The following is a 44,179-nucleotide window of genomic DNA, read 5'->3' on the forward strand; positions in this document are numbered from 1 at the left end:
CGCCCTGGCTGGTCGACCGGCTGCTGCGCAACATCCTGATCGACGTCACCGGCAACACGCACCGCAGCGAGTTCTGCATCGACAAGATGTACTCGCCCGACGGCCCCACCGGCCGGCTGGGCCTGCTGGAGCTGCGCGCCTTCGAGATGCCGCCGCACGCGCGCATGAGCATCGTGCAGCAGTTGCTGATGCGCGCGCTGGTCGCCCGCTTCTGGGACGCGCCCTACCAGGCGCCCGCCACCCGCTGGGGCACCGAGCTGCACGACCGCTTCCTGCTGCCCACCTTCGTGCGGATGGACTTCGAGGACGTCATCGCCGAGATGCGCCAGGCCGGCTTCGCCTTCGAGAGCGAGTGGTTCGCGCCACACTTCGAGTTCCGCTTCCCGCTGGTGGGCGAAGTGCAGGCCATGGGCATGCAGCTCGGCCTGCGCAACGCGCTGGAGCCCTGGCACGTGATGGGCGAGGAAGGCGCTGTCGGCGGCACCGTGCGCTATGTCGACTCCTCGCTGGAGCGCATCGAGGTGCGCGTGACCGGCCTCAACCAGAGCCGCTACGCCGTCACCGTCAACGGGAAGGTGCTGCCGCTGCAGCCCACCGGCGTGGCCGGCGAGTACGTGGCCGGCGTGCGCTACAAGGCCTGGAACCCGCCCTCCTCGCTGCACCCCACCATCCAGCCGCACGCGCCGCTGACCTTCGACCTGGTCGACACCTGGATGAAGCGCTCGGTGGGCGGCTGCCAGTACCACGTGGCGCACCCGGGCGGGCGCAACTACACCACCTTCCCGGTCAACGCCTACGAGGCCGAAAGCCGGCGCCTGGCGCGCTTCTCGCGCATGGGCCATACGCCGGGAAGCATGGACACGCCGCCGGCCAACATCGAGGCCCCGGGCAGCCGCGAGTTCCCCTTCACGCTGGATCTGCGACGCTGAGCGGGCACCGACGACGGCGATGTGACAATGCCGCCGCCGTGGACCTACTGAACGACTCCCTTTTCGACGCGCAGGCGCTGGAATCGCCGGCCGCCTTCGCCGCGGCGCTCGCGCCGCAGGCCCGGCCGGGGCACTTCGACGAACTGCGCGGCACCGCGACGCCGCTGCCGGCGCCCGCCCGGGTTGCAGCGGCCGCCGCCGCACCGCTGCACGACGCCGCCCTGCCGCAGCCCGAACCCGCCGACGCCGAACCGGCCGCCGCGCCCGCCGCGCCGCTCACCCCCGCCTGGAGCCGCTTCTTCGAGACATTGGGCCCCGCCGGCTTCGCCGACCTGCCGCGCCGCGCGCTGAGCCTGGCGCGGCAGATCCGCGACAACGGCGTCACCTACAACGTGTACGCCGACGCCGGCGGCCCGCAGCGCCCCTGGTCGCTGGACCTGTTCCCCCTCATCGTCGAGCCGCAGACCTGGGCGCGCATCGAGGCCGGCGTGCTGCAGCGCACCCGCCTGCTCGACCGCGTGATGGCCGACGTGTACGGCCCGCAGCACCTGCTGGCCGAGGGCCTGCTGCCCGCCGCGCTGGTGCGCGGCCACCCCGGCTACCTGCGCGCCATGCACGGCGTGCAGCCGCCGGGCGACACCTGGCTGCGCATCGCCGCCTTCGACCTCGCGCGCGGCCCCGACGGGCACTGGTGGGTGGTCTCGCAGCGCACCCAGGCGCCCTCGGGCCTGGGCTACCTGCTGGAGAACCGGCTGGCCATCGCGCGCCAGTTCCCGCAGGCCTTCGAGTCGCTGCAGGTGCAGCGCCTGGCCGCCACCTACAGCGCGATGATGGACGGCCTGCAGGCCATGTGCCCGCCCGGCCCCACGGGTGAACTGCCGCACATCGCGCTGCTCACGCCCGGCCCCTACAACGAGACCTACTTCGAGCACGCCTACCTGGCCCGCTACCTGGGCGTCACGCTGGTCGAGGGCAGCGACCTCACCGTGCGGGGCGAGCGCCTGTACCTCAAGACGCTGCAGGGCCTGCAGCCGGTGCACGGCCTGATCAAGCGGCTGGATGACGCCTTCCTCGACCCGCTGGAACTGCTGCCCGACTCGACGCTGGGCGTGCCCGGGCTGCTGCAGGCCATCCGCGCCGGCAACGTGCTGGTGGCCAACACGCCGGGCTCGGCCTTCCTCGAATCGCCGGCGCTGCTGGGCTTCCTGCCGGCGCTGGCGCAGCAGCTGCTGGGCGAGCCGCTGGCGCTGCCCTCGCTGGCCACCTGGTGGTGCGGCGAGCGCGCGGCCATGGAGGCGGCACTGCCGCAACTGGCCGAATGCGCGATCAAGCCGACCTACCCCGGCTCGCGCGTGCATCCCGGCTTCGACGCCGTGCTGGGCACCCAGCTCGACCGCCGCGCGCTCGACGAATGGGCCGGCCGCATCGTGCGCCAGCCCGAGTCGCACACGGTGCAGAGCCACCTGCCGATGTCGCAGATGCCGACCTGGGCGCAGGACATCGGCCCCGGCCGCATCGCGCCCAAGGCGGTGATGCTGCGCGTGTTCGCCGTCAACGACGGCCCCCGCTCCTGGCGCGTGCTGCCCGGCGGCATGGCGCGGCTGGCCGGGCCGGACGCGCAGATCGCATCGATGCAGCGCGGCGGCAGCAGCGCCGACGTGTGGGTGCTGACCGAGGGCGAGGTGGACCGCAGCACCCGCCTGCACACGCAGGCCACGCCGGCCTCGCTGGTGCGCCACCGCGCGCCGGTGACCAGCCGCGCGGCCGAGAACATGTTCTGGCTCGGCCGCTACACCGAGCGCGCCGAGAACACCCTGCGCCTGGCGCGCCTGGCGCTGGACTTGCTGGGCGGCGAGGACCAGTCCTCCCCCGCCCTGGCGGCCTGGCTCGACGCGCTGGCGCGGCGCAACGCGCTGGTGCCGCGCGAGCTGCCCGAGCCGCAGGGCGGCGCCCGCGCGGCGCAGGCGCGCCGCGTGTTCCAGCGCGCGCTCGTCGCCGAACTGGGCGACACCGACCGCGGCCGCAGCGTCGGCTTCAACCTGCACTGCCTGCGCCAGGCCGCCGCCGCGGTGCGCGAGCGCCTGTCGCAGGAGCACTGGAACCAGATCGTGCGCGCCGAGGACGACTTCCTGCGCCGCATGCAGGAGCAGGCCGGCGAGCCGGGCGAGGCGCGCTACGCCCTGGGCGCCACGCAGCGCACGCTGGAGGCGGCCGGCATGGCGCTGGCGGCCATCACCGGCGCGCAGACCGACCGCATGACGCGCGACGACGCCTGGCGCCTGTTGTCCATCGGCCGCCACATCGAGCGCCTGGGCTTCCTCGCCAGCGCGCTGGCGGCCGGCCTGGAGGCGGGCACGCTGCACGAGGTGAGCGGCTTCGAGGCCCTGGTCGCGCTGTTCGACAGCACCATCACCTTCCATGCGCGGCACCAGCAGCGGCGCGACCTCGCCACGCTGGCCGACCTGCTGGTGCTCGACGGCGACAACCCGCGCTCGCTGGCCTGGGTCGCGCAGACGCTGCGCGGGCGCATCGCGCGCCTGGCCGGCAGCGCGCCGGGCCAGCTCACCGCCCTGTCGCACGAGTTGCCCGACCCGGCCGCCTGGACGCTGGAGGACCTGTGCGAGACCGGCGACGACGGCCGCCACGCGCGGCTGCTGGCGCTGCTGCAGGCCTGCGAGGCGGCGGCCTGGCGCGTCTCCGACGCCATCGGGGCGCGCTACTTCACCCTCACCCACGAGACCGTGCGCTCGGTCGGGGCCTGAGCGTCTTTCGATCATGCGCCTGCACGTCGTCCACGAGACCCGCTACGCGTACGCGCCGCCGGTGGAGACCGCGCAGCACATGGCGCACCTGCGGCCGCTGGAGCGCCCGCAGCAGCAGCGGCTGCTCGGCCACGCCCTGCACATCGCGCCCGAGCCGGTGCAGCGCAGCGAGTCGGTGGACGTGTACGGCAACGTGCGCACCTTCTTCGCGCTGGGTTCGACGCACGGCGAACTGGTGGTGCGGGCCGAGAGCCTGGTCGAGACCGCCGCGCCGCCGCCCTTCGTGCCGGACACCGCGCCCGGCACCCCGTGGGAAGCGGTGCGCGAGCGCTTCCGCTACCGCAAGGGCGTGCGCGACGACCCGGTCTCCGAGTTCGTCTTCCCCTCGCCCCACGTGCCGCTGCACGACGACTTCGGCGCCTATGCGCGCCCCAGCTTCACGCCCGGGCGGCCGCTGTTCGAGGCCGCGATGGACCTGACGCTGCGCATGCACCGCGACTTCGCCTACGACGCCGGCAGCACCGAGGTGGGCACGCCGGCCGTGCAGGCGCTGGCCCAGCGGCGCGGCGTGTGCCAGGACTTCGCGCACATCCTCATCGGCTGCTGCCGCGCCATGGGCCTGCCGGCGCGCTACGTCAGCGGCTACCTGCTGACGCAGCCGCCGCCCGGCCAGCCGCGCCTGGTCGGCGCCGACGCCTCGCACGCCTGGGTCGAGCTGTACCTGCCGCCCGCTGCCGGCGCACCGGCCCGCGCGCCGGGCGGCTGGGCCGGCTTCGACCCCACCAACGGCCGCCAGCCCGGTGAGGACTACGTGCTGCTGGCCGTGGGCCGCGACTTCGCCGACGTTTCGCCCATCCGCGGCGTGCTGCACGGCGGCGCGCGGCACGTGCTGCACGTCGGCGTGACGGTGCGGCCCGAGGACGAGGAAAACGCCGGCTGAGTCCCACAGCGGCCGCGGCCGCAGGCAACGGACAATGGCTGCGTCCCTGCCATCCACACCGAGACGCCATGACGAATCCCTCCGCCCCGCGCATGACCAACCTCTTCCTGCAGCTCGGGCTCGATGCCGACGAGGCCGCGATCGCGCAGTTCATCCGGTCCCACCAGCTGGCGGCCGACGTCGGGCTGGCGGACGCGCCCTTCTGGAACGAGGCGCAGCGCCAGTTCCTGAGCGAGCAGCTCAAGGCCGATGCCGCCTGGGCCATCGTGGTGGACCAGCTCAGCGAATCCCTGCACGAGGACGCCGTCAAGGCACGCACCGGGCTGGACTGACCCACCGACACTTCCACACACCAACCAGTAAAGGTCCTTCCATGAGCATCTACGACAAGCTGAAGTCGCTGAACATCGAACTGCCGCCCGTGGCCGCGCCCGCGGCGGCCTACGTGCCCTTCGTGCGCACCGGCAACCTGGTCTTCCTCTCCGGCCACGTGGCGCGCAAGGACGGCAAGCCCTGGGTCGGCCAGTTCGGCGTGAACATGGGCACCGACGAAGGCAAGGCCGCCGCCCGCGCCGTGGCCATCGACCTGATGGGCACGCTGCACGCCGCCGTCGGCGACCTGAACAAGGTCCGCCGCATCGTCAAGCTGATGAGCCTGGTCAATTCCGCACCCGACTTCACCGAGCAGCACCTGGTGACCAACGGCGCCAGCGAACTGATCGGCGAGGTCTTCGGCGAGCGCGGCGCGCACGCGCGCAGCGCCTTCGGCGTGGCGCAGATCCCGCTGGGCTGCTGCGTCGAGATCGAACTCATCGCGGAAGTCGAATGACGGCCCCGCGCGTTGCCCTCGTCACCGCCGGCGGCAGCGGCATGGGCGCCGCCGCGGCGCGCGGCCTGCGCGCAGCCGGCTTCGAGGTGGCGGTGCTCTCCTCTTCCGGCAAGGGCGAGGCGCTGGCGCAGGAACTGGGCGGCGTCGGCATCACCGGCTCCAACCGCAGCGAGGCCGACCTGCAGCGCCTGGTCGATGCGGCGCTGGCGCGCTGGGGCCGCATCGACGCGGTGGTCAACAGCGCCGGCCACGGCCCCAAGGGCGAGCTGCTGGCAATCAGCGACGAGGACTGGCACTTGGGCATGGAGTTCTACCTGCTCAACGTGGTGCGCATCGCGCGCCTGGTCACGCCGGTGATGCAGCGGCAGAAGGCCGGCTCGATCGTCAACATCGGCACCTACGCCACCTTCGAGCCGGAGCCGGCCTTCCCCACCTCCGGCGTGCTGCGCGCCGGGCTGGCCTCCTTCACCAAGCTGTACGCCGACCAATACGCGGCCGACGGCATCCGCATGAACAACGTGCTGCCGGGCTTCATCGACAGCCTGCCCGAGAAGGAAGACCGCCGCGCGCGCATTCCCATGGGCCGCTACGGCACCGCCGGCGAGGTGGCCGAGCTGATCGTCTTCCTGGCCTCGGACAAGTCCGCCTACATCACCGGCCAGAACATCCGCATCGATGGCGGCATCACGCGGTCGGTCTAGGGCCCGTGAACGCCATGGAGCGCACGGCGTCGCGCGCCTTGATGGGCAGGCTGCGATGAGCTTCGCGACCCCTTCCGTCGCGTTCACAGGCCCTGGCCAGGCGCGCACCTGGCTCGCGATCTTCGGCAGCGCTTACGTGCTGGCGCTGGCGCTGTGCGTCGTGACCGTCCTCACGCCGGCGCCCTACGGCGACCTCACCCGCATCGGGCGCGTGCCGGAATCCGATTTCGGCTGGCGCACGGGCCAGGCGGCCGTCCCGCGGGCCGCGCTGGCCGATGCACCCCTCGCCGAAGCCGACGTGCTGGTGATCGGCGACAGCTTCTCGGTCGGCCGGCTCTGGCAGTCGGTGCTGGTCGGGCAGGGCCTGAAGGTCGCGAGCACCCACTGGGACCAGATCGGCAATGCGCTGTGCAGCGACCTGGACGAGTGGCTGCGCAGCCAGGGCTTCCGCGGCCGGACGGTGATCGTGCAGACCGTGCAGCGATGGGTGGTGCGGCGCATGGACCGCTCGGCGGCATGCGCCCGCACGCAGGGCGTCTACCGGCCGATGGGCGACTCGGCCGCGCCGCCGGACGAACCGCCCGGCTGGGCGCTGAACGACCGCGCCAAGCTGAGCACCGGCATCACGACCTGGACGCACGGCCTGCGGGTGCGGCGCGACCTGCGCGAGGTGGTATTCCGCGACCCGGACAACGACATCCCGCTGGTGAGCGTGCGCCCGCTGGCCGACGGCTGCGTCCAGTTCAGCCACCGGCTGTGCGACCGTGGCCTCTTCCTCGCGGAGGACGTGATGATGGATGTGCCGGGCGACAGGCAGAGCGCCATCGCGCGCCGCATCAGCAGCGCCCACCCGGCGCTGCGGATCGTGTGGATGATCGTGCCGGACAAGACCACGGTGTACGCCGAACCCGGCCGCGGCGCCGGCTTCGCCCGGCAGATCGAAGCGGCCGGCCTGGGCCCGGACCTGTTCGCCCACGCCCAGGCCGCCCGGCGCTCGATCCGGGACTTCTACTGGCCCAACGACACGCATCTGTCCACGCGAGGCATGCTGGACGTCGGCGAGGAGATCCGGCGCTGGATCGAGCGCAGCGCCTCCTGAGCGGCATGGCGCACCCGGTCTAGCACGATCCGGCTACGCGCCCCCAGCACCTGCACCTCCGCCATAGCGCGGCCGTCTGCGGCGCCTGCCCTCCGGCAGGTTCCGCGCCGGCGCACCGCTGCCTAGACTGGCCGCCATCGACGCTCAGCGCAGGCTGCGCAGGAGGAATGGCACCGTGGCTCGATCCATCCAGGCATCCGTGGGGCTGGGCGGCGCCAACCGCGCGGACGACGTCTGCACCGTGCAGTCGCTGCTCAACGACGTGCCCGCGGGCAGCGGCGGCCCGCCCGCCCCGCTGGACACCGACGGCAAGTGCGGGCCCCTGACCGTCGGGGCCATCCTGCGCTTCCAGCAGACGCAGTTCCACTGGGCCGACGGGCGCGTCGACGCCGGCGGCCAGACCATCGGGCGGCTGGGCGAGTTCGATGCCGGCACCGGCCCCGCGACGCCGCCGGTGCCGGGCGGCATCGATCCGCCGCAGATCGTCACGCCGCCGGGACACGTGCCGCCGGCGCCACCGCCACCGCCGTCCTCCTCGGTGTCCATCCCGGCCGGGCTGTCGGCCCTGCGCCGGCGCGTGCTGGAAGTGGCGCTGGGCGAGGCGCTGCCCGCCACCGCGGTGTCCGACCTGATCACCAGGCAGGAGGACGGCCTGCTGGTGCGCGCCGGCTGGCGCCGCCTCAAGCAGTACTTCGACGAAGGCGTGGACGGCTGGAACGAGAACAAGTGGAAGGACAAGTCCACGCTGGACGGCGTGCGCATCCCGGGCCGGCGGATCCCGCAGCCGGGCACCTCCGGCGTCTCCTGGTGCGGCATCTTCGCCACCTGGGCCGTGCGCACCGCCGGCGTCGAGACGAAGTGGCGCATGGGCCTGGGCCCCAGCAGGCTGGCGCTGAAGTTCTCCCGCGACTGCCGGCCCGGCGACATCTGCGTGATGAAGGAGCACATCCACCACTTCATCGTCGCCTCCATCGACGGCGACAACATGGTCACGGTCAACGGCAACTCGGAGAACCAGGCGATCCTGGTCAAGAACCGCCCGCTGAGCTGCGTGCGCTACTTCTACAGCGTGGATTGACCGGACGCGGCCGCGTCGGCCTGCAGGCGGCGCAACTGCCGCGCCACGAAGCCCCAGACCAGCGCCGAGGCGTCAGGCCCGCGCGGGTCGGTGAAGGGGCTGGCCGTGGCGCCGCCGCTCCAGTCGTGCCCCAGGCCGTGGATGTCCACCTGCACCACCTGCGTGCGGCCGCGCCGGCGGTACGCGGTGACGCGCATCGGCAGGCGCTGGCCGCGCTGGCGCTGCTGCGCGGCGGCGGGGCGTGCGCCGCCGGCCTCTGCCCAGGCCCGTGCCGCGCGCTCGCCGTTGACCGGCGCCACCACCGCATCGGCATCGCCCTGCAGCACCAGCAGCGGCGGCAGCGGCACGGCCGGCGACGCGCCCAGCGCGGGTGCACGCCGCCCGGCCATGGCCGCCAGCGCGCTGTGGCGCGAACGCGCCGCGCCCGGCGCCACGCCGGAGTGCATGGCCACGGCGACGAAGCGCTCCGGCGCGCTCAGGCCCAGCAGCGCGGCCATGCCCGCGCCGGCGGACAGGCCGGCCACCGCCACCCGCGCCCGGTCGCCGCCGTGGGCCATGCACACCCGGTCGATGGCGGACAGCAGGGTGGCGGCCTCGGCCAGCGCCTGGCCGGAGCGCAGCTCGAACCAGTTCCAGCAGCCCTGCGGGTTGGCCAGCAGGTCCTGCTCCGGGTAGAGCACGAGGAAGCGCTCGCGCGCGGCCAGCCGGTTCATGCGCGTGCCGATGGCGAAATCGCGCGCCGTCTGCCCGCAGCCGTGCAGCATCACCAGGAGCGGCAGCCGCTCGTCGGGCGCCATGTCCGGCGGGCGGTAGACGTGGAAGCCGCGCACGCCGCCCGGCCCCGCGGCCATGCCTGCGATCCACTCGCCCGGGCCCGGCGGCGGCCGCTGGCGCATGACGCTCTGCAACTGGCCCGCCATGCGCCGGCCGCCCTGGATCGCGGCGCGCGCCAGCGCCCTCACCTGCCTCGGATTGGCGCAACGGAACAAGGCGGGGACGAAGGGGCGGCGGGCCATGGGCGAAGTGGCGCGACCATAGCAGCCGCGGGCGGGACGGTCCTGCGCCCCCGGGCGGAGAAACCGGCGATCCGTGACATCGTGGCGCCGGGCCGACGCCCGCGCGCCACAGGCGCTGTCACATCGACGTCACGCGGCTGACACACGATCGGCCTGCTGCCGCGCCCCGCCGCTCCCGTCCGACCATGCCCGACCGCCCGCTCCCGCCTCCCAGCCTGTCCTACGGCGGCGACGCCGCCGGCCTGATCTGCGGCTGGCGCTTCGGCCCCGCGGGCGATGGCGCCGCCGTGGCGCTGGACGCCGACGAGGCCGCCGCCTGGCTCGCGCAGCCGGCGCCGGCGCCGGGCGAGTTCGCCTGGCTGCACTTCAACCTGAGCCACGCGCCGGCGCGCCGCTGGCTGGAGCGGCACGCCGCCCTGCCCGACAGCTTCCACGAGGCGCTGGACGGCGGGCTGCACTCCACCCGCGTGGAGCGCGACGACGACACGCTGGTCGCGGTCATCAACGACGTGCACTACGACTTCGGCTTCGAGCCCTCGGACATCTCGACGCTGTGGATCGCCGTCGGCCCGCGCCTGGTGGTGACGGCCCGCACCCGGCCGCTGCGCTCGGTCGACACGCTGCGCACCGCGGTGCGCGACGGCGACGTGCCACGCTCCCCCGCCGAGCTGCTGGAGCACCTGATGCGCGCCCAGGCCGACGTGCTGGTGGGCATCGTGCGCGGCGTCACCGCCCGCGTCGACGCGGTGGAGGACGACCTGCTGGCCGGCCGCCCCGGCCCGCAGCGCGCGCGCCTGGGCGAGCTGCGCCGCGTGCTGGTGCGGCTGCAGCGGCTGCTGGCGCCGGAGCCGGCAGCCCTGTTCCGCCTGCTGACCCGCCCGCCGCCCTGGATGGCCGAGGCGGACGCGCAGGGGCTGCGCGACGCCTCGGGCGAGTTCTCGGTGGTGCTGCGCGACATGGCCGGGCTGCAGGAGCGCGTGAAGCTGCTGCAGGAGGAGGTCGCCGCGCGCGTGCAGGAGGGCAACAACCGCAGCCTGTTCGTGCTGACGGTCGTCACGGTGCTGGCCCTGCCGATCAACATCCTGGCCGGCCTGTTCGGGATGAACGTGGGCGGCATCCCGCTGGCGGAGAACCACCACGGCTTCTGGATCCTGGTGGCGGTGGTGGCCAGCTTCACCGCCGTGGCGGCCTGGGTGGCCTTCAGGAAGGCCGGCCGGCAGTGAGCGCCGGCAGGCTCTCAGGCCGGCGCCGAGGTCGACAGTTCGCTGACCTGCACCGACAGGTCGAACAGCTTGGCCTTGCCCGCGTAGTAGCGGTCCAGCCGCCACTCGCGCAGGATGTCGATGGCGAGCTGGAAGGCGTCGTAGTCGAGGTCGTAGAGCGTGACCAGCTCGAAGCCGTGGTCCGTCTCCAGGGCGAGCACCAGGCGCGCGAGGATGCGCGCCGAGGCGTCGTCCGGGTTCTTCTCGATGAAGCGCCGGGCTTCCTTGATGGCATTCATGGGGTCCCGTCCTCCGCTCCCGCGGCGGCGTCCTGAGTCATTTCGATGGACGTATTCTTGCCGCCACCCCCCGCCAGAAATATGACAACGCCTGTCACACGGGCAGGTTGCTATGGTTTTCGCAGCAACCCGGCGCCAGCGCGTTCCGGCACCGCTCCGTAAAATCGCGCAGGTGAGCGCCATCCTCAACGCCGACCTGCACTGCCACTCCGTGGTGTCCGACGGCACGCTGACCCCCGAGGAACTGGCCGCCCGCGCCAAGGCCAACGGCGTGGACCTGTGGGCGCTCACCGACCACGACGAACTCGGCGGCCAGCACCGCGCCGCCGAGGCCGCCCGCGCGGTCGGCCTGCGCTACCTGACCGGCACCGAGATCTCCGTCACCTTCGCCGACGAGACGGTCCACATCGTGGGCCTGGGCTTCGACCCGGACGACGCGGCGATGACGCAAGGCCTGTACGACACCCGCGGCGGGCGCGGCAAGCGCGCGCAGGAGATGGCCGCGCAACTGGCGCAGGTGGGCATCCACGGCGCCTACGAGGGCGCGCTGCGCTTCGTCGGCAACCCGGAGCTGATCTCGCGCACCCACTTCGCCCGCTTCCTGGTCGAGCAGGGCCATTGCCGCGACACGTCCGAGGTCTTCCGCAAGTACCTCACCGAGGGCAAGCCGGGCTACGTGCCGCACCGCTGGGCCACGCTGCGCGACGCGGTGCGCTGGATCAGCGGGGCCGGCGGGCTGGCCGTCATCGCTCACCCGGGGCGCTACAAGTTCACCGCCAACGAGGAATACGCGCTGTTCACCGAGTTCCAGGCCCACGGCGGACGGGCGGTGGAGGTGGTCACCGGCAGCCACACGCCGGCCGAATACGTCGAGTACGCCGACAAGGCGCGCGAGTTCGGCCTGGCCGCCTCGCGCGGCAGCGACTTCCACAGCCCCGACGAAAGCCATTGCGACCTGGGCGCCCTGCCGCCCCTGCCCGCGGGCCTGACGCCCGTGTGGGAACTGCTCGCGGACCGCATCCGGTGAGCGCCGCAGGCCCGGCGACCGGCGCTGCCTCCACGCCGCCCACCATCCTGCGCGACCGCCAGGCCGAACGGCTGCTGGCCGGCATCGCCATGGCGCTGGTGGCGGTGGCCTGCTTCGCCGCGCTCGACACCGCCACCAAGCTCGCCGTGATGACGGTGCCGGTGCTCATGGGCGTGTGGTTCCGCTACAGCTTCCAGGCCGTCGCCACCACCGCCGTGCTGCTGCCGCTGCACGGCCCGGCCCTGCTGCGCACGCGCCACCCGCGCTACCAGGCGCTGCGCGGGCTGCTGCTGCTGGGCAGCACGGTGTTCGCCTTCCTCAGCCTGCGCTACATGCCGATGGCCGAGTTCACCGCCGTCGTGATGGTCGCGCCGCTGGCCATCACCGTGCTGGCGGCCACCGTGCTCAAGGAGCGCGTGTCGCCGCTGCGCTGGGCGCTGGTGGCCGGCGGCTTCGCCGGCACGCTGGTCATCCTGCGTCCCGGCGGCGAGGCCTTCGGCTGGGCCATGCTGCTGCCGCTCGGGCTGGTGGTCAGCAACGCCTGGTTCCAGGTGCTCACCAGCCGCATGGCGCAGACGGAGAACCCGCTGACCATGCACTTCTACACCGGCTGGGTGGGCGCGCTGGCCACCTCCTTCGTGCTGCCGCTGGCCTGGCAGGCGCTGCCCTCCTGGCACAGCTGGGCGCTGCTGTGCCTGATGGGGCTGCTGGGCACGGTGGGCCACTTCCTGCTCATCCTGGCCTACCGGCGCGCGCCCGCCTCGACACTCACGCCCTACCTGTACGCGCAGATCGGCTTCGCGATGCTGGGCGGCTGGTGGGTGTTCGGCCAGGTGCCGGACGCGGCCTCGCTCATGGGCATCGCGCTGATCACCGTCTGCGGCGCCGCCGGCGCGTGGCTCACCATGCGCGAGCGGCGCGTGCCCATCGAGCCGGTCGAAACATGAACGTCATGGGTGCCGGCCGCACAATGCACCCATGGCCCAGCATTTCGAAGTCCATCCCGACAACCCCCAGCCGCGGCTGCTCAAGCAGGCCGCCGCGCTGCTCGCGCGCGGCGAGGTGCTGGCCGTGCCCACCGACTCCAGCTATGCCCTCGCCTGCCGGCTGGACGACAAGGACGCGGCCGACGCGCTGCGCCGCATCCGCCAGGTCGACGAGCGGCACCACCTCACGCTGCTGTGCCGCGACCTGAGCGAGCTGGCCAACTACGCGCGCGTGGACAACCGGCAGTACCGCCTGCTCAAGGCCGCGACGCCGGGCCCCTACACCTTCATCCTGGAGGCGACCAAGGAGGTGCCCCGCCGCGTGAGCCATCCGCAGCGCAAGACCATCGGCTTGCGCGTGCCGGCGCACCGCGCGCTGGACGAGTTGCTGATGCTGCACGGCGGCCCGCTGCTGGCCACCACGCTCATCCCGCCGGGCGAGAGCGAGCCGATGAACGATGCCGCCGCCATCCGCGAACGCTTCGAGAAGCTGATCGGCGGCGTGGTGGATGCCGGCGCCTGTCCGTCGCAGCCGACGACCGTGGTCGACCTCGTGCCGATGGGTGACGGCGGCGAGCCGCAGCTCGTGCGGCAGGGCCGCGGTACGCTCGCGCCATTGGGTCTCTGAGACAATGCGCCGCTGGGTGAACACCGCCGGCCCATTGGGCCGTCGCATCCGAAAACCTTCGTATCCAATTTCATGATGGACCGTGGCGCGCACGTGCGCCGAACCTGCAATCCATGCCTTCCCAGCCCTCCCAGGTCACGCGTTTCCTGACCGGCATCACGACCACCGGCACGCCGCACCTGGGCAACTACGTCGGCTCCGTGCGCCACTCGGTGCGCTTCAGCCAGCGCGCCGACGTGCAGAGCTTCTACTTCCTCGCCGACTACCACGCGCTCATCAAGTGCGATGAGCCGTCGCGCATCCAGCGCTCCACGCTGGAGATCGCCGCCACCTGGCTGGCCTGCGGCCTCGATCCCGAGCGCGTGACCTTCTACCGCCAGTCCGACATCCCCGAGATCCCCGAGCTGACCTGGCTGCTGAGCTGCGTGACCGGCAAGGGCGTGCTCAACCGCGCCCACGCCTACAAGGCCGCGGTGGACCGCAACGCCGCCGCCGGCGCCGACCCGGACGCCGACGTGACGGTAGGCCTGTTCATGTACCCCGCGCTGATGGCGGCCGACATCCTGATGTTCAACGCGCACAAGGTGCCGGTGGGCCGCGACCAGGTGCAGCACATCGAGATGGCGCGCGACATGGGCAACAGCTTCAACCACCTGTACGGCGAGCACTTCACGCTGCCCGAGGCGGAGATCGACGACGCGGTGGCGCTGCTGCCCGGCCTGGACGGCCGCAAGATGAGCAAGAGCTACGGCAACACGATCCCGCTGTTCGTGCCGCGCGAGCAGCTTCGCAAGCTGATCGGCGGCCTGCTCACCGACTCGCGCGCGCCCGGCGAACCCAAGGACACCGAGGGCTCGGCCCTGTTCCAGATCTACCAGGCCTTCGCCACGCCGGCCGAGACCGAAGCGCTGCGCAAGGCGTACGCCGAGGGCATCGCCTGGGGCGACGCCAAGCAGCTGCTGTTCGAGCGCATCGACGCCGAGGTCGCGCCGCTGCGCGAGCGCTACGAGGCTCTGATGGCCGACCCGGCGCAGATCGAGCGCACGCTGCGCGCCGGCGCCGAGAAGGCCCGCGCGCTGTCGCGGCCCTTCATGCAGCGCCTGCGCGAGGCCGTGGGCCTGCGCAACCTGGCCTCGGCCGCAGCGGCGGCGGCGCCCGCCGCCGCGGGCAAGCCCTCGGCCAAGACCGGCGCCGCCTTCAAGCAGTACCGCGAGAAAAGCGACGGCCGCTTCTACTTCAAGCTGGTGGATGCGCAAGGCGCCGCGCTGCTGCAAAGCCGCGGCTTCGCGACGCCGCAGGAGGCAGGCAGCGCCATCGCCGCCCTGCGCGGCCGCCCGGCCGCCGCGCTGGCCGAGCTGGCCGCGCAACTGGAGGCGCTCGACCCTGCGGCATCGCAGGCCGCCGCCGAGGCCCTGCAGCAGCTGGCCGGCGACGACGCGCACTGAACGAACACACACGAATGCAGGGAATGCAACGCCAATGCACTGCCGCTCCGCACACTGCGGGGCAGAACGGTCGCCAAGCCGTCGGCGGGCCTGTCTGATTGAACCAAGCGAGCCAGAAATGAGCATCTACGTCATCGACGACCACCCCCTCATGCGTGACGCCATCGTCATGGTCCTGCGCCGGCTGCGTCCGGCCGAGAACATCGTGGAGATGGAGCGCCTGGACAAGCTGGAATCCAGCGTCAAGCAGCATGGCGAGCCCAAGCTGTTCTGCCTCGACCTGAAGCTGCCCGACGTGACGGGCGTGTCCGGCGTCATCGCGCTGAAGAAGGGCTGGCCCGAGGTGCCCATCGCCGTGTATTCCGCCTCGCCCTCCGCCGACATGGAGGAGGCCTGCATCGAGGCCGGCGCCGACATCTACATCGAGAAGTCAGCCGGCTCGGGCGAGCTGGCCGCCGCGCTCAAGGGTCTGCTGCAGGCCGACGCCGACGGCGAGGAGCCGGCGCCCGCCAGCCCCGGCAAGCTGTCCAAGCGGCAGACGCAGCTCATCGCCATGCTCGACCAGGGCATGAGCAACCGCGACATCGCTGCACAGCTGGACATCAGCGAGCACACCGTCAAGGTGCACCTGTGGCGCCTGTTCCGCCGGCTGGGCGTCAAGAGCCGCACGCAGGCGCTGCACCACGCGCGCAGCCACGGCCTTCTCTCCCCGAATAGTTGACCACCCCCAGGCTTCGCGGACTTCGTTCCGCTTCGCCCCCCTGCAAGGGGGCTGAGCCCGTACACAAAAGGTCCAGTGGACCTTTTGTGACTGGCGAAGAGCCGGGCCACTGGCCCGGCGCGGCCTGCAAGGCCTCCCCTACGGTCGGGCAGAGCCCGTTCCGTGGGTGTTCCTGCATGGCCTGCTCCGCGGCCTTTTGATGGTGTCGGTACCGTCTTAGCCGACGGCGCCGGAGATGCGGGTCTGCGCCTGCGCCTCGTCGGCGTCGTGCAGCAGCACGCGGAACACGCTGCCCTTGCCCAGGCGCGAGCGCACGCTGACGGGGTGGCCCAGGGCGTGCGACAGGCGCGCCACGATCGCCAGGCCGAGGCCGAAGCCGTCCGAGGTGCCGGCATGGTCGGCCACCTTGTAGAACTCCAGGAACACGTCGCGCAGGTGCTCGCGCGCGATGCCGATGCCCGTGTCCCAGATCTCCACCCGCAGGCCGGCGTGGGTCTGGCGGGTGCACAGCAGCACCCCGCCCTCGGCCGTGTACTTGATGGCATTGGACAGCAGGTTGCCCAGCATGCGCCGGATGCGGATCGGGTCCGTGAGCACCGAGCCGGGCGTCACGTGGACCTTGAAGCGCAGGCCCTTGGCCTCGGCCACCGGGCGGTACTGCAGCTCCAGGTCGTGCAGCAGCTGCGCCACGTCGACGCGCTCGATGTGCAGCCGCACCTGGCCCGAGTCGATGCGCGCCAGGTCGAACAGCGAGTCGAACAGCGCGTTGACCGCGTGGGTGGCGCGCACGATCTTCGGCGCGATCTCCTGCACCAGCTCCGGCTCGTTGCGCAGCCAGTCGGCGTACAGCGACAGCGCCAGCACCGGCTGGCGCATGTCGTGCGCCGCGCTGGCCAGGAAGCGGTTCTTCATCGCCACCGCCGACACCGCCGCCTGGCGCTGCTGCGTGAGCGAGTTGATGAGGATGTGGTTGTGGAACAGCAGCTCGAAGCTGTTGCGCGCGGTCTCGTGGATGCGCCGCCCGGCGCGCAGCAGCAGCCACCAGTGGAACATCGGCAGCAGCAGGAAGCCGTAGTTGAAGTGCAGTTGCGCGAAGTCGAGCTGCACCAGCCGCAGGAACACCGAAACCATCATCGCCGCGAACAGCGTGTTGACATAGCGCTTGAGCAGCGGCGGATGCAGCGCCAGGCTGTTGAGCGGGAAGGTGGCGGCGCCGGCCACGATCAGCCAGCTCATGAACTGGTTCATCAGCGGCACGCGCTCGAAGAACAGCAGCACCGACACGCCCCAGGTGAAGGCGCTGGCGCTCCACAGGTGCCGGTAGCGGTGGATGAAGCTCTCCTGCGCGCTCGCGTCGCGGCCGGCGTAGCGCCGCGTGTAGACCCGCTCGAAGACCATGCGGCCGATGGTGATCGCGGCGCCCAGCGCCAGCCACAGCATCAGCTGCCACATGGGCACGTGGCCCCATGCCAGCCCGACCACTGCCGGCATCAGCGCGGCAGAGAAGATGTAGCTGCCGCGCGAGGCCCGCATCAGGCTGCGGATGAGCTCGCCACGCACCCACGGCTCGGCCTCGTCGGCCGAGGCCGGCGCCGGCGCCAGGTTCGCGAAGGACGAAGTCCCCAGGTTGCCGAACGACGTGTACCCCTTCATGGCCCGTCCTCCTGCTTCACGTGTTTGCCTCATCCGAAATAAGCCCCTCGGTCAACCGCTTCGCGCTTGCCCGATCCCGGAGGGGATGCTTCTTGTCCTAGGGCGGCCCGGCGACGAAAAAGACCCCTCGGTCAACCGCTTCGCGCTTGCCCGATCCCCCGAGGGGATGCTTTTTGTCTTGGGGCGGCCCGGCGACAAAAAAAGACCCCTCCGAGGGGGCCCCTGGCCGGCGTCATGCACGCCGGCATGTGTGTCTGGTGAAGCCGCCGGGACCGCGGGGCCCTGCCGGGCCTCGCGCGTCACCCTGCTTCGCATCGTCGGCCGAGTCTACCAAGGCCCGGACGGCGGCCGCGGCTTTCAGGCGGCAAGGAGTTGCCTGAGCACGAAGGGAAGGATCCCGCCGTGCCGGTAGTACTCCACCTCGATCGGCGTGTCGATGCGCAGGCGCACGGCCAGTTCCTGGCGGCTGCCGTCGGCGCGGTGGATGACCAGCCTGACGTCGTCGCGCTGCGGCCTGAGCTCGCCGTCGATCACCACGTCGATCCGCTCGTCGCCCACGAGGTTCAGGCCTTGCCACGAGTCGGCGCCTAGGAACTGCAGCGGCAGCACGCCCATGCCGACCAGGTTGGCGCGGTGGATGCGCTCGAAGCTGCGCGCCACCACCGCCTTGATGCCCAGCAGCTGCGTGCCCTTGGCCGCCCAGTCGCGGCTGGAGCCGGTGCCGTACTCCTCACCGGCGAAGATCACCGTGGGCGTGCCCTGGGCGATGTACTTCATCGCGGCGTCGTAGATGAACATCTTTTCGCCGCCGGGCTGGAACAGCGTGACGCCGCCCTCCTCGCGCGAGCCGTCCGGCCCGGCCGGGATCATCAGGTTCTTGATGCGCACGTTGGCGAAGGTGCCGCGCATCATCACCTCGTGGTTGCCGCGGCGCGAGCCGTAGCTGTTGAAGTCGACCTTGCCCACGCCGTGGGCCTTGAGCCACTGGCCCGCGGGCGAGCTCTCCTTGATGGCGCCGGCCGGCGAGATGTGGTCGGTGGTGATCGAGTCGCCGAACAGCGCCATGACGCGCGCGCCGGTGAAGCCCGGGCTTGTCGCCTGCGGCTGCATGCCGAAGCCCTCGAAGAAGGGCGGCTCGGCGATGTAGGTGGAGCGCGGCCAGTTGTACACGTCGCCGGTCACGCCGCGGATGCTGCTCCACAGCTTGCCGGGGTTGTCCTTGATCTGCTCGTAGTTCCGGCGGAAGGCCGGGGCGTTCATCGCGAAGCCCAGCAGGTCGGCGATCTCCTGCGCGCTCGGCCAGATGTCGCCCAGGTAGACGTCCTTGCCGCCATGGCCCTGGCCGACCGGCTGCGTCATCAGATCGACCATCACGTTGCCGGCGATGGCGTAGGCGACCACCAGCGGCGGCGAGGCCAGGAAGTTGGCCTTGAGGTTCGGATGGATACGCGCCTCGAAGTTGCGGTTGCCCGAGAGCACGGCGGCGCAGACGAGGTCGTTCTTCGTGATCACCTCGTTGATCTCGGGCGCCAGGTCGCCGGCGTTGCCGATGCAGGTGGTGCAGCCGTAGCCCGCCAGGTAGAAGCCCAGCTTCTCCAGGTAGGGCAGCAGCTTCGTCTTCTCCAGGTACTCGGTGACGATGCGCGAGCCCGGCGCCAGCGAGGTCTTCACGTGCGGCTTGACGGTCAGGCCCGCCTCCACCGCCTTCTTCGCCAGCAGGCCCGCGGCCAGCAGCACGCTGGGGTTGGAGGTGTTGGTGCAGGAGGTGATGGCGGCGATCAGCACGTCGCCGTTGCCCAGCGAGAAGGGCTCGGGCGCGCCGCTGGCCGCCCGGGCGGCCGCCTCGTCGCGCAGCGGCCGGTTGGCCACCATCTCCACCTGCTCGCGCGGGGCGCCCGCCGGAAAGGGCGCCGGCGCCGCCAGCGGCTCGACCTCGCCGGAGCCCACCGGCAGGCGCATCCCCAGCCGTCCGGCCGGCTGGTTGAAGCCGTTGGCCTCCACCGGCTTGCTGTACAGCTCGGCGAAGCGGGCGGCGAGGTCGCCCAGGTTGATGCGGTCCTGCGGACGCTTGGGGCCGGCGAGGCTGGGCGTGACGGTGCCCAGGTCGAGCCGGACGATCTTGGTGTAGTCCAGCTCGCCGGGCGCCGGCATGCCGAACAGGCCCTGCGCCTTGTAGTACGCCTCGAAGCGTTCGATCTCCGCCTCGGTACGGCCGGTGCCGCGGAAGTAGTCGATGGTCTTCCCGTCCACCGGGAAGAAGCCCATGGTCGCGCCGTACTCGGGCGCCATGTTGCCGATGGTGGCGCGGTCGGGCACGGGGATGGAGGCGGCGCCGGGCCCGAAGAACTCGACGAACTTGCCCACCACCTTCTCCTGCCGCAGGATCTGCGTGACGTAGAGCACCAGGTCGGTGGCGGTGACGCCCTCGCGCAACTGGCCGGTCAGCTCGAAGCCCACCACGTCGGGCGTGAGGAAGTACACCGGCTGGCCGAGCATGGCGGCCTCGGCCTCGATGCCGCCGACGCCCCAGCCCACCACGCCCACGCCGTTGATCATGGTGGTGTGGCTGTCGGTGCCCACCAGCGAGTCGGGGTACCAGGTGGGCACGTCGGCCTTGTCGTCGGCCGACTTGTAGACGCCGCGCGCCAGGTATTCGAGGTTGACCTGGTGCACGATGCCGAAGCCCGGCGGCGTGACGCCGAAGGTGTCGAAGGCCTGCATGCCCCACTTCATGAACTGGTAGCGCTCGTTGTTGCGCTGGAATTCCAGCTTCATGTTCAGGTCCAGCGCCTGGGGCGTGCCGTAGTGGTCGACCATCACCGAGTGGTCCACCACCAGGTCCACCGGCACCAGCGGCTCCACCGTCTTGGGCGACTTGCCCAGCCGCGCGGCCACGCTGCGCATGGCGGCCAGGTCGGCCAGCAGCGGCACGCCGGTGAAGTCCTGCAGCACCACCCGCGTGACGACGAAGGGGATCTCGTCCACCCGCTCGGCGTTGGGCTGCCAGTTGGCGACCTGCTCCACGTGCTCGGCCGTCACCTTCTGCCCGTCGCAGTTGCGCAGCACCGACTCCAGCACGATGCGGATGGACACCGGCAGCTTCTCGACGTTGGGGTATTTCTTGGCCAGCGCCTTGAGCGACCAGTACCGGCCGGCCTGGCCCGATGCGGTCTTGAAGGTCTTGAGGGCGGATGCAAACGCGTGGGCTTGAGCCATGGGGCGCTCCTTGCAGGTGTGTTCGTTCGGGTGAGCCCATCGAAGATAGCAGGCTTCGATGACCCGCGCGGTAGGCCCAGGGCGCACCCGGCCGGCGCGAATTGCTACTTTTCCGATAGCAGGCGAGGCGGCCGGCTCAGCGCCGCGGCGGCGCGGTGCTGCCCCGGTGGACGATCTCGATGGGGAAGGACTGGAACAGCGCGTGCTCCTGCCCGTCCAGCCGCGCGATGAGCTGGGCCGCCGCCGCATGGCCGATCTGCGTGATCGGCGTGCTGATGCTGGTCAGCCCGGGCGTCTGCGTGGCGCCCAGGTCGGTGTTGTCGACGCCGGTGATGGACATGTCCTCGGGGATGCGCACGCCCGCCTTGCGGCAGGCCATCATGGCGCCGACGGCGAACACGTCGTTGGTGGCGACCACGGCGGTGGGCGGCCGCTCCTGCGCCAGGATGCGCGCCATGCCCTCCTCGGCCGCGCCCAGCGCGATGGGCGCGTACTGCACGCAGCGCTCGTCCAGCAGCAGGCCGGCCTCGGCCAGCGCCTCGCGCACGCCGGCGCCGCGCGTGCGGGCCCGGTCGTTGCCCTCCACCGGCGCGCTCAGCAGGCCGATGCGCCGGTGCCCCAGCCCGATCAGGTGGCGGGTGATCTCGCGCGTGGCCGCCTGGTTGTCGAAGCCGATGCTGGGATGGCGCCGCGCCGGGTCGGTGCCCCAGGTCAGCACATAGGGGCGGCCGTAGTCCTCCAGCAGGGCGAACAGGGCCGGGTCGTGGTCGATGCCGACGAAGACGAAGGCGTCCACGCCGCGCTGGGCGAGCTGCGCGGCGATGCGCGCCTCGACGGCCAGGTCGTAGTGGTGCTCGGCCAGCACCAGCGCGTAGCCGCGCGCGTCCAGCCGCTGCTGCAGCGCGCTGGTGGTGCGGGCGTACAGCGCGTAGTCGAACGAGGGCACCACGGCACCCACCATGCGGCTGCGCTGGCTGCGCAGCGAGCGGGCGGTGGCGTGCGGCACGTAGCGCAGCTTCTCCACCGCCTCCATCACGCGGCGCAGCGTCTGCGGGTCGAGCTGTTCGGGGGTGTTGAGGGCGCGCGAGACGGTGGCCGTGGAGACGCCGGCCAGTTGCGCGACGTCCTTGGCGCCGGCCCGGGCGCGCGCCTCGCGCAGGACGGGGACGGCGGGCGGGCGCGAAGGGCTCGGCATGGCCGCATTGTAGGGAGCGGCTTGCCTGCAATCGATTTCTCACCGCCATCAGAAACCAGGGAAATCCCCGAGATTTTCCCTGTGACGAAATCCCGATTCTGTCGCAACATCGGGTTCTGTAATCGATTACATGACCGCTGCGCCGCAGCCCCCGCAGGAGACATGCCGTGAACGATCGCCTCCCCTCCACCGATCCCTCTTCCGCCGCCCGGCGCCGACTGCTGCGGCAGGGCGCCGCGCTGGGCGCCGCGGGGCTGGCCGCCCCCTGGCTGGCCGGCGCCGCCCACGCGCAGGAGGCCGACCTCGCCCCCTACCGCAGCGCGAAGATCAACTGGCGGCAGGTCGAGGGCGAGTCCATCGCGGTGGCCGTCATCCCGGCCAGCTACTTCGACCACCTGGGCACGCTGCTGCCGCAGTTCGAGGCGCTGACGGGCATCAAGGTGCGCATCGAGAAGGTGCCGCCCGGCCAGATCCGCCAGAAGGCGACGCTGGACCTGTCCTCGCGCACCGGCACCTACGGCACGCACGCGGCCGACCCGATGTACTACCCGCTGTACGTCGCCAACAAGTGGGTCGATCCGCTGGACAGGTACCTCGACGACGCCAGCCTGACCGACCCGGCCTGGTTCCGCTACGACGACATCCTGAAGGCCTGGCGCGACGCCGACTCGATCGGCGGCAAGCCCTACGGCATCCCCTACGACGGCGAGGTCACGGTGCAGGTCTACCGCAAGGACCTGTACGACGCCAAGGGACTGAAGCCCGCCGCCACGCTCGACGAGCTGGTGGCCAACGCCAAGGCGCTGCACGACCCGGCCAACCGCCTGTACGGGCTGGCGCTGCGCGGCTTCGCCGGCGCGGGGCAGAACATGTACATCTACCCCTCGCTGCTCAAGGGCTTCGGCGGCGGCTGGTTCCGGGGCAAGGACGTGGTCGTCAACTCGCCCGAGGCGGTGCAGGCGCTGGAGTGGTACGTGAACACGCTCAGCCAGTACGCGCCGCCCGCGGTGCGCAACTGGAACTGGCCGGACATCGCCGACGCCTTCTCGCAGGGCACGCTGGGCTGCTACATCGATGCCCATTCCTCGGCCGCCGTCATCACCAACCCCGAGAAGTCGAAGGTGGCCGGCAAGATCGGCTACGCGCGCTGGCCCAAGGGCCCCCGGGACAAGTGCGTCACCTCGATCTGGAACTGGGGCTTCCCGATCAACGCCGCCCTGCCGGAGAAGGCCAAGAAGGCGACCTGGCTGTTCATCATCTGGGCCACCTCGGCCGAGACGCAGGCGCGCACCTCGTGGAAGTCCGCCGGAGCGGCGAAGCGCTCGGGCATCAACCGGCTGTCGCTGTGGAAGTCGCCCGAGTTCGCCGATGCCATGAAGGGCGCGGGCGACAACTTCATCCAGGCCGCGCTCGACTCGCTGGAGCAGGACACCGACGTCGAGTGGCGCCCACGCGTGCCGCAGTGGCCGGCCATCGGCGAGACCCTGGCCACCGGCATCCAGGCGGCGCTGGTCGGGCAGAAGAAGCCCAAGGCGGCGCTGGACGAGGCGCAGGCGCGCATCGCGCAGCTCATGAAGGGCTGAGCGCGTGCGCCCTGCCCTGACGCTGGCGGCGCAGGAGCGCCGCTTCGCCCTCGCGCTGCTGGCGCCGGCGCTGCTGGCGCTGCTGCTGGTGACCACCGTGCCGCTGGTCTACCTGGCATGGAACAGCCTGAACCGCATCGACCTGGGCATGCCCTGGATGTCGGGCTTCGCCGGGCTGGACAACTACGCCCAGATGGGCAGCGACCCGCGCTTCTGGAATTCGCTGTGGCTCACGCTGGTCTACACCGCCAGCACGGTGGTGCTGCAGGTGCTGATCGGGCTGGGCCTGGCGCTCCTGGTGCTGCAGATCCCGAAGGGCCAGGGCGTGCTGCGCGTGGGCGCCATCCTGCCGATCGTGCTGGCGCCGGTGGTGGTGGGCCTGTTCTGGCGCACGCTGGTGCTGGCGCCCGACGTGGGGCTGGTGGACGTGGCCACGCGCGCGCTCGGCCTGGGCAGCCACAACTGGCTGGGCGACCCGCAACTGGCGCTGATCTCGGTGATCGCCATCCACACCTGGCAGTGGACGCCCTTCGCCTTCCTGGTGCTGCTGGCCACGCTCTCGACGCTGCCCGGCGACATCTACGAGGCGGCGCGGCTGGACCGCGCGGGCGCCTGGCAGCGCTTCCGCCACATCACGCTGCCGCTGATCCGCCCGGCGGTGGTGATGGTGGTGATCCTGCGGACGATGACCGCGCTGTCGGCCTTCGCGGCCATCTTCGCGGCCACCGGCGGCGGGCCGGGCTCGGCCACCGAGATCCTGAACCTGTACGCCTACCGCACCTCCTTCACCGAGCTGAACATCGGCTACGGCTCCTCGCTGGCGATGGTGCTGCTGGGCATCACGATGGCCGTGTCCTGGCTGATGTTCCGGCTGCGAAAGGCCCGGTCATGAACGGCCGCAACAAGGCGCTGCGCCATGCCGCGCTGTGGGCCGTCGCACTGCTCCTGCTGGCCGTGTGGGCCTTCCCCGTGCTGTGGGGGCTGCTCACCTCCTTCAAGACCGAGCGCGACGTGCTCGCCTACCCGCCGAAGGTCTTCTTCACGCCCACGCTGGACAACTACCGCGAGGTGATCTCCGGCGGCTCGTCGATCCTGCCCAACCTGTGGTCCAGCCTCGTGGTCTCGGGCTGGGCCACCTTCCTGACCATGCTGTTCGCCGTGCCGGCCGCCTACGCGCTGGCGCGGTTGCGCTACCCGGGCAAGCGCGCCTCGGGCTTCTACGTGCTGGCCACGCAGATGCTGCCGCCGGTGGGTCTCATCATCCCCTTCTACCTGGTGCTGCAGAAGATCGGCGGACTCGACAGCTACAGCGGCCTGACGGCCATCTACCTCACCTTCTCGCTGCCCTTCGCGGTGTGGCTGATGGTCTCGTACTTCGAGGACATCCCCTACGAGATGGAAGAGGCCGCGCTGCTCGACCGCGCCGGCCGGCTGCGCACGCTGTGGTACGTGATCCTGCCGCAGGTGCGCGGCGGCATCGCGGTGACGACGATCTTCGTGTTCCTCAACGCCTGGAACGAGTTCCTCTTCGCCGTCGTGCTCGGCGGCAACAAGGTGCGGCCCGTCACCGTGGCCATGTACAACTTCATTTCGCTGGAGCAGACGCAGTGGGCGCGGCTGGCCGCCGGGGCCATGCTGGCCATGGCGCCGGTCATCCTGATCGGCCTGTTCGCCCAGCGCCACATCGTCAAGGGGCTCACCGTGGGCGCCGTCAAGGGAGGGGGTCGTCGATGAGCCGATACGGAAGCGTCCGCATGGAGGGCGTGGTCAAGCGCCACGGCAGCTTCACCGCGCTGCACGGCATGGACCTGAGCATCCGGCCGGGCGAGTTCTTCGCGCTGCTGGGGCCCTCGGGCTCGGGCAAGACCACCACGCTGCGCATCCTCGCCGGGCTGGAGGAGGTGAACGAGGGCCGCGTCTGGCTCGACGACGCCGACGTGACGCACCAGGAGCCCGGCGAGCGCGACGTGGCGATGGTCTTCCAGAGCTATGCGCTGTACCCGCACATGACGGTGGCCGAGAACATCGCCTTCCCGCTGAAGATGATCGGCACGCCCCGCGCCGAAATCGATGCGGCGGTGAAGGAAGCGGCCGCCAAGGTGAACATCGCGCACCTGCTGGAACGCAAGCCCGGCCAGCTCTCGGGCGGCCAGCAGCAGCGCTGCGCCCTGGCCCGCGCCATCGTGCGCAAGCCGCGCCTGTTCCTGCTGGACGAGCCGCTGTCCAACCTCGACGCCAAGCTGCGCATCGAGACCCGCGCCGAGCTGCGCCGCCTGCAGCGCGCGCTGGGCGTGACGGCGGTGTACGTCACGCACGACCAGGAGGAGGCCATGACCATCGCCGACCGCGTGGCGGTGTTCATGGAAGGCCGGCTGGTGCAGACCGGCACGCCCAAGGACATCTTCATGAAGCCGGCGACCGTGGCCGTGGCCGGCTTCATCGGCACGCCGCCGATGAACCTGCTGGACGCCACCGTCTCCGGCGGCCAGGTGCACGTGAACGGCACCCCCGTCGCACCCGCCGCGGTGCGCGAGGGCGAGGTCGTGCTCGGCGTGCGCCCCGGCGACCTGCGCCTCGCGCCCGCCGGCCTGCCGGCCCGCGTGGATTTCGTGGAGGACCTGGGCGACAGCCTGGTGGTCCACCTCGACGCCGGCGGGCAGCGGGCCAAGCTCAAGACCGAGCCCAACGGCGCCGCACCGGCGGAAGGCCAGCCGGTGCACCTGGCCTTCGCCCCCGAGTCCGCCCACCTGTTCGACCGCGCCAGCGGAGAAAGACTATGACTTCAGCCAAGAAACCGAACGTCGTCCTGATCCTGAACGACGACATGGGCTTTTCCGACATCGGCTGCTACGGCGGCGAGGTCGACACGCCCCACCTCGACCGGCTGGCCGCCGGCGGCCTGCGCTTCTCGCAGTTCTACAACACGGCGCGCTGCAGCCCCTCGCGCGCCTCGCTGCTGACCGGCCTGCACCCGCACCAGACGGGCATCGGCATCCTGACCTACGACTTCGGCCCCGAAGGCTACGCCGGCAACCTCAACCACCGCTGCGTGACCATCCCCGAGGCGCTGAAGGCCAGCGGCTACCGTGCCTACATGAGCGGCAAGTGGCACGTGGCCGGCAACCTCACCGAGCCGACCGACGCCTGGCCGATGCAGCGCGGCTTCGACGCCTTCTTCGGCACCATCATCGGCGCCGGCAGCTTCTACGACCCCAACACGCTCACCCGCGGCAACGAGAACGTGGAGCACGAGGCCTCGGCCGACGACGGCTGGTTCTACACCGACGCCATCAGCGACGACGCGGCCGACACCATCCGCCGCCATGCGAAGGAGCATGCCGGCACGCCCTTCTTCCAGTACGTGGCCTACACCGCGCCGCACTGGCCGCTGCACGCGCACGAGGAGGACATCGCGAAATACAAGGGCCGCTTCGACGCCGGCTGGGACGCGCTGCGCGAAGAGCGCCTGAAGAAGCTGGTGGACAGCGGCATCCTGCGCGACATCTGGCAACTGACCGAGCGCGACCCGACGCAGCCGCCCTGGACCGAAGCCGAGCACAAGGCCTGGCTGCTGCGCTGCATGGAGGTCTACGCGGCGCAGATCGACCGCATGGACCAGGGCATCGGCCGCATCCTGAAGGCGCTGGAGGACACGGGCCAGATGGAGAACACGCTGGTCATCTTCCTGGCCGACAACGGCGCCTGCGCCGAGGACATCCCCGAGCACGTGACGGTGGACGAGCTGGTGCACAAGCTGCGCATCGCCAAGGCCACCACGCGCAAGGGCGAGCCGGTGCACTTCGGCAACAACCCCGACCTGATGCCGGGCCCCGAGAACACCTACCAGAGCTACGGCACCGCCTGGGCCAACCTCTCGAACGCGCCCTTCCGGCTGTACAAGCACTGGATCCACGAGGGCGGCATCTCCACGCCGCTGATCATGCACTGGCCCGCCGGCATCGCGCAGCGCGGCGAGGTGCGCCACACGCCGGGCTACCTGCCCGACATCATGGCCACCCTGCTGGACGTGACGGCCACGTCCTACCCCGCCCGGCACCAGGGTCGCACGGTCGAGCCGCTGGAAGGCCACAGCCTGCGCCCGGCCTTCGCGCAGGACCTGCCCGAGCGCCCACCCATGTTCTGGGAGCACGAGGGCAACGCCGCCGTGCGCATCGGCAAGTGGAAGCTGGTGCGCAAGTACCCGCAGGACTGGGAGCTGTACGACATGGAGGCCGACCGCACCGAGCTGCACGACCTGGCGGCGCAGCATCCCGCGCGCGTGGCCGACATGAAGGCGCAGTACGAGGCCTGGGCGAAACGCTGCGGCGTGATCCCGCGCGAGAAGATCCTGCAGCTCATGAAGGAGCAGCAGACGCCGCCCGCCTTCTGGGAGGAAGAGATCGTGGAGGAAGCCCGGCGGGGCTGAGCCGCGATGCACGAGGCCGCGCCGCCGCAGCGCAAGGCGTGCTGCTCGCCCACGCGGCCGGCCGATGCCGCCGCCATGCCGGCCGCCGCGCCTGTCGACATGCGGCGCACGCCTGGCGCAGCGCTGCACTGGATCGCCCTGCCGGGCGGCAGCTTCACCATGGGCACCGACGACCGCGACGGCTTCGCGGCCGACGGCGAGGGGCCGGCGCGGCGCGTGAGCCTGCCGCCCTTCCGCGTCGCGCCGACGACGGTGACGAACCGCGCCTTCGCCGAGTTCGTGCGCGCCACGCGCTACGTCACCGAGGCCGAGCGCATCGGCCACTCCTACGTCTTCGCACACCAACTGCCGCCCGCGCTGCGGCAGGCCGCTGCGCCCGCCCCGGGCCTGCCCTGGTGGCGCGCGGTCGAGCATGCGTGCTGGCAGCGCCCCGAAGGCCCGGGCTCGCACGTCCATGCGCGCCCCGGCCATCCGGTGGTCCACGTGTCATGGAACGATGCCCGGGCCTACTGCGCCTGGGCCGGCGCGCGCCTGCCCAGCGAGGCCGAGTGGGAATACGCCGCCCGCGGCGGGCTCGAAGGCCGGCGCCTGGCCTGGGGCGACGCGCTGATGCCGGACGGCGAGCGCCGCTGCAACACCTGGCAGGGCGACGCCTTCCCCGATGCGCCGGCGCCGGGCTGGCAGCCCGGCCCGGTGCCGGCCGACGCCTTCGCCCCCAACGGCTTCGGCCTGTTCAACGTGTGCGGCAACGTGTGGGAGTGGTGTGCGGACGCCTTCCACCCCGACTACCACCGCGCCACGCCGCACGAGTCGCCGCTGGACACGCGCGAGAGCGGCCAGCGCTCGATGCGCGGCGGCTCCTTCCTGTGCCACGACAGCTACTGCAACCGCTACCGCGTTGCCGCGCGCAGCTCGAACGCGCCGCACAGCAGCAGCAGCAACATCGGCTTCAGGCTGGCGGCCGACGCGGGCTGAGCGGCGCGCCGCGGCTCAACGCCGCTCGGCCTTCTCCTGGCACGGCAGGCAGCGCGCCGCGGCAGGCTGGGCCGACAGCCGCGCGAAGCCGATGTCGACGCCGCAGTCGATGCATTCGCCATAGCTGCCGTCGTCCATGCGCGCCAGTGCGGCGCGCACGGCCACCAGCTCGTCGTGGTCGCGGCTGGCCTCGGCCTCGCCGACGTCCTCGCGTTCGCGGCGCTCGGCCACCTCGGCCTGGTCGATGACCTCGTGGCCGGCCTCCTGGGCAGCGATGTCGAGCCGGTCGCGCTGGAACTGGCCGAGTTCGCGCAGCAGTTCGGCCTGGCGCTGCGCCAGCCGGGCGCGAAGCTGCTGCCGTTGGGGTTCGTCGAGTGCGGTCATGGAAGGAGGCCTCTGGTGAGATGGTGTCCAGGCCGCCGGCTCGGGGTGCCGGGGCGCGATGCATGCCTCCAGCATGCCAGCGCAGGTTCGCCTCAGGCTTGAGGCAAGTCAAGCGCCGCCCAGCGCCGGGCCAGCGCGGCTGCGTCCCACGGTACATCGGTGGGCACGTCGATGGTGACGGGCAGCTCGTCGGCGCCGGGCGGCTCGGCCCAGCCGCCCTGGCGGGCCAGCACCTGCAGGCCGGCCTCGGAGGGGTCGGCGCCCAGCGCCTGCCGGCGGGCGACGCGCTCGCGCAGCGCGCGCTCGTCCGCATGGCAATGCAGGATGGCGAAGGGCGCGTGCCGTTCGCGGGCCAGCGTGCGGAAGCGTTCGCGTTCGGCGCGGCGCAGGAAGGCGGCATCGACGATGACCGCATAGCCGGCCCGCAGCGCCACGTCGGCCAGCGCGTGCAGGCGGTCGAAGGTGCGCGCGGTCGCCTCGGCGGTGTAGATGTCCAGGCCGGCGTCGGCGGAGCGCTGCAGCGGCGCCAGGCCCGCCAGGCGCTTGCGCTCCACGTCCGAGCGCAGGCGCACGGCGCCGGCCGCCTCCAGCAGCGCGGCGGCCACGGTGGACTTGCCCGAGCCCGACAGGCCGTGCGTCACGAGCAGCCGCGGCCGGCAGCCGTCCGGCGCGGCCAGGGCTTCGGCGCAGGCCAGGTAGGCCGGTCGGGCCGGCGGCAGCGGCGCGCTGCCCGCCTCGCGCAGGCGGGCCGCCAGCTCGCGCACGCCGGCGCGGTAGGCCTCGTAGGCGCGCAGCACCGGCAGGCCGCCGTGGTCGCCCGCGGCTTCGAGGTAGCGGTCGAGGAAGCGCCAGGCCAGCCCGGGCCGTCCGTGGGCCTTCAGGTCCATGGTCAGGAAGCCCAGGTCCGCCAGGGTGTCGATCCAGCGCAGGCCGGGGTCGAACTCGATGCAGTCGAAGGCGGTCAGCCCGTCGGCCAGGCGCACCAGGTTGGCCAGGTGCAGGTCGCCGTGGCCTTCGCGCACATGGCCGCCGGCCAGGCGCGCGGCCCATGCCTGTTCGAGCGCGGAGCGGGCGTGCCCGAAGGCAGTGCGCAGACGCGCCAGCCGCTGCGCCGCGTCCGCATCCCCGGCCAGCAGCGGCGCCAGCCGCTCGATCACGTCCGCCATCGCCGCGCCCACGCGCTGCGGCGTGCCGAAGCCCTGCGCCGCAGCGGCCACCGGCGCCCCGGCATGGAAGCGCGCCAGGCGCAGGGCGAAGACGTCGAGCTCCTGCGCGGTGAGCGCGCCCCGGCGCAGCAGCGCGTCCGCCTCCTGGCCGGTGGCGAAGCGCTGCATCCGCAGCACCCAGTCGATGGCCTCGCCGGGCGCCTCGCCGGGCCGGCCGATGCGCGGCGCTTCGGGCGTGCCGAGCACGGGCCGCACGTCCAGGTACAAGCTCGGCGCAAGGCGCCGGTTCAGGCGCAGTTCTTCCTCGCAGAAGCGGCGGCGCGCGTCCAGGGCCGAGAAGTCGGCGAAGGGCAGGCGCACCGGCTTCTTGAGCTTGTACGCGGCATCGCGCGCCAGCAGCAGGCGGGAGATGTGCGTCTCCACGGCGTCCACGGGCGCGCCGGTCTGCCGCGCCAGGTGCGCGCGCAGGGCCTGTGCCAGGCGCGCGGACGCGGCGTCGCTCATCCGTGCCTCGCGCCCGGCGCGGCGTTCACTCCGCCGCCTGCCGCAGCGTGGCCACCACCGGCCGGCGCAGCACCTCGCGCAGGCCCCACCACCCGGCCGCCAGCGCCAGCAGCGCGCCGGCCGCACCGCCGGCCAGCGGCACCAGGGGCGAGGCGGTCCAGCTGAACTCGAACACCCAGCGCGCAAGGCCCCAGCCGATGACCGAGGCGACGATGCTCGCCAGCAGCCCGGCCAGCAGCCCCACGCCGGCCAGTTCGGCGCGCTGCACCTGGCGCAGCAGCGCGGCGCGGGCGCCGACGGCACGCATCACGGCGAACTCCCTGGCGCGCTCCTCGCGGGTGGCGGTGACGGCGGCGAACAGCACCACCAGTCCCGCCGCCAGCGTGAAGCCGAAGAGGAACTCCACCGCGCGGATCACCTGGTCGAGCACGCGCTGCACCTGGGCGATGGTGGCGCTCATGTCCACATTGGTGACGTTGGGAAACTGGCGCACCAGCGCGTTGTCGAAGCCCTGGCGCTCCGGCGCGCGGAAGGCGCCCATGAAGGTGACGGGCACCTCGGCCGGCATGGCGGCCACCGGGTACATGACGAAGAAGTTGGCGTGCATCGAGCCCCAGTCCACCTTGCGGGTGGAGGTGATGCGCGCCTCGCTGGGGATGCCGCCGATGTCGAAGCTCAGCGTGTCGCCCATCTTCAGGCCCAGCGTCTCCATCAGGCCCTCCTCCACGCTCACGCTGCCGGCCTCGCCGCTCGTCCAGGCGCCCTGCTCGATCTCGTTGTGCGGCGGCTTGTCGGCCGCGTTGCTGAGGTTGAACTCCCGGTCCACCAGGCGCTTGGCGCGGTCGTCGGCGTAGTCGTCGGGCGAGACGGGCCTGCCGTTGATGGCGACCAGCCGGCCGCGGAACATCGGATACCAGTCGTAGCGGCCCACGCCGGCGCCGTTCAGCGCCGTGCGGAAGGCCTCCTCCTGGTCGGGCATCACGTTGATGACGAAGCGGTTGGGCGCATCCGGCGGCGTGGCGCGCCGCCAGCTCGCCACCAGGTCGGTGCGCAGCAGCACCAGCAGCACCAGCGCCAGCAGGCCCACCGCCAGGCTGCTGACCTGCACCACCGCATAGGCCGGCCGCGCCGAGATCTGCCGCGTCGCCAGCACCAGCCAGCGCGGCGCCGTGGCCTCGTTGACCAGCCGGCGCAGCAGCTTCACCGCCACCCACGCCAGCAAGGCGAAGAGCAGCACCGCGCCGGCGAAGCCGCCCACCGCGATGCCGCCGAGCTTCACGTCGCTGCTGGCCGCCAGCAGCAGGGCCGCGAAGCCCAGCGTGCCCACGCCCAGCACCGCCGCCGAGGCCGGCCGCAGGCCGCCGACGTCGCGCCGGATCACGCGCAGGGGCGGCACCCGGGCCAGTTGCAGCACCGGCGGCAGGCCGAAGGCGAAGAGCAGCGTCAGCCCGACGCCGATGCCGAAGGCGGCCGGCCACAGCGTGGGCGCGGGCAGCGCCGTCTCGACCAGCCCGGCCAGCAGCAGCACGAAGAGGTGGTGCACGCCCCAGCCCACGAACACGCCGAGCAGGCTGGCCGCCAGGCCGACCAGCGCGAACTCCACGATGTAAGCGGTGGCGATGGCGCGCTGGCTCTCGCCCAGCACGCGCAGCATGGCGCAGTCGTCCAGGTGGCGGGCCGCGAAGCCGCGCGCCGCCAGCGCCACCGCCACGGCCGAAAGCAGCGCCGCCAGCAGCGCGACGAGGTTGAGGAACTTGCTCGCGCGGTCCAGCGTCTGGCGCATCTCGGGGCGGCCGCTTTCGAAGGACTCCAGCCGCGCGCCGCGCAGCTCGCCCTTCTTGATGACGGCGTCCAGCTCGTCGGAGAACGCCTTCACCGCCCTGGCGCCGCCGGCGACGGCGAAGCGGTAGGTGATGCGGCTGGCCGGCTGCACGAGGCCGGTGCGCGGCACGTCGGCCTGGTTGACCATGACGCGCGGCGCGAAGCTCATGAAGCCGGCGCCGCGGTCGGGCTCGATCACGATCACGCGCGAGATCGCCAGGCCCGCATCGCCCAGCAGCAGCGTGTCGCCCACCTTGAGATCGAGCGCGGCGAGCAGCCCGGCGTCGACCCACACCTGACCGGGCGCGGGCACCTCGCGCGTGGTCTCACCCGCGCCGTCGGCCGTGGCCGCCACCTGCAGGCTGCCGCGCAGCGGGTAGCCCGGCGCCACCGCCTTGAAGGCCACCAGCCGGCTGGCGCCGCCCTGCGCGTCGGGTGCACGCGCCATGGTCGGGAAGGTGTAGGTCATCGCGCCGTCCAGCCCCAGCGCCGCGGCGCGCTGCGCGAAGGCCGGCGGCGTCGGGTTGTCCGTCACCAGCACCGCGTCGCCGCCGAGCAGCTGGCGCGCGTCGCGCTGCAGGCCGCCCTGGAGCCGGTCGGCGAAGAAGCCCACGGCCGTGAGCGCGGCCACGGCCAGCAGCACGGCGACGATCAACAGGCGCAGTTCGCCGGCGCGCAGGTCGCGGCGAAGGGTGCGCCAGCCCAGGCGGATGGCGGCGTTCATGGGGAGCGACGATAGCCCAAGGGCGGGTCGCCCCTGGGCGCCGCGGGTCATCGCGGCCGCAGGCGCCTACTTCGCCTTCGTCATCCAGTCCGACAGCTCGTCGGCGTGCTCCTGCTCCTGTTCGAGGATCTGCTCGATCAGCCGCCGGGTGGTGGGGTCCTTGCCGCCGATCAGCTCGATCATCTGCGTGTAGGCCTCGATGGCGACGCGTTCGGCCACCAGGTTGGCGCGGATCATCGCGTGCAGGTCCAGCGCCTCGTCGTAGTCGGCGTGGCTGCGGCGGGTGAGGCTGTCGGGGTTCAGGTCGGGCTCTCCGCCCAGCTGGACGATGCGCTGCGCGATCTTGTCGGCATGGGCCTGCTCCTCGGTGGCGTGCACCAGGAACTCTTCCGCGATCGCCGGGGACTCGAGCCCGGTAGCCGTGAAGTGGTGGCGCTTGTAGCGCAGCACGCAGACCAGCTCGGTGGCCAGCGCGTCGTTGAGCAACTGGACGATGTCCTCCCGCCAGCGGCCCAGGTCGGGCGTGACGGCGCCCTGGTCGAGGCTCTGCTTGGCGGCATCCAGCCTCGCCTGGTCGAGCACCAGCTTGCCGGGCTTGGACGAAGACGCATTCGAACTCATGGGAGCTTCCTTTTCTCGTGGGGATGGCCGGCGCCGGCGGGGCCGCCGCGCACCGGTATCGCCCACGGTAGCCCCGGCAGGGCACGGTGTCTGCGAGACACGTCCGACAAGCGCGCTCGGACGGCACGCCGCCCGCGGCGGCTAGGAGCCCGAGGACGCGGGCGCCGCGTACAGCACGCCGCGCGGCGCGCGGCACAGCCCCCAGAGCGTCAGGCCGCACAGCTCGGCCATGCGCACGCCCATGGCCGTGGGCGCCGAGATGGTCGCCATCGCCGCGATGCCGACGCGGGCGCACTTGCGCACCAGTTCGTGGCTGCCGCGGCTGGTCATCAGCACGAAGCCGGGCTCGCCCTGGCGCCCGGCGCGCGCCAGGCGGCCGATGAGCTTGTCCAGCGCGTTGTGGCGGCCCACGTCCTCCAGCACCTCGGCGAGCGCACCGTCGGCGCTCGCCCAGGCGGCGGCGTGGATGGCGCCGGCCTCGGCGTTGAGCGCCTGGCGCGGCGCGAGCTGGGCGAAGGCGTGCAGCACCGTGGGCAGGTCCACGCGGCCGATCCACGCCGGCGCCGGGCGCCGCGGCAGGTCCAGGTCCAGCCCGGCGAAGCTCTCGACGCCGCACACCCCGCAGCCGGTGCGGCCCGCCAGGCTACGGCGCCGGTCCTTCAGCCGCTCGAAGGCGCGCGTGGCCACCTCCAGCTGCACCTCGACCGCATCCACGCCGGGCGGCAGGCCGGCCTCGGCCGCGGCGAGCGCGCGCACCTCGATGCCGTAGCACTGCGCCGCATCGTCGAGGATGCCCTCACTGAGCGCGAAGCCCAGCGCGAAGTCCTCCAGGTCGCGCGGCGTCGCCATCATCACGGCGTGCGCGATGCCGTTGAAGACCAGCGACACCGGCACCTCGGCCGCCAGCACGTCCTGGCGCGCCTGCTGCCGCACGGCCGCGCCCTCGACGGTGGCGACCTGCACCGGCAGATGCGCGAGCGCGGGCAGGGCGTCGGCTTCGGAGACGGCAGGGGTGGAGGTGGAGGCGTTCATGCGGTCGATGGCAGGCAGGCTTCATTACACCCCGAATGGACGCGCGGCGCGCGCGGGGGGCACACTGCACCCTCTTCCCTCCCCTCGCCCCAGGAGACCCCCATGAAGATCAGCGCACGCAACGTCCTGCCCGGCACCGTCGTCTCCATCGTCCGCGGCCCGGTCTCCACCGAAGTCACGCTGGAGATCGCGCCGGGCGTGCAGATCACCTCCACCATCACCAGCAACTCGGCCCAGGCGCTGGGCCTCAAGGAGGGCGCGAAGGCCTATGGCGTGATCAAGGCCTCCAGCGTGATGATCGGCGTCGACGACTGAGGGCCGAGGCGCCGGCCGGACCGGACCGCATTCAGTCCGGCATCAGCTCGGCGCGATGCGCCAGCACCGCCTCGCGCACGATCGGCTTGAGCTCGCCGGCCGCGCCGCCTTCCAGCAGCGCCAGGAATTCGCGCCGCATGCGCGGCTCCCAGAACTTGCGCAAGTGGTCGGCGATGTCGGCCAGCGCCGCGGCGCGGTCGGGCTGCGACTCGAAGAAGTCGCCGATGCGGTTGGCCATGCGGACCAGGTTGCCGGCATCCATCGTCGTCACTTGCCCATGACCGCCGCCGCTTCCTGCGGCGCGCGGGCGGCGTTCAGCAGGCCGAGCTGCTCGGCGTGGAAGCGCTGGAACTCCTGCTGCCAGCGCGAGGGCTGGCTCACCGGCATCACCTGCACGGCCGTCACCTTGTACTCGGGGCAGTTGGTGGCCCAGTCGGAGCTGTCGGTGGTGATGACGTTGGCGCCCGACTCGGGGAAGTGGAAGGTGGTGTAGACCACGCCCGGCTGGATGCGTTCGGTGATCGTGGCGCGCAGCACGGTCTCGCCGGCGCGGCTGCGCACGGCCACCCACTGGTCGTGGACGATGCCGCGGTCCTCGGCGTCGACGGGGTGGATCTCCAGCCGGTCCTCGCTGTGCCACCGGTTGTTGGGCGTGCGCCGCGTCTGGGCACCCACGTTGTACTGCGAGAGGATGCGCCCGGTGGTCAGCAGCAGCGGGTAGCGCGGCGTGACCTTCTCGTCGCTCTCCACGTACTGCGTGACGAAGAAGCGGCCCTTGCCGCGCACGAAGCCGCCGATGTGCATGGTCGCGGTGCCGCCCTCGTCGGTGCCCTCGTTGCAGGGCCACTGCACGCTGCCCAGGCGGTCGATCTTCTCGTAGCTCACGCCGGCGAAGGTGGGCGTGAGCGCAGCGATCTCATCCATGATCTCGCTCGGATGGCGGTAGTTCATGGGGTAGCCCAGCGCGTTGGACAGCAGCTGCGTCACCTCCCAGTCGGCATACCCGCCCAGCGGCGCCATCACCTGCCGCACGCGCGAGATGCGGCGCTCGGCGTTGGTGAAGGTGCCGTCCTTCTCCAGGAAGGAGGAGCCGGGCAGGAAGACGTGCGCGTACTTGGCCGTCTCGTTCAGGAAGATGTCCTGCACCACGATGCACTCCATGGCCGAGAGCGCCGCCGCCACGTGCTGCGTGTCGGGGTCGGACTGCACGATGTCCTCGCCCTCGCAGTACAGGCCCATGAAGCTGCCGTCCAGCGCGGCCTCGAACATGTTGGGAATGCGCAGGCCCGGCTCGGCCTGCAGCGCCACGCCCCAGGCAGCCTCGAACCGGCCGCGCACGGCGGCGTCGCCGATGTGGCGGTAGCCCGGCAGCTCGTGCGGGAAGGAGCCCATGTCGCAGCTGCCCTGCACGTTGTTCTGGCCGCGCAGCGGGTTCACGCCCACGCCCTCGCGCCCGACGTTGCCCGTGGCCATCGCCAGGTTGGCGATGCCCATGACCATGGTCGAGCCCTGCGCATGCTCGGTCACGCCCAGGCCGTAGTAGATGGCGGCGTTGACGGGCCGCTCGCCGCGCCGCCCGTCGGCGCTGCCGGTGGCGTACAGGCGCGCGGCGCCGCGCAGCAGCTCGGCGGGCACGCCGCTGACGCGCTCGGTCGCCTCGGGCGAGTTCTCGGGCCGCGCGACGAAGGCCTTCCAGGCCTGGAAGGAGGCATCCTCGCAGCGTTCGGCGATGTAGGCGTCGGCCAGCAGGCCCTCGGTCACCACCACGTGCGCCATGGCGGTGATCACGGCCACGTTGGTGCCCGGGCGCAGTTGCAGGTGGAAGTCGGCGCGGATGTGCGGCGACTTCACCAGGTCGATCTGGCGCGGGTCGATCACGATCAGCTTCGCGCCCTCGCGCAGCCGCTTCTTCATGCGCGAGGCGAAGACCGGGTGCGCGGCGCCGGGGTTGGCGCCGATCACCATGATGACGTCGGACTCCTCCACCGACTTGAAGGTCTGCGTGCCGGCCGAGGTGCCCAGCGTCTGCCCCAGGCCGTAGCCGGTGGGCGAATGGCACACGCGCGCGCAGGTGTCGACGTTGTTGTTGCCGAAGGCCGCGCGGATGAGCTTCTGCACGAGGTAGGTCTCCTCGTTGGTGCAGCGCGAGGAGGTGATGCCGCCCACGGCGTCGCGCCCGTACTTGGCCTGGATGCGGCGGAACTCAGAGGCCGCGTGGCCGATCGCCTCTTCCCAGCTCACCTCGCGCCACGGGTCGGTGATCTTCGCGCGGATCATGGGCCTGGTGATGCGGTCCGGGTGCGTGGCGTAGCCCCAGGCGAAGCGGCCCTTGACGCAGGAGTGGCCGTCGTTGGCCTTGCCGTCCTTCCACGGCACCATGCGCACCACCTCGCTGCCCTTCATCTCGGCCTTGAAGCCGCAGCCCACGCCGCAGTAGGCGCAGGTGGTGACGACGCTGTGCGAGGGCTGGCCCAGCTCGATCAGCGACTTCTCCTGCAGCGTGGCGGTGGGGCAGGCCTGCACGCAGGCGCCGCAGCTGACGCACTCGCTGTCCATGAAGTCCTCGTTCTGCCCCGCCGCCACGCGCGAGTCGAAGCCGCGGCCGTCGATGGTCAGCGCGAAGGTGCCCTGCGTCTCCTCGCAGGCGCGCACGCAGCGGCTGCAGACGATGCACTTGCTCGGGTCGTAGGTGAAGTAGGGGTTGGACTCGTCCTTGGCGTCCTGCAGGTGGTTCGCCCCGTCGAAGCCGTAGCGCACGTTGCGCAGGCCGGTGGCGCCGGCCATGTCCTGCAGCTCGCAGTTGCCGTTGGCGCCGCAGGTCAGGCAGTCGAGCGGGTGGTCGGAGATGTACAGCTCCATCACGCCCTTGCGCAGCTGGTGCAGCCTGGGCGAATGGGTGCGCACCTTCATGCCGGGCTCGACCGGCGTGGTGCACGAGGCCGGGTAGCCCTTGCGCCCCTCGATCTCCACCAGGCACAGGCGGCAGGAGCCGAAGGGCTCCAGGCTGTCGGTGGCGCAGAGCTTGGGCACTTGCACGCCGGCCTCGATGGCGGCACGCATCACCGATTCGCCGGCGGCCACGGTCACGCTGCGGCCGTCGATCTCCAGCGTCACTTCGCGGGCCGTGGCGCGCGCGGGGGTTCCGTAGTCCATCTCTTGGGCGGATGAGGTCATCGTGGGCCTCCAGTTTTTCAGGCGCCGGCGGCCGCGGGCTGCAGGCCGAAGTCTTCGGGATAGTGGTCCAGTGCGGAGAGCACCGGGTACGGCGTCATGCCGCCCATGGCGCACAGCGAGCCGTGCAGCATGGTGTCGCACAGGTCGCGCAGCAGTTCCACCTGCTGCTCGCGCGCCTCGCCGGTGCTCGCGGCGATGCGGTCGATCACCTCCACGCCGCGCGTGGAGCCGATGCGGCAGGGCGTGCACTTGCCGCAGGACTCGATGGCGCAGAACGCCATCGCGTAGCGCGCGAGCCCGGCCAGGTCGGCCGTGTCGTCGTGCATCACGATGCCGCCGTGGCCCACCACCGCGCCGACGGCGGCGAAGGCCTCGTAGTCCAGCGGCAGGTCCCACTGCGATTCGGGCACGTAGGCGCCCAGCGGGCCGCCCACCTGCACGGCCTTGAGCGGCCGGCCCGAGGCCGTGCCGCCGCCGTAGTCGAACATCAGCTGGCGCAGCGTGATGCCGAAGGCCTTCTCGACCAGCCCACCCTGCTTCACGTTGCCGGCCAGCTGGACGGGCAGGGTGCCGCGCGAGCGGCCCATGCCGAAGTCCTTGTAGAAGGCCGCGCCCCGGGCCAGGATGATGGGCACCGTCGCCAGGCTGATCACGTTCTGGATCACCGTGGGCTGGCCGAACAGGCCCTGGATGGCCGGCAGCGGCGGCTTGGCGCGCACCAGGCCGCGTTTGCCCTCGATGCTTTCGAGCATGGCCGTCTCTTCGCCGCACACGTAGGCGCCGGCGGCCTTGCGCACCTCCATGCGGAAGGCGCGGCCGCTGCCCAGCACGTCGGCGCCGAGGAAGCCCGCACCCTCGGCGCGCGCGATGGCCTCGCGCAGCACGGCCACCGCATGCGGGTATTCGGATCGCACGTAGACGTAGCCGCGCGTGGCACCCACCGCCAGGCCCGCGATGGCCATGCCCTCGACCAGCATGAAGGGGTCGCCCTCCATCACCATGCGGTCGGAAAAGGTGCCCGAATCGCCCTCGTCGGCGTTGCAGACCACGTACTTCTGCGCCGCCGGCGCGGCGGCCACCGTCTTCCACTTGATGCCCGCCGGGAACGCCGCACCGCCGCGGCCGCGCAGGCCGGAGTCGAGCACCTCGGCCACGACGGCCTCGCCCGGCATGCCCAGCGCGCGCCGCAGGCCGGCCCAGCCGCCGTGCGCCTCGTAGTCGGCCAGCGAGAGCGGATCGGTGATGCCCACGCGCGCGAAGGTCAGGCGCTCCTGCGACTTCAGCCAGGGCATCTCGTCGGTCGGGCCGTGGCGCAGCGGGTGCGCACCGCCCGCCAGCAGGCCGGCATCGAGCAGGGCCGGCACGTCTTCCGGCGCCACGGGGCCGTAGGCCACGCGGCCGGCGGGCGTGGCCACCTCCACCAGCGGCTCCAGCCACAGCAGGCCGCGCGAGCCGTTGCGCACGATCTCGACGGCCTGGCCGCGCTCGGCGCAGTAGCGCGCGAGCGCGTCGGCCACCTCGTCGGCGCCCACCGCCAGTGCGGCGCTGTCGCGGGGCACGTAGACCCTGACGGGCGCACCGCTCATGCCGCCACCTCGTCCACCACGCTGCGCGCCACCAGCGCATCGAGCCGCGCCGCGCTCATGCGCGCGCGCGGCTGCCCGTCCAGCGCGATGCTGGGCGACTGCGCGCACAACCCGAGGCAGTAGACCGGCTGCAGCGTGACCGCGCCGTCGGGCGTGGTGCCGCCCTCGGCAGGCAGGCCCAGGCTGTCGCAGGCATGCGCCCACAGCGCCTCGGAACCCATCGACCGGCAGGACTCGGCGCGGCACACCTCCAGCACGTGGCGCCCGGCCGGGCTGCTGCGGAAGTGGTGGTAGAAGCTCACGACCCCGTGCACCTCGGCGCGCGAGAGGTTCAGCGCCCCGGCGATGTCGCCCACCAGCACGGGCGGAATGAAGCCCAGCGCGTCCTGCACGCCGTGCAGGATGGGCAGCAGCGCCCCCGGCTGCCCGGCATGTGCCGCCACGATCTCCTGCACCGCCGCGCGGCGCGGGTCATCGGCGGGCAGGGAGGATTTGCCCAGTTGCCGCAGGCGGTCGCGCAGTTCGTCGGGCGTGGCCAGCAATGTCTCCTTGCGGGCCGGGGGAAGGTCTGGGTGTGTCATGTGCCTGGGACCTGGACAACGAAGCCGCGCAGGGCGCGGCGCCCGCGGAGCGGGAATGTCAAAGTCTAGGCAGGCGGGGCGCCGGGGGCAAATTGGATCGGTGTATGAAGGGATTCAATCCGGAAATCACCGCGGGTCAACGCTTCTTGTGCAGGGCCCCGCTGTGGCCGCCGACCTCCGCCTTCCATGTCGGCTCCTGCAGCATCGCCAGCGCCGCCTCCAGCGCCCGCGAGGGCTTGACGGCCGCGGGCGCCATGAAGCCGATGGGCGTGCGCACCTCGGGCGCCACCAGCGGCAGCGCCTCCAGCTCGCCCTGCCCGCGCACCGTGTCGACCATGGCGCCGGGCAGCACGGCGCAGACCCTGCCGTTCAGCACGCTGAGCGCCAGGGCGAGGACGGAGTTGGTCTCGATGGCGGGCGCGACCTCGGCCCCGGCATCGGCGAAGGCGCGGTCGATGATCGCCCGGTTGTGCATCTCCGGGGTGAGCAGGCACAGGGGCAGGCGCGCGGCCTCGGCCCAGCCGATGGACGCGCCGATGTGCAGGTCCTGGGGGTCGGCGGACTTCTTCCCCACCCCCGCCTTCGCCGGGGCGGCAGCCCTGGCGGCGCGCCTGGAAGCCGGCGGAGCCTCCTCGCGCCGGCGCAGCAGGAAGTAGTGCTCCACGGTCTGCGGCCAGGCGTTGCGGCGGGTGGCACCGCCCGCCGCCGGCCGGCCCTTGCGCTCGATGTAGCCCAGCGCGAGGTCGAGCGCCAGCGTGTCCAGGCCCGTTTCCAGTTCCACCGAACTCATCGAGAGCACCGTGGGCACGATGCCCGGGTGTCGTGCCTGCAGCCGCGCGGCGAAGCGCGTGAGCAGCGGGATGGCGGTGGGCACGGCGGCCATGCGCAGGTGCCCGCGCGGCCTGCCCGCCTCGCTTTTCAGCGCCTGCTGCAGCAGTTCGTGCTCGTGCAGCATGCGGCGCGCGCTGGCCAGCACGGTCTCGCCCTCCGGCGTCAGGCCCGCGAAGGCGCGACCCCGGCGCACGATGACCACGCCGAAGTCCGCCTCCAGCGCCCGCAAGGCATTCGACAGCGCCGGCTGCGTGATGTGGCAGGCCGCGGCCGCACGGCCGAAGTGCTTGTGCTCGCTGAGCGCGGCGAGGTAACGCAGGGAGGCGAGCAGGTTCATGGGGCGGCGTGAATTTCCTTGAATATTGGCAGCATGACAGCCAGAATGCAAGGATGATCGACCGCGAGCTGAGCGCCCTGCTGCTCGAACGACTGGACTTCTACCCCGGCGTCGTGCTCCTGGGACCGCGCCAGGTGGGCAAGACGACGCTGGCGCGCTGCGTCGCGGACCGGCGCCCGCAGACGCTGGTGCTCGACCTGGAGCGCCCTTCCGACCGGGCGCAGCTGGCCGAGCCCGAACTCTTCCTCGCCCAGCACCGCGACAAGCTGGTGGTGCTGGACGAGGTGCAGATGCTGCCCGACCTGTTCACGCACCTGCGGCCGGAGATCGACGCCGACCGGCGGGCCGGCCGGTTCCTGCTGCTGGGCTCGGCCAGCGGCGCCCTGCTGCGCCAGCGCGCCGAGTCGCTGGCCGGCCGCGTGGGCTACCTGGAACTGACGCCCCTGCTGGCCAGCGAGGTGCCGGCCGACCTGGCCGCATTGCAGACGCTCTGGCTGCGCGGCGGCTTCCCGCTGGCGCACCTGGCGCCCGGCGACCGGCTCGCCTACGCGTGGCGCCAGGACTTCATCCAGAGCTTTCTGCAGCGCGACCTCCCGCAGATGGGCGTGGCCGTGGCCGCCGACGCACTGCACCGCTTCTGGCGCATGCTGGCCCACCTGCAGGGGCAGATGTTCAACGCCTCGCAGCTGGCGCTGTCCCTCGGGGGTGCTTCGCACCACACCGCCACGCGCTACCTCGACCTGCTCGTCGACACGATGCTGGTGCGCCGGCTCGAACCCTGCCTGCCCAACGTGGGCAAGCGGCTCGTCAAGTCGCCCAAGGTCTACATCCGCGACAGCGGGCTGCTGCACGCGCTGCTGAACATCGCCAGCCTGCCGGACCTGCAGGGGCACCCGATCGTGGGGGCCTCGTGGGAAGGTTTCGTGGTCGAGCAGGTGGCCGCCCATCTGCCCGAAGGCGCGCAGATGAGCTTCTACCGCACGGCCGCGGGAGCAGAGATGGACATCGTCGTGCAGGCCGGACGGCATTCGCTCGGCATCGAAGTCAAGTTCTCCTCCGCGCCCACCGTCAGCCGGGGCTTCTGGCAGGCGCTGGAAGACCTGCGCCCCACGCGCGGCGTCATCGTCGCGCCGGTGGCGCGGCGCTTTCCGTTCAGGAACGGCGTGGAGGTCGTGCCGGTGTGGGACCTGCCCGCGCTGCTGGCCGCCCTTGCCTGATCCTGCCGCCTCAGGTGTCCTTGCTCACCGTGATGGTCGGGAACTTCGCCGAGAAGTCCTTGGCCTTGAGCGCGATGCCCACCGCCACCTGGCGCGCCACCTCGCGGTACAGCGCGGCGATCTCGCCCTCGGGCTCGGCGACCACGGTGGGGCGGCCGCCGTCGGCCTGCTCGCGGATCGACAGGGCCAGCGGCAGCGCCCCCAGGTAGGGCATGCCGTAGTCGGCCGCCATCTTCCTGCCGCCCTCGGCGCCGAAGATGTGCTCCACATGGCCGCAGTTCGTGCACACGTGCACCGCCATGTTCTCCACGATGCCGAGGATGGGCACGCCCACCTTCTCGAACATCTTGATGCCCTTGCGCGCATCGAGCAGGGCGATGTCCTGCGGCGTGGTGACGATGACGGCGCCCGTCACCGGCACGCGCTGGCTCAGCGTGAGCTGGATGTCGCCGGTGCCGGGCGGCATGTCGACGACCAGGTAGTCCAGGTCCTTCCAGTTCGTCTGGCGCAGCATCTGCTCCAGCGCCTGGGTGGCCATGGGGCCGCGCCAGATCATGGCCTGGTCGGGCTCGACCAGGAAGCCGATGGACATGAGCTGCAGGCCGTGCGCCCGGATAGGCTCCATGGTCTTGCCGTCGGTGCTCTCGGGCTTGCCGCCGGCGCCCATCATCATGGTCTGGCTGGGGCCGTAGATGTCGGCGTCCAGCAGGCCGACGCTGGCGCCCTCGGCGGCCAGCGCCAGCGCCAGGTTGGCGGCGGTGGTGCTCTTGCCCACGCCGCCCTTGCCGGAGGCCACGGCCACGATGTTCTTCACGCCCGGCAGCAACTGCACGCCGCGCTGCACGGCATGGCTGACGACGTTGAGCGTGAAGCCGACCGACACGTTGCCCACGCCGGGCACCGCCCTGGCGGCATCGACCAGCGCGCGGCGCAGCGCGTCGTGCTGGCTCCTGGCCGGGTAGCCCAGCTCGATCTCGAAGGCGACGTCGTTGCCGTCGATGCGGATGTTCTGGAGGGACTTGCCGGCCGCCAGGGGCTTGCCGGTGTTCGGGTCCGCGACGGCCTGGAGCGCGTCCGCAAGGACCCCTGGGGTGACTGCCATTGATGAAACTCCTCGTGGGCGCTTAGTCTACGGGTCCTCTCCATGTCCTCGGCCTCACCCTCCACAAGCCCCTC

Annotated in this window: 38 protein-coding genes; 22 read left to right on the forward strand and 16 right to left on the reverse strand. The window is 72.1% G+C overall.

The features are described 5' to 3' along the window. From ACIY1X_RS01205 to ACIY1X_RS01240, 8 genes are all read left to right on the forward strand, one after another. A partial coding sequence (locus ACIY1X_RS01205; RefSeq protein ID WP_399677409.1) for a transglutaminase family protein occupies positions 1 to 929 on the forward strand: 929 nt, incomplete at its 5' end. Positions 930 to 967: 38 nt separating this feature from the next. Next, on the forward strand, positions 968 to 3,691 hold the full coding sequence (locus ACIY1X_RS01210) for a circularly permuted type 2 ATP-grasp protein (protein ID WP_399677411.1): 2,724 nt from the start codon (positions 968 to 970) through the stop codon (positions 3,689 to 3,691). Positions 3,692 to 3,704: 13 nt separating this feature from the next. Continuing rightward, positions 3,705 to 4,631, forward strand: a complete 927-nt coding sequence (locus ACIY1X_RS01215; protein WP_399677413.1) for a transglutaminase domain-containing protein — start codon at positions 3,705 to 3,707, stop codon at positions 4,629 to 4,631. A gap of 68 nt (positions 4,632 to 4,699) precedes the next feature. Then, a complete protein-coding gene (locus ACIY1X_RS01220) occupies positions 4,700 to 4,963 on the forward strand; it encodes a DUF2789 domain-containing protein (RefSeq protein WP_399677415.1) in 264 nt (87 codons plus the stop codon). 41 nt (positions 4,964 to 5,004) lie between these two features. Then, the gene (locus tag ACIY1X_RS01225; protein WP_399677417.1) at positions 5,005 to 5,460 is read left to right on the forward strand and encodes a RidA family protein; all 456 of its coding nucleotides are present in this window, start codon (positions 5,005 to 5,007) and stop codon (positions 5,458 to 5,460) included. Continuing rightward, positions 5,457 to 6,161, forward strand: coding sequence for an SDR family oxidoreductase (locus ACIY1X_RS01230; protein WP_038210094.1), 705 nt, complete (start codon positions 5,457 to 5,459; stop codon positions 6,159 to 6,161). Before ACIY1X_RS01225 ends, ACIY1X_RS01230 begins: the two co-directional genes overlap by 4 nt. A gap of 55 nt (positions 6,162 to 6,216) precedes the next feature. Next, positions 6,217 to 7,260: a hypothetical protein gene (locus ACIY1X_RS01235; protein WP_038210097.1), complete on the forward strand. Its 1,044-nt coding sequence runs from the start codon at positions 6,217 to 6,219 to the stop codon at positions 7,258 to 7,260. A gap of 175 nt (positions 7,261 to 7,435) precedes the next feature. Continuing rightward, positions 7,436 to 8,338, forward strand: a complete 903-nt coding sequence (locus tag ACIY1X_RS01240; protein ID WP_399677419.1) for a peptidoglycan-binding protein — start codon at positions 7,436 to 7,438, stop codon at positions 8,336 to 8,338. On the opposite strand, the gene ACIY1X_RS01245 is transcribed toward ACIY1X_RS01240, so the two are convergent. Then, the gene (locus ACIY1X_RS01245; RefSeq protein WP_038210101.1) at positions 8,323 to 9,354 is read right to left on the reverse strand and encodes a PHB depolymerase family esterase; all 1,032 of its coding nucleotides are present in this window, start codon (positions 9,352 to 9,354) and stop codon (positions 8,323 to 8,325) included. The genes ACIY1X_RS01240 and ACIY1X_RS01245 overlap by 16 nt on opposite strands. 185 nt (positions 9,355 to 9,539) lie before the next feature. On the opposite strand from ACIY1X_RS01245, the gene ACIY1X_RS01250 reads away from it, so the two are divergent. Continuing rightward, positions 9,540 to 10,577, forward strand: coding sequence for a transporter (locus ACIY1X_RS01250; protein ID WP_399677420.1), 1,038 nt, complete (start codon positions 9,540 to 9,542; stop codon positions 10,575 to 10,577). 14 nt (positions 10,578 to 10,591) lie between these two features. Here ACIY1X_RS01250 and ACIY1X_RS01255 read toward each other — a convergent pair whose 3' ends face one another. After that, positions 10,592 to 10,855 carry a hypothetical protein gene (locus tag ACIY1X_RS01255; RefSeq protein ID WP_038210105.1) on the reverse strand — a complete coding sequence of 88 codons (264 nt, stop codon included), beginning with the start codon at positions 10,853 to 10,855 and terminating at the stop codon, positions 10,592 to 10,594. Between the two features lie 172 nt (positions 10,856 to 11,027). On the opposite strand from ACIY1X_RS01255, the gene ACIY1X_RS01260 reads away from it, so the two are divergent. The 5 genes from ACIY1X_RS01260 (at position 11,028) to ACIY1X_RS01280 (ending at position 15,662) form a co-directional block, all read left to right on the forward strand. Then, positions 11,028 to 11,882 carry a 3',5'-nucleoside bisphosphate phosphatase gene (locus ACIY1X_RS01260; RefSeq protein ID WP_399677422.1) on the forward strand — a complete coding sequence of 285 codons (855 nt, stop codon included), beginning with the start codon at positions 11,028 to 11,030 and terminating at the stop codon, positions 11,880 to 11,882. Between the two features lie 89 nt (positions 11,883 to 11,971). Then, on the forward strand, positions 11,972 to 12,829 hold the full coding sequence (locus ACIY1X_RS01265; RefSeq protein WP_399677508.1) for a DMT family transporter: 858 nt from the start codon (positions 11,972 to 11,974) through the stop codon (positions 12,827 to 12,829). Between the two features lie 31 nt (positions 12,830 to 12,860). After that, positions 12,861 to 13,496 carry an L-threonylcarbamoyladenylate synthase gene (locus ACIY1X_RS01270; RefSeq protein WP_399677424.1) on the forward strand — a complete coding sequence of 212 codons (636 nt, stop codon included), beginning with the start codon at positions 12,861 to 12,863 and terminating at the stop codon, positions 13,494 to 13,496. Positions 13,497 to 13,609: 113 nt separating this feature from the next. Beyond that, positions 13,610 to 14,941: a tryptophan--tRNA ligase gene (locus ACIY1X_RS01275; protein ID WP_038210116.1), complete on the forward strand. Its 1,332-nt coding sequence runs from the start codon at positions 13,610 to 13,612 to the stop codon at positions 14,939 to 14,941. Positions 14,942 to 15,059: 118 nt separating this feature from the next. Next, the gene (locus ACIY1X_RS01280) at positions 15,060 to 15,662 is read left to right on the forward strand and encodes a LuxR C-terminal-related transcriptional regulator (RefSeq protein ID WP_038210118.1); all 603 of its coding nucleotides are present in this window, start codon (positions 15,060 to 15,062) and stop codon (positions 15,660 to 15,662) included. Between the two features lie 216 nt (positions 15,663 to 15,878). Here the strand turns inward: ACIY1X_RS01280 and ACIY1X_RS01285 are convergent, their stop codons facing one another. From ACIY1X_RS01285 to ACIY1X_RS01295, 3 genes are all read right to left on the reverse strand, one after another. Further along, positions 15,879 to 17,315, reverse strand: a complete 1,437-nt coding sequence (locus ACIY1X_RS01285) for a sensor histidine kinase (RefSeq protein ID WP_399677425.1) — start codon at positions 17,313 to 17,315, stop codon at positions 15,879 to 15,881. Between the two features lie 357 nt (positions 17,316 to 17,672). Beyond that, a complete protein-coding gene (locus ACIY1X_RS01290; protein WP_038210120.1) occupies positions 17,673 to 20,531 on the reverse strand; it encodes an aconitate hydratase in 2,859 nt (952 codons plus the stop codon). Positions 20,532 to 20,667: 136 nt separating this feature from the next. Beyond that, positions 20,668 to 21,726, reverse strand: a complete 1,059-nt coding sequence (locus ACIY1X_RS01295; RefSeq protein ID WP_399677428.1) for a LacI family DNA-binding transcriptional regulator — start codon at positions 21,724 to 21,726, stop codon at positions 20,668 to 20,670. Positions 21,727 to 21,893: 167 nt separating this feature from the next. Here ACIY1X_RS01295 and ACIY1X_RS01300 point away from each other — a divergent pair, with 167 nt between their 5' ends. The 6 genes from ACIY1X_RS01300 to ACIY1X_RS01325 are packed head-to-tail and all read left to right on the forward strand — an operon-like array spanning position 21,894 to position 28,710. Next, positions 21,894 to 23,309 carry an ABC transporter substrate-binding protein gene (locus ACIY1X_RS01300; RefSeq protein ID WP_399677429.1) on the forward strand — a complete coding sequence of 472 codons (1,416 nt, stop codon included), beginning with the start codon at positions 21,894 to 21,896 and terminating at the stop codon, positions 23,307 to 23,309. A 4-nt stretch (positions 23,310 to 23,313) separates the two neighbouring features. Further along, complete coding sequence (locus ACIY1X_RS01305) at positions 23,314 to 24,201, forward strand: carbohydrate ABC transporter permease (protein ID WP_399677431.1); 888 nt, start codon at positions 23,314 to 23,316, stop codon at positions 24,199 to 24,201. Further along, entirely contained in the window at positions 24,198 to 25,043 is an 846-nt protein-coding gene (locus ACIY1X_RS01310; protein WP_399677433.1) for a carbohydrate ABC transporter permease, read from the forward strand. The genes ACIY1X_RS01305 and ACIY1X_RS01310 overlap by 4 nt, the downstream gene beginning before the upstream one ends. Continuing rightward, positions 25,040 to 26,089, forward strand: coding sequence for an ABC transporter ATP-binding protein (locus ACIY1X_RS01315; protein WP_399677435.1), 1,050 nt, complete (start codon positions 25,040 to 25,042; stop codon positions 26,087 to 26,089). The genes ACIY1X_RS01310 and ACIY1X_RS01315 overlap by 4 nt, the downstream gene beginning before the upstream one ends. Then, entirely contained in the window at positions 26,086 to 27,735 is a 1,650-nt protein-coding gene (locus ACIY1X_RS01320) for an arylsulfatase (RefSeq protein ID WP_399677437.1), read from the forward strand. Before ACIY1X_RS01315 ends, ACIY1X_RS01320 begins: the two co-directional genes overlap by 4 nt. Positions 27,736 to 27,741: 6 nt before the next feature. After that, positions 27,742 to 28,710, forward strand: coding sequence for a formylglycine-generating enzyme family protein (locus ACIY1X_RS01325; RefSeq protein WP_399677438.1), 969 nt, complete (start codon positions 27,742 to 27,744; stop codon positions 28,708 to 28,710). A gap of 15 nt (positions 28,711 to 28,725) precedes the next feature. Here the strand turns inward: ACIY1X_RS01325 and ACIY1X_RS01330 are convergent, their stop codons facing one another. From ACIY1X_RS01330 to fdhD, 5 genes are all read right to left on the reverse strand, one after another. Continuing rightward, complete coding sequence (locus ACIY1X_RS01330; RefSeq protein ID WP_399677440.1) at positions 28,726 to 29,094, reverse strand: TraR/DksA family transcriptional regulator; 369 nt, start codon at positions 29,092 to 29,094, stop codon at positions 28,726 to 28,728. Between the two features lie 92 nt (positions 29,095 to 29,186). Continuing rightward, complete coding sequence (locus tag ACIY1X_RS01335; RefSeq protein ID WP_399677442.1) at positions 29,187 to 30,764, reverse strand: AAA family ATPase; 1,578 nt, start codon at positions 30,762 to 30,764, stop codon at positions 29,187 to 29,189. 25 nt (positions 30,765 to 30,789) lie between these two features. Then, positions 30,790 to 33,309 (reverse strand): ABC transporter permease, encoded by a 2,520-nt coding sequence (locus ACIY1X_RS01340; RefSeq protein ID WP_399677444.1) that lies wholly within the window; start codon positions 33,307 to 33,309, stop codon positions 30,790 to 30,792. Positions 33,310 to 33,375: 66 nt separating this feature from the next. Then, a complete protein-coding gene (locus ACIY1X_RS01345; protein WP_399677446.1) occupies positions 33,376 to 33,930 on the reverse strand; it encodes a ferritin-like domain-containing protein in 555 nt (184 codons plus the stop codon). A gap of 141 nt (positions 33,931 to 34,071) precedes the next feature. Continuing rightward, a complete protein-coding gene (gene fdhD, locus ACIY1X_RS01350; protein WP_399677448.1) occupies positions 34,072 to 34,962 on the reverse strand; it encodes a formate dehydrogenase accessory sulfurtransferase FdhD in 891 nt (296 codons plus the stop codon). A gap of 102 nt (positions 34,963 to 35,064) precedes the next feature. Between fdhD and ACIY1X_RS01355 the strand changes: the two genes are divergently transcribed. Further along, positions 35,065 to 35,277: a molybdopterin-binding protein gene (locus ACIY1X_RS01355; RefSeq protein ID WP_038210146.1), complete on the forward strand. Its 213-nt coding sequence runs from the start codon at positions 35,065 to 35,067 to the stop codon at positions 35,275 to 35,277. 31 nt (positions 35,278 to 35,308) lie between these two features. On the opposite strand, the gene ACIY1X_RS01360 is transcribed toward ACIY1X_RS01355, so the two are convergent. The 5 genes from ACIY1X_RS01360 to ACIY1X_RS01380 form a co-directional block, all read right to left on the reverse strand. Continuing rightward, positions 35,309 to 35,539 (reverse strand): formate dehydrogenase subunit delta, encoded by a 231-nt coding sequence (locus tag ACIY1X_RS01360; protein WP_399677450.1) that lies wholly within the window; start codon positions 35,537 to 35,539, stop codon positions 35,309 to 35,311. Positions 35,540 to 35,544: 5 nt separating this feature from the next. Continuing rightward, a complete protein-coding gene (fdhF, locus tag ACIY1X_RS01365) occupies positions 35,545 to 38,451 on the reverse strand; it encodes a formate dehydrogenase subunit alpha (RefSeq protein ID WP_399677452.1) in 2,907 nt (968 codons plus the stop codon). A 17-nt stretch (positions 38,452 to 38,468) separates the two neighbouring features. Then, entirely contained in the window at positions 38,469 to 40,037 is a 1,569-nt protein-coding gene (locus tag ACIY1X_RS01370) for a formate dehydrogenase beta subunit (protein ID WP_399677453.1), read from the reverse strand. After that, positions 40,034 to 40,618 (reverse strand): formate dehydrogenase subunit gamma, encoded by a 585-nt coding sequence (locus ACIY1X_RS01375; RefSeq protein WP_399677454.1) that lies wholly within the window; start codon positions 40,616 to 40,618, stop codon positions 40,034 to 40,036. The genes ACIY1X_RS01370 and ACIY1X_RS01375 overlap by 4 nt, the downstream gene beginning before the upstream one ends. A 136-nt stretch (positions 40,619 to 40,754) precedes the next feature. Continuing rightward, positions 40,755 to 41,786, reverse strand: coding sequence for a LysR substrate-binding domain-containing protein (locus ACIY1X_RS01380; RefSeq protein ID WP_399677456.1), 1,032 nt, complete (start codon positions 41,784 to 41,786; stop codon positions 40,755 to 40,757). Positions 41,787 to 41,839: 53 nt separating this feature from the next. On the opposite strand from ACIY1X_RS01380, the gene ACIY1X_RS01385 reads away from it, so the two are divergent. Continuing rightward, positions 41,840 to 43,003: an ATP-binding protein gene (locus tag ACIY1X_RS01385; protein WP_399677457.1), complete on the forward strand. Its 1,164-nt coding sequence runs from the start codon at positions 41,840 to 41,842 to the stop codon at positions 43,001 to 43,003. 10 nt (positions 43,004 to 43,013) lie between these two features. Here ACIY1X_RS01385 and apbC read toward each other — a convergent pair whose 3' ends face one another. Next, the gene (apbC, locus tag ACIY1X_RS01390; protein ID WP_399677458.1) at positions 43,014 to 44,105 is read right to left on the reverse strand and encodes an iron-sulfur cluster carrier protein ApbC; all 1,092 of its coding nucleotides are present in this window, start codon (positions 44,103 to 44,105) and stop codon (positions 43,014 to 43,016) included. Between the last annotated feature and the right edge of the window lie 74 nt (positions 44,106 to 44,179).

Origin of the sequence: Xenophilus sp. (genome assembly GCF_044462705.1) — a bacterium.
Lineage (GTDB): Bacteria > Pseudomonadota > Gammaproteobacteria > Burkholderiales > Burkholderiaceae_C > Xenophilus > Xenophilus azovorans.

Excerpts from the sequence above, each read along its gene's own strand:
- ACIY1X_RS01215 (WP_399677413.1), top strand. The coding sequence starts at position 3,705 with ATGCGCCTGCACGTCGTCCACGAGACCCGCTACGCGTACGCGCCGCCG.
- ACIY1X_RS01220 (WP_399677415.1), top strand. The coding sequence starts at position 4,700 with ATGACGAATCCCTCCGCCCCGCGCATGACCAACCTCTTCCTGCAGCTC.
- ACIY1X_RS01225 (WP_399677417.1), top strand. The coding sequence starts at position 5,005 with ATGAGCATCTACGACAAGCTGAAGTCGCTGAACATCGAACTGCCGCCC.
- ACIY1X_RS01230 (WP_038210094.1), top strand. The coding sequence starts at position 5,457 with ATGACGGCCCCGCGCGTTGCCCTCGTCACCGCCGGCGGCAGCGGCATG.
- ACIY1X_RS01235 (WP_038210097.1), top strand. The coding sequence starts at position 6,217 with ATGAGCTTCGCGACCCCTTCCGTCGCGTTCACAGGCCCTGGCCAGGCG.
- ACIY1X_RS01245 (WP_038210101.1), bottom strand. The coding sequence starts at position 9,354 with ATGGCCCGCCGCCCCTTCGTCCCCGCCTTGTTCCGTTGCGCCAATCCG.
- ACIY1X_RS01250 (WP_399677420.1), top strand. The coding sequence starts at position 9,540 with ATGCCCGACCGCCCGCTCCCGCCTCCCAGCCTGTCCTACGGCGGCGAC.
- ACIY1X_RS01255 (WP_038210105.1), bottom strand. The coding sequence starts at position 10,855 with ATGAATGCCATCAAGGAAGCCCGGCGCTTCATCGAGAAGAACCCGGAC.
- ACIY1X_RS01265 (WP_399677508.1), top strand. The coding sequence starts at position 11,972 with ATGGCGCTGGTGGCGGTGGCCTGCTTCGCCGCGCTCGACACCGCCACC.
- ACIY1X_RS01270 (WP_399677424.1), top strand. The coding sequence starts at position 12,861 with ATGGCCCAGCATTTCGAAGTCCATCCCGACAACCCCCAGCCGCGGCTG.
- ACIY1X_RS01275 (WP_038210116.1), top strand. The coding sequence starts at position 13,610 with ATGCCTTCCCAGCCCTCCCAGGTCACGCGTTTCCTGACCGGCATCACG.
- ACIY1X_RS01280 (WP_038210118.1), top strand. The coding sequence starts at position 15,060 with ATGAGCATCTACGTCATCGACGACCACCCCCTCATGCGTGACGCCATC.
- ACIY1X_RS01285 (WP_399677425.1), bottom strand. The coding sequence starts at position 17,315 with ATGAAGGGGTACACGTCGTTCGGCAACCTGGGGACTTCGTCCTTCGCG.
- ACIY1X_RS01290 (WP_038210120.1), bottom strand. The coding sequence starts at position 20,531 with ATGGCTCAAGCCCACGCGTTTGCATCCGCCCTCAAGACCTTCAAGACC.
- ACIY1X_RS01295 (WP_399677428.1), bottom strand. The coding sequence starts at position 21,726 with ATGCCGAGCCCTTCGCGCCCGCCCGCCGTCCCCGTCCTGCGCGAGGCG.
- ACIY1X_RS01310 (WP_399677433.1), top strand. The coding sequence starts at position 24,198 with ATGAACGGCCGCAACAAGGCGCTGCGCCATGCCGCGCTGTGGGCCGTC.
- ACIY1X_RS01315 (WP_399677435.1), top strand. The coding sequence starts at position 25,040 with ATGAGCCGATACGGAAGCGTCCGCATGGAGGGCGTGGTCAAGCGCCAC.
- ACIY1X_RS01320 (WP_399677437.1), top strand. The coding sequence starts at position 26,086 with ATGACTTCAGCCAAGAAACCGAACGTCGTCCTGATCCTGAACGACGAC.
- ACIY1X_RS01325 (WP_399677438.1), top strand. The coding sequence starts at position 27,742 with ATGCACGAGGCCGCGCCGCCGCAGCGCAAGGCGTGCTGCTCGCCCACG.
- ACIY1X_RS01330 (WP_399677440.1), bottom strand. The coding sequence starts at position 29,094 with ATGACCGCACTCGACGAACCCCAACGGCAGCAGCTTCGCGCCCGGCTG.
- ACIY1X_RS01335 (WP_399677442.1), bottom strand. The coding sequence starts at position 30,764 with ATGAGCGACGCCGCGTCCGCGCGCCTGGCACAGGCCCTGCGCGCGCAC.
- ACIY1X_RS01340 (WP_399677444.1), bottom strand. The coding sequence starts at position 33,309 with ATGAACGCCGCCATCCGCCTGGGCTGGCGCACCCTTCGCCGCGACCTG.
- ACIY1X_RS01345 (WP_399677446.1), bottom strand. The coding sequence starts at position 33,930 with ATGAGTTCGAATGCGTCTTCGTCCAAGCCCGGCAAGCTGGTGCTCGAC.
- fdhD (WP_399677448.1), bottom strand. The coding sequence starts at position 34,962 with ATGAACGCCTCCACCTCCACCCCTGCCGTCTCCGAAGCCGACGCCCTG.
- ACIY1X_RS01355 (WP_038210146.1), top strand. The coding sequence starts at position 35,065 with ATGAAGATCAGCGCACGCAACGTCCTGCCCGGCACCGTCGTCTCCATC.
- ACIY1X_RS01360 (WP_399677450.1), bottom strand. The coding sequence starts at position 35,539 with ATGGATGCCGGCAACCTGGTCCGCATGGCCAACCGCATCGGCGACTTC.
- fdhF (WP_399677452.1), bottom strand. The coding sequence starts at position 38,451 with ATGACCTCATCCGCCCAAGAGATGGACTACGGAACCCCCGCGCGCGCC.
- ACIY1X_RS01370 (WP_399677453.1), bottom strand. The coding sequence starts at position 40,037 with ATGAGCGGTGCGCCCGTCAGGGTCTACGTGCCCCGCGACAGCGCCGCA.
- ACIY1X_RS01375 (WP_399677454.1), bottom strand. The coding sequence starts at position 40,618 with ATGACACACCCAGACCTTCCCCCGGCCCGCAAGGAGACATTGCTGGCC.
- ACIY1X_RS01380 (WP_399677456.1), bottom strand. The coding sequence starts at position 41,786 with ATGAACCTGCTCGCCTCCCTGCGTTACCTCGCCGCGCTCAGCGAGCAC.
- ACIY1X_RS01385 (WP_399677457.1), top strand. The coding sequence starts at position 41,840 with ATGATCGACCGCGAGCTGAGCGCCCTGCTGCTCGAACGACTGGACTTC.
- apbC (WP_399677458.1), bottom strand. The coding sequence starts at position 44,105 with ATGGCAGTCACCCCAGGGGTCCTTGCGGACGCGCTCCAGGCCGTCGCG.